This is a genomic window from Ramlibacter sp. MAHUQ-53, from assembly GCF_052600055.1.
In genome coordinates this window covers 1-56,191 of record NZ_JBQWTS010000009.1, presented here as the reverse complement: position 1 = coordinate 56,191, position 56,191 = coordinate 1, and the positions used below count along the sequence as shown (strand labels likewise).

The following is a 56,191-nucleotide window of genomic DNA, read 5'->3' as shown; positions in this document are numbered from 1 at the left end:
GTGACACTCCTTCGCCGCGGCGGGCGCTGTGTTGATGGACCGGGAGCCGGCCAAGGCAATATGGTTGCGGCCGTCGCGGCCGCGGGTAGTCGCGTATACAGGTCCGCCGTGCGCGCAGGGCGCATCGGGCCGTCGGAATCGCCTGACCGCTGGCATCGGCCTCCCCGTTTTGGGGCGTCTCGGCATTGATCTTGCTTCCCTCGTCCTGTCTGCAATCACTGCAAATACCTTCCCTGGAGTCGCCATGAATACCAAACGCTTCATTCTCAAGGCCGCTGCCTCGCTCGCCTTCGCCGCCACCGTCGGCGCCGCCCACGCGCAGGCCCTGACCCCCATCAAGTTCCAGCTGGACTGGCGCTTCGAGGGCCCCTCCGCCCTGTTCCTCCTGCCGGCCGCCAAGGGCTACTTCAAGGACGCCAAGCTCGACGTGACGGTGGACGCCGGCAACGGCTCCGGCGGCGCGGTGACCCGCGTGGCCTCGGGCACCTACGACCTGGGCTTCGCCGACCTCGCCGCCCTGATGGAGTTCCACGCGAACAACCCGGACGCGCCGAACAAGCCGGTGGCGATCATGGTCGTCTACAACAACACGCCGGCCGCCGTGATGGCGCTGAAGAAGTCCGGCATCAAGGCCCCGGGCGACCTCAATGGCAAGAAGATGGGCGCCCCGGTGTTCGACGCCGGCCGCCGCGCCTTCCCGATCTTCCAGAAGGCCAACGCCATCGGCGCCGTGACCTGGACCGCGATGGACCCGCCGCTGCGCGAGACCATGCTGGCCCGCGGCGACGTGGACGCCATCACCGGCTTCACCTTCACCTCGCTGCTGAACCTCGAGGCCCGCGGCGTCAAGCTCGAGGACGTGGTCACCCTGCCCTACGCCGATTTCGGCGTCAAGCTGTACGGCAACGTCATCATCGCCTCGCCCAAGATCCTCAAGGAGAACCCGGCCGCGGTGAAGGCCTTCCTGTCCGCCTTCACCAAGGGCGCCAAGGAGGTCATCGCCAACCCCGCCGCCAGCATCGAGTACGTGAAGGCGCGTGACGGCATCATCAACGCCGAACTCGAGACGCGCCGCCTGAAGATCGCGGTCGATACCGTGATCAACAGCGCCGACGCGCGCGCCGAGGGCTTCGGCCAGATCAACCCCGGCCGCCTCTCGCTGATGGCGTCGCAGGTCTCCGATGCCTTCAACACCAAGACCCGCGTGAATGCCGACACGATCTGGAACGGCTCCTTCCTGCCGGCCAAGGCCGAACTGAACATCCTGCCGGCGCCCAAGGCCGCCGCTCCCACCTCGACCAAGAAGTGATGAGCGCGGATTACTTCGTCGACTTCCAGGACGTCTGGCTCGCCTACAACGACGAGCTTCTTAAGAAGAACCACTTCGCGGTCGAGGCCATCGACCTGAAGGTGCGCGAGGGCGAGTTCATCGCCATCGTCGGGCCCTCGGGCTGCGGCAAGTCCACCTTCATGAAGCTGGCCACCGGCCTGCGCATGCCCTCCATGGGCAAGATCACCATCGGCGGCGAGCCGGTGACCGGGCCGCTGAAGATCTCAGGCATGGCCTTCCAGGCGCCGTCGCTGCTGCCCTGGCGCACGACGGTGGACAACGTGCTGCTGCCGCTGGAGATCGTGGAGCCCTACCGCTCCACCTTCAAGCAAAAGCGCGCCGAGTACGAGGAACGCGCCCGCGCGCTGCTTCGCAAGGTGGGCCTGGCCGGCTACGAGGACAAGTTCCCGTGGCAGCTCTCGGGCGGCATGCAGCAGCGCGCGAGCATCTGCCGCGCCCTGATCCACGAGCCGCGCATGCTGCTGCTCGACGAGCCCTTCGGCGCGCTCGATGCCTTCACCCGCGAGGAGCTGTGGTGCATCCTGCGCGACCTGTGGACCGAGCAGAAGTTCAACGTGATCCTGGTCACGCACGACCTGCGCGAGTCGGTCTTCCTGGCCGACACGATCTACGTCATGAGCAAGAGCCCGGGCCGCTTCGTGGTCCGCAAGGAGATCGACCTGCCGCGCCCGCGCGAGCTGGAGGTCACCTACACCAAGGAATTCACCGACATCGTCCATGAGCTTCGCGGCCACATCGGCGCGATGCGCAAGCAGGGCGCGGAGGTGGCGCAATGAGCAAGACATCCAAACAGGTCGAACGCTGGTCCCCCTGGATCCTGCTGGTGGCCACGATCATCATCTGGCAGGTGCTGTGCTCGGCGTTCAACGTCTCCGAGTTCGTCTTCCCCAGCCCGGCCCGCATCTGGGACCAGCTGATCGAGTACCGCGGGGTGATCGCGGGCCATGCCTGGCGCACCTTCTGGGTGACGATGGCGGGCTTCGGCATCGCCATCGTGGTGGGCGTGCTCCTGGGCTTCCTGATCGGCAGCTCGCGCATCGCCTATGCCGCGGTCTACCCGCTGATGACGGCGTTCAACGCCCTGCCCAAGGCGGCCTTCGTGCCGATCCTGGTGGTGTGGTTCGGCATCGGCATCGGCCCCGCCATCCTCACCGCCTTCCTGATCTCGTTCTTCCCGATCACGGTGAACATCGCCACCGGCCTGGCCACGCTCGAGCCCGAGCTGGAGGACGTGCTGCGGGTGCTGGGCGCCAAGCGCTGGGACGTGCTGGTGAAGGTGGGCCTGCCCCGCTCCATGCCGTACTTCTACGGCTCCCTCAAGGTGGCGATCACGCTGGCCTTCGTGGGCACCACCGTGTCCGAGATGACCGCCGCCAACGAGGGCATCGGCTACCTGCTGATCTCCGCCGGCTCGGCCATGCAGATGGGCCTGGCCTTCGCCGGCCTGGTGGTCGTGGGCGCGATGGCGATGGCGATGTACGAGCTGTTCTCGTACGTGGAGAAGCACACCACGGCCTGGGCCCACCGCGGCTCGCAGGGCCACTGAAGCCGGCCGCTTCGCCATCACGGGATGGCGGTCATCCTGGAGAAAGGGGCGCCTCGGGCGCCCCTTTTTCATGCCGGGTCCATGCCGCGTCACCGCGGCGTCCGGCCGCCGCGTCAGCCGCCGCAGTTGCCCGCGTGGATCTCCTCCTCGCCGGCGCGCGCGAGCACCTCCATCAGCTTGCGCCGGATCAGGATGCCGGGGCGGTCCGAGTCCATCGAGTACTCGACGCCCCGGCGGCGCAGGTCGACCACCGCGTCGGGGTCGGTGGACTCGAGGATGTCCTTGTCTTCCCGGGTGATCTCGGCATCGAAGTCGATCAGCATCTGCGCCGGGCAGTCCTCCTCGGTGTCATTGCGGAACAGCCACTGGCACAGCTGGATGCTGCCGTCGTCGATGGGCGTGAAGCAGTTGATGATCACATGGCGGATGCCCGAGGGGTATTCGATGTCGAGCCGGCGCGAGAACGGCAGGAAGTAGGCATTGCGCATGTGGCGCGTCGTGATGGGGTCACTGACGCCGCTGATGCGCCGGAAGCGCTCCGGATTGGCCGCCTCGATCACGGTCTCCGCGGCAAAGCCGGTCTCGCGCTCGACCAGCTCGTAGCGGCTCGGCGCGGGGCGCGCAGCCACGCCGAAGGTGGCACGGTGCACGAAGCTGAAGTGCGAGTTGTCGAAGGAGTTCTCCAGCGCACGCATCGGGCTCGTCTGCCAGCGCTCATGGAACTGGAAGATGGTGCGCCAGCCCGCCGCGCCGAACTCCGGCACCTCGGGGATGTCGGCCACCGGATCCTCCAGCGCCACCCACGCGTAGCCGTAGCGGGCCGTGCAGTGGAAGGCCTGCGCGCGGTAGTCGGGCGGGATGGCTCGGTCGGCACCGTACTGCGGAATCTGGACCACCCGGCCGGTGCCGTCGTAGGTCCAGCCGTGGTAGCCGCAGCGGATGTGGCCGGTGCCGCAAGGCGCTCCGGCGGCGTCGATGCACCAGCCCTTGGACAGGCGCGCGGTGCGGTGGCAGCAGCGATCACGCAGCGCGGCGGGCTGGCCGTCGGGCCCGATGAAGAGGACGAGATCCTGGCCAAGGAGGGTGAAGGACCTGGGGCCGTCCTGCAGGTCCGACAGGGGCATGACGGCATGCCAGAACTTGCGGAAGACGGGTTGGCGTGTGACGAGCATGGGTGCGTGTTCTCCGGGCGGCATCGGGCCGCGGTCCAGAGCAATTTCCGGCCGGCCCCCCATGGGTCGGTGAACGCTTCTACTCTGCCAACCCCTTAGCAATGTCCAGACCATCCGACGCTGGCACGGATGGTGCTGGTCGGGCCGCAAGAGTAGAAGCGTTCAGCCTCTCCCGCACCGTCCTGGTTCGGGAAGCCCGGAAATTGCTCTTGTCGCCCCGTGGCCTGCCGCCGCGGGACCTTCAAGCTCGCTTGTCCTTTCCGGAGAGATCCCTCATGCAGCGTCGCCTGTTCCTCGCCGCAACCGCCGCGGCCGCCACCCTGTCTGCCCCCGCAGTCCGAGCCCAAGGCAGCCTGACCCCCATCCGCTTCACCCTCGACTTCCGCGTCAACGGCCAGGTTGCGCCCTTCTTCCTGGCACAGGCCAAGGGCTACTACCGCGACGAGGGCCTGGACGTGACGCTGGATACCGGCGCGGGCTCGGTCGCCTCCATCACCCGCATCGCCAGCGGCGCCTACCAGATGGGGCTGGGCGACATCAGCTCGCTGATCGAGTTCCATGCCCAGAACGGGGGCACGCCGACGGTGCAGGCCGTGTTCCAGTACTACAACCGCGCACCGTTCACGATCATCGGCCGCAGGGACCGCGGCATCACGAGCGACTGGCGCAGCCTCGAGGGCAAGCGCGTGGCCGCCGCGGCGGTCGAGGCCACGCGTCGCAACTGGCCCATGGTGGCGCGCAAGCTGCGGGCGCGCCCGGACATGCTCCAGTGGGTCACGACCGACTTCAGCGCCCGCGACAACGTGATGGTGCGCGGCGACGTGGACGCCGCGACCTACTTCCACGATTCCGCGCTCTCTCTGTTCACGCGCATGAAGGCGGAGGAACTGGTGGTCCTGCCCTATGCCAGCGCCGGCCTGAACCTCTACGGCAACGCCATCCTCGCGAGCAACGCGATGATCATCCAGCAGCCGCAGGCGGTGGCCGGATTCCTGCGGGCCACCAGCCGGGCGCTGCTGGAGACTTTCGCCAACCCCGTCCCGTCGATCGCCGCGGTGAAGCAGCGCGAGCCCATCATCGACGAGAAGGTCGAATTGGAGCGCTGGCGCATCACCGCGCAGTACGTGGGCGCACGCGACACGGCCTCGCACGGGCTCGGGGACTTCAACAAGTTCACGCTGGAGCAGCAGGTCGAGGAAGTCGCCGAGGTCTACGGCCTGAAGGTGCGGCCCTCGGCCGACGGCGTGTTCAACCGGTCGATGCTGCCGGCACGCGCCGAGCGGATGGTGCGGGCATGAGCGCGACGCTCGACGAACGCGACGCGCTGTACCTGCGGCAGGCCATCGCGCTCTCGCGCCAGGGCCGCGAGCGGGGGAACCGCCCGTTCGGTGCGGTCATCGTCGCCGATGACGGCGAGGTGCTGGCCAGCGCCTGGTGCGACACCACCGAGACGGGCGACTGCACGGGCCATGCCGAGACCAACGCCGTGCGGATGGCGTCGCCGAGGCACTCGCGAGAGCGCCTGGCAGGGGCCACGATCTACTCCTCGGGCGAGCCCTGCGTCATGTGCGCGGGGGCCATCTTCTGGGCCAACATCGGCCGGGTGGTGTTCGGCATCGACGCCGTGTCGCTGCGGGTGTTCCGCGGCGAGCGCGCCGAGCAGCGCGACGCGCAGCTGTCCTGCCGCGACGTGTTCGCGGCCTCGCCCCACCCGATCGAGTGCATCGGCCCGGCGCTGCTGGAGGAGGCCCGCGTGCCGCACGAGGGCTTCTGGAAGCGGTGAGCGCGTTGCGCGGCCCGTACACTCCGCAGCCATGACTTGGCACGCCCGCCTGGAACTCGACTACACCCGTCGCGACGCCCGCAGCGTCGCGATGTTCCGCCACGAGGGTCCGCTGCGCATCCTGCAGAGCCTCTACCCCGAGGGCGACGCGATCTGCCACAACGTGCTGGTGCACCCGCCCTCGGGCCTGGTCGCCGGCGACCGGCTGGACATCACCGTGACCGCGGCCGAGGGCACGCACGGCCTCGTCACCACGCCCGGGGCCGGGCGTTTCTACCGCTCCGAGGGCGAGGCCGCCGTGCAGCAGGTGCGCCTGCGCCTCGCGACCGGCGCCCGGCTGGAGTGGCTGCCGATGGAGGCCCTGTGCTACAGCGGCTGCCGCGCCGAGAACCGGCTCGAGCTGGACCTGGCGCCCGGCGCCGAGTGCATCGGCTGGGACATCACCGCGCTGGGCCTGCCCGAGTCCGGGCAGCCCTTCGTCGCGGGCAGCCTGCAGCAGCACCTCGAGCTGGCCGGCGGCTGGCTGGAGCGCGGTCGCATCGACGCCGCCGATGCCCGGCTGCTCGATGGCCCGCTGGGCCTGGCGGGGCACCGCTGCCTCGCCACGCTATTCCTCGCCGCCGGCAGCGACCTCGGGCGCGAGCGCCGCGAACAGGCCCTGGCCGTGGCGCGCGAGGTCATCGAGGCGCACCCGCTGCGCGCGTTCGCGGGGGCCACCGCCCCGGGGCCGAGGGTGGTCGCGGTGCGCGTGCTGGCGCCGGTGGTGGAGCCGGCCATGCAACTGCTCAAGGCCGTGCGCAATGCGTGGCGGCCGGCGCTGTGGGGCCTGCCGGCCAACCCGCCGCGCACCTGGGCGCTGTGACGCCCTGACCGTCGCCCCCCGGGCCGCGCGGACGGGCCGGGGCCACCGCGCCCGTCCTACAGCCGCCCCCGCCCGCGGCCTGCCCGGATGCGACCCGCCTTCCGGCGCAGCACGCCATGGCCGGCTTCCTAGACTGCGCGGCCCGCAATGACCTGGAAGGCGACCGATGCACCGATTCCTCCTGCTCTCCCCGGCCGGCCACGGACCGGCCTGGCTGCTGGCCGCGGCGCTCGCCTGGCCGGCCGCCGCCGCCGCGCATGACGCCGCCGCGCGGCGCGCGCAGGCCGCGCCGCCCGCCATGCCCTCGACCGCCGTCCACGGCGACACCAGCGCCCTCGACAGCTCGGGCGATTACCGCCAGGAGGTGCAGGCCTGCCGCGAGGGCCGCACCGGCGAGGACCGGGCCACCTGCCTGCGCGAGGCCCGCCATGCCCAGGCCGACCGCCGCCGCGGCGCGCTGACGACGCAGGGGGACCTGCAGGCCAACGCGCTGGCGCGCTGCAACGCCCACCGCGAGGCGGTGGACCAGGACGCCTGCCGCGAGCGCGTGCTGGGCGCCACCGGCCTGAGTGGCAGCGTGGCCGGCGGCGGGCTGCTGCGTGAGTACGTGGTGACCCTGCCGCCCGAACCCGCGGCCACCCTGGGCGGCCCCGCCGCGCCGGCCACCCCCGCCGCGCCGCCGGAATCCGTGGAACAGGCCCCGATGCCGCAGGAGCCTGACCCCGCGATGGAAGCGCCGGCGCCCGAGTCGCCCGACGCGCCGGCCCAGACCCAGGAGTAGCGCCATGCCCCGCCGGGATACGCCCAACGCGCAAAAGCAGCGCCCGCCCGGGAAGGCGGAACACGGCTTTCGCAACGAGGTGAGCTGGGACGAGGGCCGGGGCCGCCAGCCCTATGGCAACCAGGGGGAGCGCGAGGCCCCGCCGGGCGGCTTCGAGGAGGCCGAGGGGGGCGACCGCGGCGCGCACTCCGGGGTGAACCAGGAGCAGTTCCGGCGCGTGAAGGGCAGGCCCTGAGCGGGCGCGGCGGATTCGTCCGCAGCGCCTCAGATGGCGACGAGCTGCCGGATGCCCTTGGCCGGCATCTCGCTGCCCGGCCCGCGGGCGATGACCTCGCCGCGCTCCATCACCAGGTAGTGGTCGGCCAGTTCCTCGGCGAAGTCGTAGTACTGCTCCACCAGCAGCACCGACATGCGCTGGCCTTCCAGGCCTTCGTCCGCCAGCGTGCGCAGCACGGGGCCGATGTCCTTGATGATCGAGGGCTGGATGCCCTCGGTGGGCTCGTCCAGGATGATCAGCCGGGGCCGCGCCGCCAGCGCGCGGGCGATCGCCAGCTGCTGCTGCTGCCCGCCGGAGAGGTCGCCGCCGCGGCGGTGCAGCATCTGCTTGAGCACCGGGAACAGCGCGAACAGCTGCTCGGGGATCGGGGTCGACGCCGGCTTGTACGCCAGCCCCATGCGCAGGTTCTCTTCGACCGTGAGGCGGGCGAAGATCTCGCGCCCCTGCGGCACAAAGCCGATGCCGGCGCGCGCGCGCTGGTAGGGCGTGAGGCCGTGGACGGCCTCGCCGTCCAGGGTAATGCTGCCGGTCTTGATCGGCACCAGCCCCATGAGCGACTTCATCAGCGTGGTCTTGCCCACGCCGTTGCGCCCCAGGAGCACGGTGATCTGGCCGCCGGGGACCTCGAGGCCGACGTTGCGCAGGATGTGCGAGCCGCCGTAGTACTGGTTGATGTCCTTGACTTCGAGCATGTGTGTGTGGGGAGTCAGCGTCCCAGGTAGACCTCGATCACGCGCTCGTCGGCCTGGACCTGGTCCAGCGTGCCCTGCGCCAGCACCGAGCCGTCGCACAGCACGGTCACGATGTCGGAGATGGTGCGGATGAAGCTCATGTCGTGCTCCACCACCATCAGCGAATGCTTGCCCTTGAGGGAGAGGAACAGTTCCGCCGTGCGGGCCGTCTCCTCGTCGGTCATGCCGGCCACGGGTTCATCCAGAAGCAGCAGCTTGGGGTCCTGCATCAGCAGCATGCCGATCTCCAGCCACTGCTTCTGGCCGTGGCTCAGGGTGCCGGCCAGGCGGTTGACGCTGGCCTCGAGGTGGATGGTGCGCAGCACCTCGGCGAGGCGGTCGCCCTGGGCCGAGTCCAGGCGGAAGAACATCGAGGCCTTCACGCCCTTGTCGGTCTTGAGCGCCAGCTCCAGGTTCTCGAACACGGTGAGCTGTTCGAACACCGTGGGCTTCTGGAACTTCCGGCCGATTCCCAGCTGGGCGATCTCGGCCTCCTTGTAGCGAAGCAGGTCGATGGTGGAGCCGAAGAACACCGTGCCCTCGTCGGGCCGGGTCTTGCCGGTGATGATGTCCATCATCGTGGTCTTGCCCGCGCCGTTGGGGCCGATGATGCAGCGCAGCTCGCCGGGGGCGATGTCCAGCGAGAGCTTGTTGATCGCCCTGAAGCCGTCGAAGCTCACGCTCACGTCTTCCAGGTACAGGATGCGGCCGTGGGTGGTGTCCACCTCGCCCGGCACGGCCACCCGGCCGAAGCCGGCGTCGCCGCCGGCGGCGGTGGCCCGCGCGTTCTTCTGGATGCGCGTCTCGATGCGCTGCGCGCCCAGGTCCATCAGGTCGGGCGTCATGCCTTGTCTCCCTTGCGTGCCAGCTTCCTGGCGAGGCCGACCACGCCCTCGGGCATGAACAGCGTCACGGCGATGAACAGCGCCCCGAGGAAGTACAGCCAGAACTCGGGCGCCGTGACGGTGAGCCAGCTCTTGGCGCCGTTCACCAGGAAGGCGCCGACGATGGGGCCCAGCAGCGTGGCGCGGCCGCCCACCGCAGCCCACACCGCGATCTCGATCGAGTTGGCCGGGCTCATCTCGCCGGGGTTGATGATGCCCACCTGCGGCACATAGAGCGCGCCGGCCACGCCGCACATGACGGCGGAGATCACCCAGATCGCGAGCTTGTAGCCGATCGGGTTGTAGCCCGAGAACATCACCCGCGACTCGGCGTCGCGCACCGCCTGCAGCACGCGGCCGAACTTGGCGTTCACCAGCCAGCGGGCGAACAGGAAGAAGCCCAGGAGCGCCAGGCCCGTCATCACGAACAGCGCCATGCGCATCGTCGGCGTGGCCAGGGGCATCCCCAGGATGCGCTTGAAGTCGGTGAAGCCGTTGTTGCCGCCGAAGCCCGTCTCGTTGCGGAAGAACAGCAGCATCGCGGCGAAGGTCATCGCCTGCGTGATGATCGAGAAGTACACGCCCTTGATCCGCGAGCGGAAGGCGAAGAAGCCGAAGATGAAGGCGATCAGGCCCGGCACCAGCACCACCAGCAGCAGCGTGGCGATGAAGCTGTCGGAGAAGGTCCAGTGCCAGGGCAGGGTCTTCCAGTCCAGGAACACCATGAAATCCGGCAGGTCGCTCTTGTAGTTGCCGTCGCGGCCGATCTGCCGCATCAGGTACATGCCCATGACGTAGCCGCCCAGGGCGAAGAACAGGCCGTGGCCCAGCGAGAGGATGCCGGTGTAGCCCCAGATCAGGTCCATGGCCAGCGCGCAGATGGCGTAGCACATGATCTTGCCGACGAGGGCGACGGCGTAGTCGCTCAGGTGGAACAGGCTGCCCTCGGGCACCAGCAGGTTCAGGGCCGGCGCGACGGCGCACACCGCGACCAGGGCGACGAGGAACGCGGCCCAGCCCCGCTGCGACAGCAGGGGCGCGCGGGCGGGCAGCAGCACCGAAGGAGAGAGGTCGGGCGAACGCATCAGGCCTCCGCGCTGCGGCCCTTGACCGCGAAGATGCCCTGGGGGCGTTTCTGGATGAACACGATGATGAACACGAGGACGGCGATCTTGGCCAGGACCGCACCGGCCCAGCCTTCGAGGAACTTGTTCAGGATGCCCAGGCCCAGCGCGGCGTACACCGTGCCGGCGAGCTGGCCCACGCCGCCCAGCACCACCACCATGAACGAGTCCACGATGTAGTTCTGGCCGAGGTCCGGGCCGACGTTGCCGACCTGGCTCAGGGCGCAGCCGGCGAGCCCGGCGATGCCCGATCCGAGGGCGAAGGCGTAGGTGTCGATGCGGGCGGTGTTCACGCCCATGCAGGAGGCGATGGGGCGGTTCTGCGTGACGCCGCGCACGAACAGGCCCAGCCGGGTGCGGGCGATCAGCCAGGCCATGCCGCCCAGCACCGCCAGCGCGAAGCCGATGATGACGATGCGGTTCCACGGCAGCTGCAGGCTGCCCATCACGGCCACGCCACCGGACATCCAGCTCGGGTTCTCCACGCCCACGTTCTGCGCGCCGAAGACGCTGCGAACGAGCTGCATCAGCACCAGGCTGATGCCCCAGGTGGCCAGCAGGGTCTCCAGCGGGCGGCCGTAGAGGAAGCGGATCACGCTGCGCTCGAGGATCGCACCCATCACCGCCGAGGCCAGGAAGGCCACGGGCACGGCGGCCACCAGGTACCAGTCGAACGCGCCGGGCAGGTACTTGCGGAAGGCGACCTGCACCAGCCAGGTGGCATAGGCGCCGATCATCATCAGCTCGCCGTGGGCCATGTTGATCACGCCCATGAGGCCGTAGGTGATGGCCAGGCCCAGGGCGACCAGCAGCAGGATGGAGCCCAGGCTCAGGCCGGAGAACACCTGGCCGGCGCGGTCGGCCCAGGCCAGCGAGGACTCCACCGAGCGCAGGGCGACCTGCATCGCGGACTTCGCGGCGGAATCGGTCTCGTCCTTGATCTTCTCGAGCAGCAGGGTCCGTGTGGCCGGGTCGCGGCTGTCGGCCAGGGCCTTCGCGGCCTCGGCGCGGCGGACCGGGTCCTCGCTCGAAAGCAGGAGGGCCGCGCGGGCCAGGGCCAGCTGCGACCGGATGGAAGCCACGGTCTCCGACTGCAGCGCCTTCTCGATCAGGGGCAGGCGCGAGGCGTCGGGCTCGGCGGCCAGGGCCTTCACCGCGGCGGCGCGCAGCTTCTCGTCGGGCGAGAACAGACGGATCGCGCCCAGGGCGGTGTCGATCTCGCCGCGCATGCGGTTGTTGGAGACCACGTCCTCGGCATCGGCGGGGACCTCGGCGGGCTGGCCGGTGACGGGGTCGGTGCCCTTGCCGTCCTTGACGATGAAGACCTTGTCGCCGGCGGTCTTCACCGCGTCGTCGGCCAGGGCCTGCAGGAAGGCGGCGGTCTTGTCGTCGGCCGTGGCGACGGCCTTGTTCAGGGCGGCGATGCGGGCGTCGGCCTCGCCGAGGGCGATGGACCGGGCTTCGTCCGCGGTGAGGGCGTGCGCACAGGCGGACGAAAGCGCCAACAACAGGGCAAGTATTCGGAGCATGGGGAATCAGGAATGAGGAACTGCGCGCGGGGGCGCGCCGCGCCGGGCCGCCCCAAGCGGCCGCGCCGCCCCCTGGGGGGAGGCGGCGAAGCCGCTTCGGGGGGTCTTAGACCTTCGACTTGCCGTCCGGCTCGTCCTTCTTCTTGTCGTTGCCTTCGATGAAGGGCGACCAGGGCTTGGCCTTCACCGGGCCGGGCGTCTTCCACACGACGTTGAACTGGCCGTCGGCCTTGACCTCGCCGATGAACACCGGCTTGTGCAGGTGGTGGTTCTTCTCGTCCATCTTGGCGGTGAAGCCGGAGGGAGCCTTGAAGGTCTGGCCGCCCATCGCGGCGATGACCTTGTCCACGTCGGTGGACTTGGCCTTCTCGACGGCCTGCTTCCACATGTAGACGCCGATGTAGGTGGCTTCCATCGGGTCGTTGGTCAGCGGCTTGTCCTTGTGGCCGGCGATGTTCTTGGCCTTGGCGTAGGCGGCCCACTTCTTGGTGAACTCGTCGTTGGCCGGGTTCTTCACGGACATGAAGTAGTTCCAGGCGGCCAGGTGGCCCACCAGCGGCTTGGTGTCGACGCCGCGCAGTTCCTCCTCGCCCACGGAGAAGGCCACCACCGGCACGTCCTTGGCCTTGAGGCCGGCGTTGCCCAGCTCCTTGTAGAACGGCACGTTGGAGTCGCCGTTGATGGTGGAGATCACAGCCGTCTTGCCGCCGGCGGAGAACTTCTTGATATCGGCGACGATGGTCTGGTAGTCGCTGTGGCCGAAGGGGGTGTACTTCTCGTCGATGTCCGAATCCTTCACGCCCTTGGACTTCAGGAAGGCGCGCAGGATCTTGTTGGTGGTGCGGGGGTACACGTAGTCGGTGCCCAGGAGCACGAAGCGCTTGGCGCCGCCGCCTTCCTTGGACATCAGGTATTCCACCGCGGGGATGGCCTGCTGGTTCGGCGCGGCGCCGGTGTAGAACACGTTCTTGGACAGCTCCTCGCCCTCGTACTGCACGGGGTAGAACAGCAGGCCGTTCAGCTCCTCGACGACGGGCAGCACCGACTTGCGGGACACCGAGGTCCAGCAGCCGAACATCACCGCGACCTTGTCCTGCGTGAGCAGCTGCTTGGTCTTCTCGGCGAACAGGGGCCAGTTGGAGGCCGGGTCGACGACGACGGGCTCGAGCTTCTTGCCCAGCACGCCGCCCTTGGCGTTGATCTCCTCGATCGCCATCAGGGCGGTGTCCTTCAGGACGGTCTCGGAGATCGCCATCGTGCCGGACAGGCTGTGGAGGATGCCGACCTTGATGGTGCCGCCCGACTGGGCGAAGGCGGGGGCGCTGGCCAGCGCGCCCAGCGCGGTGGCGGCGGCGAGGGCCTTGAGGGTGAAGCGACGTTGCATGCGGACTCCAGGGGGATGGTTGGAAGACATTCGGATCGGCGCTGCGGCTGCGGTTGCGGCCTTTCGCATCGATGGGACTCATCGTAGGAAGCCGGTCCGTCCCGGCCAATACGCCACGTGGCGTACACGGCCGGCAGGCCTGGCTGTAGGCGCACAGGCTGACCGGTGTCGGACGCGCCGGCCGATCGCCCCATGGCCGAGGGACCGCGGCTTAGAGTGGGCCGGTCCGGAGGACTTGCCATGGAACACCTCGTCGCCTTCTCGCACCTGCGCTGGAACTTCGTCTGGCAGCGGCCGCAGCACCTGCTGTCGCGGCTGGCGCGGCGATGGCCCGTGGTGTTCGTGGAGGAACCGGTGGCGTGCGCGGAGCGGGCCTGGCTGGAGCGGATCACGCCCTGCGCCGGCGTGCAGGTCTGGCGGCCGCACGTGACCGGAGCGGCGCCGGGCTTCCACGACGACCACCTCGCCACCCTGCAGCCGATGCTGGGCCAGGCCCTGCGGGAGGCACGCATCGAGGACTACCGCACCTGGTTCTACACGCCCATGGCCTACCCGCTGGCGGCCGACCTGTCACCCCGCGCGGTGGTCTACGACTGCATGGACGAACTCAGCGCGTTCCGCCACGCGCCCAGGCAGTTGCTGCAGCGGGAGAGCGCGTTGTTCAAGGCGGCGGACCTGGTCTTCACCGGCGGGCCCAGCCTGTTCCACGCAAAGAAGGACCGGCATCCGAGCGTGCACTGCTTTCCCAGCAGCGTGGATGCGGACCACTTCGCGCGGGCGGCGGGCGACCACCCCTTGCAGGCCGGCCTGCCCCGACCGCGACTGGGCTGGGCCGGCGTGATCGACGAGCGCGTGGACCTGGACCTCATCGCCTTCCTGGCCGACGCGCGCCCGGACTGGCAGCTGGTGATGGTGGGGCCGGTGGTCAAGATCGACCCGGCCACCCTGCCCCAGCGTACCAATATCGCCTGGCTGGGGCAGCAGGCCTACGACGACCTGCCGGCCTTCATCTCGGGCTGGGACCTGTGCCTCCTGCCCTTCGCGCTGAACGAGGCCACGCGCTTCATCAGCCCCACCAAGACCCTGGAGTACATGGCCTGCGGCAAGCCGGCGGTGAGCACGCCGATCCGCGATGTGGCGGAGCCGTACGGCCACCTGGTGTCGATCGCGAACGCGCCGGATGATTTCCTGCTGGCGTGCGAGGCGGTGCTGGGGCGCAGTGAGGCGGAACAGGCCTGCCATGCCGAGGCGATGGCGCAGGTGGTGGGCCGGACCTCGTGGGAGGGGACGGCGCAGGCGATGGCCGGGTTGGTCGCGCGAGCCGGGATGCGTGGGGAAGGAAGCGGGAGGAGGGAGCGGGGAGAGGGAGGGCCACCGCGGCGCGCGGTGGCAAGGTGAGGCGGCGTCAGCCGTTGTGCTTGTGGTCGCGGCCGGCGACGTCGAGGGGTTGCACGCGGGGGGCGTGCCAGATCACCGGCTCGGGATCCGTGCGAAGGCGGGTTCCCCGGGCCAGCATGCCCTTGTCAGCCAAGTAGGCCTCGCAGAGCCGATCGACTTCGCGCGGGGTCAGGGCGCGTGGCTGGTGGAGACGCAGAAGGGCGCCGTCCGCCGCCGTCCACTGTGCGTGCGCCAGCCTGGCCCGGAAGCCAGCGAGCAGTTCGCGGCGCACCTCGGGTCGCAGTTCGCGCCGCTCCTGGGGGCCGACCACATCGGCCGTCTCATTGCGATGCGCAACGACATGGGTTTCCAGGGCGAGATTCATCAGGCCATGGGTGTACAGGCGCAAGGTCGCAGGGTCATCGAACGGCTTGTCGTACTCGGCGACATTCCCGGCCAGTTCGAAGAATATGGCTGCGCCCTCGCGATAGCGGGCCACGGCTCGCAGGACCTGGAGCAATTCGTCCGTTGCCATTTCCGCGCCCGCGATCTGGCGGAAGTCGTCCACGGTCCGGCCGGTGAGGCGGACTGCCGCATCCATCGTGCCCTCACCCCGCATCACCTGGCGCAGCGCGTCGGCGCCGCCGTATTCGGCCATCAGGAATTGGCGCTGGCCGACCAGGAGCGCATTCACATGGCACAGGCGCTGGTCGTACTCATTGCAGGTGGCCTTGGCGCGCTGCCAAGAAGGCACCAGGCATCCGACCAGGGGCAGGCCGCTCAGGCAGGCCTGCAGGCGCATGGAGCGCGAAGGGGCCTGGAACAGGTAGAGCCCGTCTCGCAGGGCGGTGACCTTCCCACGGTCCCACTGATTGACTTGCGTCTCCAGGGAACGGATCGCGGGGTAGGTGGGTTGGGAAACGAGGGCTTCGACGAACGAGGACATGGGCAAACTCCGGAGGCTTGCGCCGGACCGCCCGGCGCGCGGTTCGTAGTACCCGGTCCTGCTGAGCGGTTCCTGCCCCGCCCTCACCCCTCGAACTGCGGATTCACCTGCCGGATCCGGTTCATCGCCATCCCCGCCGCCGCCGTGCGCGTCTCCACGCCCAGCTTGGCGAACACCCGCTCCAGGTGCTTCTTCACCGTGGCGGGGCTCGCGCCCACGATGTCGGCGATGTCGCGGTTGATCTTGCCCTTGGCCACCCAGTACAGCACCTCGGCCTCCCGCGCGGTCAGGCCGAAGGACAGGCTCATGGCCTCGATGACCGCGGCGTCCGACTCCTCGCGCATGACGATCAGCCACTCGCCACCCGCCTCGTCGTCCCCGGTCTGGCGGTGCAGCCGGAAGGTGAGGCGGCGCGCCCCGGCCTCGAAGGGCAGGCGCGGCGGCTCCACCTGGTGCGCCGCCTGCGGCGCATGGCGCCGCAGCCAGTCCGCCACGGCCTGCGGCACGTGGGACGGGCGCAAGGCCATCTCCTCGCCGAACCAGCCCGCGAGCAGGTCGCGCGCCAGCGGGGTCTGCCACATCAGGCGGCCATCGCTGGCGCGGACGGTGAGGCTGGCGTAGCCGAAGGCATCGAGCGCGTTGCGCGTCTGCCGTGCCAGCCGCGCGCCCTGCAGGTGCACGCCCATGCGGGCCAGCACCTCCTTGGGCTTGATCGGCTTGGTCACGTAGTCCACGCCGCCGGCCGCCAGCGCCGCGACCAGGTGCTCGGTCTCGGTCAGGCCGGTCATGAAGATGATGGGAATGTGCGCGGTCGCCGGCGAGGCCTTGAGGCGGCGCGCGACCTCGAAGCCGTCGATGCCGGGCATCACCGCGTCGAGCAGCACGATGTCGGGCACGGCCTGCGCAGCGCGCTGCAGCGCCGCCTCGCCGCTGGTGGCCACCAGCACGGTGTAGCCGCTCTCGTCCAGCGCGTCGTGCAGCACGGCGAGGTTGTCGGGGACGTCGTCGACGACCAGCACCACGTCGGCGTGGCTGCGGTCCAGGGGATCGCCCGCGGCGGGGCCGGCGAAGGGGTTCACGCGGGGTTCTCCTGGGCGGCGGCCTCGTCGAGGCGGCGCGCCATGGTCTCGAATTCGAAGCCGCGGGCCAGCGCGCGCATCTGCTCGCAGAACGCCTGGCTGGCGGGCTGCGCCGCCTCGATCTCGGCGAGCCGGTTCAGGATGCCGCGCAGGTAGCCCAGTTGCACGAGCTCGCGCAGGCTGGCGAGGGCGGCGGCGTCGGGCCGGGTGGCGGCCTGCGACACGGGTGCGGGAGCCGCCGCCACCGGCGGCGGCGCGGCCAGCCAGCGCAGGCCGAGCTCGCGCTGCAGCCAGTCCAGCAATTCGCCATGCCGCACCGGCTTGACGATGAAGTCCTCCGGCCGGATGCCCAGGCCGTTCTCCAGGCCCTTGTCGAAGGCATTGGCCGAGACCACCGCCACCCGGGTGGCCGCCAGGGGCCCCATGCGGCGCAGGCGGCGGATGGTTTCCCAGCCATCGATGCCGGGCATGGCCAGGTCCATGAAGATGGCGTCGGGCACGAGGCCGGCGGCCAGCAGGTCCAGCGCGTCGTGGCCGCTGGCGGCGGTGCGCAGCTCGAAGCCCAGGGGCTCGAGCAGCTGCACCAGCAGCTCGCGGTCGGCCTCCTCGTTGTCCACCACCAGCAGGCGGCGGCGGGGGCCCTCGTAGCCGTGGCGCGCCTGCGGCACCGGCCGGGGCGCGGGCGCATCCTGCACCGCGGGCAGGAACAGCCGGACCCGGAAGGTGGTGCCCTGCCCCGGCGTGCTGGCCACGGTGAGCTCGCCGCCCATGAGGTCGGTGAGCATCTTGGCGATGGTCAGGCCCAGGCCCGCGCCGGGCGCGGGGCCCGCCTCGACGGCCCCGGCGCCACGGGTGAAGGGCTCGAACACCCGCTCGATCTCCTGCGCGGTCATGCCGGGCCCGGTGTCCTCGATGTCGATCTGCGCCATCTCGCGCCCGTGCCGCACCCGGAAGGTGACGCTGCCCTGCGCGGTGAACTTGATGGCGTTGCCCAGGAGGTTGATCAGGATCTGCCGCAGCCGGCGCTCGTCGGCCCGCACCACCTCGGGCAGCGTGCCCTCGGCCTCGAAGCGGAAGGCCAGGCCCTTGCCCGAGGCCTGCAGCTCGAACAGGCCGGCCATCTCGTGCAGGCAGTCGGCGAAGCGCATCGGCCCCACCTCCAGCCGCAGCTTGCCCGCCTCGATGCGGGCGATGTCCAGCGTGCCTTCGATCAGCGAGAGCAGGTGCTCGCCCCCGCGCCGGATCACGTTGACGGCCTGGCGGCGGTGCGGCGGGATGCCCGGGTCCTCCCCCATCAGCTGGGCGTAGCCGAGGATGGAGTTCAGCGGCGTGCGCAACTCGTGGCTGATGGCGCTGATGTAGCGGCTCTTGGCCTGGTTGGCCTGCTCGGCGGCGTGGCGGGCCTGCTGCAGCGCCGCGTCGGTCTGGCGGTGCGACTCGATCTCGCGCACCAGCAGGTGCGTCTGGCGGTTGGATTCCTCCTGCGCCACCTGCCGGCTCTTGTGCGCCAGCACCAGCCACCAGGCGACGATGCCGGCCAGCACCAGCAGCGCCAGGTAGGCCTTGAGGAAGCCATTGCGCAGGGTGGCCTCGAACGGCGCGGCGAGGCCGCCGGCCTGGTCCTGCAGCGCCTGCAGCTCCTGGTGATAGAGCAGCCCGAAGATGGCCGCCAGCACCGGCGCGATCACCATCGCCAGCAGCAGGAAGTGGCCGAGGCCGGTCTCCAGGTAGGGCCAGGCGGCGCGCGGCAGCAGCCAGCGCAGCGCGGCCCGCCACTGCGAGGCCAGGTTCGCGTGCGGCTTGCACAGGTCGCCGCAGCGCGCGTCCAGGGTGCAGCACAGGGAGCAGATCGCGCCCTGGTAGGCCGGGCAGTGCGCCATGTCGGGCGCCTCGTAGTCACGCTCGCAGACCACGCAGCGGCGCAAGGCCGCGGACAGGGGCGTGCCCGCCTCCTCGCCGGCGCCGCCCCCGGGGGCCGGCGGCGACGCGGGGCGCGCCAGGTAGTAGCGGCCCCGCGTGGCCCAGGCGATCAGCGGCGCCGCGCAGAAGGCCACGCCCAGCGCGATCAGCGCCGAGAAGGCCTGCGCCATCGGCCCGAACAGGCCCAGGTGGGCGCTGATGGACAGCACCGAGGCCAGGGCCATCGCGCCCACGCCCACCGGGTTGATGTCCCACAGGTGCGCGCGCTTGAACTCGATGCCCCGGGGCGACAGGCCCAGCGGCTTGTTCACCACCAGGTCGGCCACCACCGCCATGAACCAGGCGATGGCGATGTTGGCGTACAGGCCCAGCACGTCGCCGAGGGCCTGGAACACGTTCATCTCCATCAGCATGAAGGCGATGAGGGTGTTGAACACCACCCACACCACCCGGCCCGGGTGGCTGTGCGTGACCCGCGAGAAGAAGTTGGACCAGGCCAGCGAGCCGGCGTAGGCGTTGGTCACGTTGATCTTCAGCTGCGAGACCACGACGAACAGCGCGGTCGCCGCCACCGCCCACCCGTAGTGCGGGAAGACGTATTCATAGGCGGCCAGGTACATCTGGTTCGGGTCCACCGCGCGCTCGGGCGGCACCATGTGCGAGATCGCCAGGTACGCCAGCAGGGCGCCGCCGAGCATCTTGACCACGCCCAGCACCACCCAGCCCGGGCCGCCGGCCAGCACGCCCGCCCACCAGGCGCGCCGGTTGGCCGCCGTGCGCGCCGGCATGAAGCGCAGGTAGTCGGCCTGCTCCCCCATTTGGGTGATGAGCGCGATGCCCACGGTCAGGGATGCACCGAACGAGTGCAGATCGAATCCCGGCACCGGAGACTTCTCACCACCGTAGTGCACGACGCCGGAAAACGCACCAGGATCGCGCACCACCACATACGCGAAGGGCACCACCAGCATCACCAGCCACAGGGGCTGCGTCCAGGCCTGCAGGCGGCTGATGGCGGACACGCCGTGGGTGACCAGGGGGATGACCACCAGCGCGCACACCAGGTAGCCCCAGGCCGGCGGGATGTCCAGGGCCAGCTCCAGCGCGTAGGCCATGACCGCGGCCTCCAGCGCGAAGAAGATGAAGGTGAAGGAGGCGTAGATCAGCGAGGTGATCGTCGAGCCGATGTAGCCGAAGCCGGCGCCGCGCGTCAGCAGGTCCATGTCGACGCCGTAGCGGGCGGCATGGACGCTGATCGGCAGCCCCGCCAGGAAGATGATCAGCCCGGTGGCCAGGATGGCCCAGAAGGCGTTGACGAACCCGTACTGCACCAGCAGCGTGGCGCCCACCGCCTCCAGCACCAGGAAGGAGGCGGCGCCGAAGGCGGTGTTGGCCACGCGGAAGGCGGACCAGCGCCGGAACCGCTGCGGGGCATAGCGCAGCGCGTAGTCCTCCATGGTCTCGCGGGCCACCCAGGCGTTGTAGTCGCGGCGCACCTTGACGACGCGCTGGGGCGCGTCGTCGGCGGGCACGGGGTGGATCGGGATGGATTCGCGCACGGGGCGCAGGTGCAAAAACCGCGCCCGCCATACGCCATAGGGCGGACGCGCAGGCACACCCCTTGCAATACCATCCGCCGGTTATCCCGGAACTGCCATGGACCTCACGCCCCGCGAAAAAGACAAGCTCCTGATCTTCACCGCCGCCCTGCTGGCCGAGCGGCGCAAGGCCCGGGGACTCAAGCTCAATGTGCCCGAGGCGATCGCGCTGATCACCGCCGCCGTCATGGAGGGCGCGCGCGACGGCAAGACCGTGGCGCAGCTCATGAGCGAAGGCCGCAGCGTCCTCACGCGCGACGACGTGATGGAGGGCGTGGCCGAGATGATCCCCGACATCCAGGTCGAGGCCACCTTCCCCGACGGGACCAAGCTGGTCACCGTCCACCAGCCGATCGTTTGAGAAGCCGAGCCCCCGAATGAACAAGCAACTGACCCTCGCCGCGGCCACGCTGGCCGCGACCACCGCCGCCTTCGCCCACGAGGGCCACGGCATCGCCGGCGCCAGCCACTGGCATGCCACCGACACGCTCGGCCTGCTGCTGGCCGTGGGCTTCGCCGGCCTGGCCTGGTGGTTCACCCGCGGCGGCAAGTGATGACCCCGGGCGAACTCCTCGTCGAGGACGGCGACCACGCCCTCAACCCCGGCCGGCGCACGTCGACGGTCGTGGTGCGCAACACCGCCGACCGGCCGATCCAGGTCGGCTCCCACTACCACTTCGCCGAAACCAACGCCGCGCTCGCCTTCGACCGCGACGCCGCCCGCGGCATGCGCCTGAACATCGCCTCCGGCACGGCCGTGCGCTTCGAGCCGGGCCAGCAGCGCACCGTCGAACTGGTGGAGTTCGCGGGCGACCGTGTGGTGGTCGGCTTCCGCGGCCTGGTGCAAGGAACCCTATGAGCAGAATCTCGCGCCGCGCCTACGCGGAAATGTTCGGGCCCACCAAGGGCGACCGCGTCCGCCTCGCGGATACCGACCTGGTCCTGGAGGTCGAGGAGGACTACACCCTGCGCGCCGGCGGCTACGGCGAGGAGGTGAAGTTCGGCGGCGGCAAGACCATCCGCGACGGCATGGCCCAGAGCCAGCGAAGCCGCGCCGAGGGCGCCATGGACACGGTGCTGACCAACGCGCTGGTCGTGGACCACTGGGGCATCGTCAAGGCCGACATCGGCCTCAAGGGCGGGCGCATCGTGGCCATCGGCAAGGCCGGAAACCCCGACACCCAGCCGGGCGTGGACATCATCATCGGCCCGGGCACGGAGATCATCTCGTGCGAGGGCAGCATCGTCACCGCCGGCGGCATCGACAGCCACATCCACTTCATCTGCCCGCAGCAGATCGAGGAGGCGCTGGCCTCGGGCGTGACCACCATGTTCGGCGGCGGCACCGGCCCGGCCACCGGCACCTTCGCCACCACCTGCACGCCCGGCCCCTGGCACATGGAGCGCATGCTGCAGGCGGCCGACGCGTTCCCGATGAACCTGGGCTTCATGGGCAAGGGCAACGCCAGCCAGCCCCAGGCGCTGCGCGAGCAGATCGCCGCCGGCGCCATCGGCCTGAAGCTGCACGAGGACTGGGGCAGCACGCCCAGCGCCATCAGCAACTGCCTGGACGTGGCCGACGAGATGGACATCCAGGTGGCCCTGCACTCCGACACGCTGAACGAGTCGGGCTTCGTGGAGGACACCATCGGCGCCACGAAAGGCCGCGGCATCTGCGCCTTCCACACCGAGGGCGCGGGCGGCGGACACGCGCCGGACATCCTGCGCGTGGTGGGCGAGGCGAACTTCCTGCCCTCCTCGACCAACCCGACGATGCCCTACACCGTCAACACGCTCGACGAGCATGTCGACATGCTGATGGTGTGCCACCACCTGGACCCGGCCATCCCCGAGGACCTGGCCTTCGCCGAGAGCCGCATCCGCAAGGAGACCATCGCGGCCGAGGACATCCTGCATGACCTGGGCGCCATCAGCATGTTCTCCTCCGACTCGCAGGCCATGGGCCGCGTGGGCGAGGTGATCCTGCGCTGCTGGCAGACCGCGCACAAGATGAAGGTCCAGCGCGGCAAGCTGCCCGGCGACACCGACCGCCACGACAACGCGCGCGCCAAGCGCTACGTGGCCAAGTACACGATCAACCCCGCCATCGCGCACGGCATCAGCCACGAGGTGGGCAGCATCGAACCCGGCAAGTGGGCCGACCTGGTGATCTGGAAGCCGGCCTTCTTCGGCATCAAGCCCTCGGTGATCCTCAAGGGCGGCAGCATCGCGATGGCCGCCATGGGCGACCCGAACGCCTCGATCCCGACGCCGCAGCCGGTGCATTTCCGGCCGATGTTCGGCAGCTACGGCGGCTCGCTGGCGAAGTCGTCCATCACCTTCGTCTCGCAGGCCGCGCTCGACGCCGGCCTGCCGCAGCAGTACGGCCTGTCCAAGGTGGTGAGCGCGGCGAAGGACATCCGCCGCGTGCGCAAGCAGCACATGGTGCACAACGCCTGGCTGCCGAAGATGGAGATCGACGCCCAGACCTACGCGGTGCGCGCCGACGGTGAGCTGCTCACGTGCGAGCCGGCCAAGGTGCTGCCGATGGCGCAGCGCTACTTCCTGTTCTGACGGGCGCCGGGCCCAGAATACGGGCTCGCCCCCAGCATCCGACGTGGTGGGGGCCCCGCCCCTTCCACCTTCGAATCCGATCCATGAGCCACATCCTCACCGTGGGCAAGGTCCTGGCCGGCGGCCACGGCCTGGCCTCCGTCCTCCTCAAGCGCGCCGCCACCGTAGAACTCGACTGGGACGTGCGCCAGAAAAGCCGCTTCGACTGCACCGACTCGCAGGGCCGCCAGCTCGGCGTGTTCCTGCCCCGCGGCACCGCGGTGCGCGGCGGCGACGTGCTGGTGGCCGAAGACGGCTCGCTGGTGCGCGTGGTCGCCGCACCGCAGCCGGTGCTGGTGATCACCCACTGCACCGCGCACGGCAGCCCCTTCGACCTGACCCGCGCGGCCTACCACCTGGGCAACCGCCATGTGCCGATCGAGCTGCGGCCGGACCACCTCAAGATCGAACCCGACCACGTGCTGGCCGACATGCTGCGGTCCATGCACCTGATCGTGCGCGAGGCCCGCGAGGCCTTCGAGCCCGAAGGCGGCGCCTACGGCAGCGGCCATGGCGGGCACTCGCACGGCCACGGTCATTCGCACGGCCACGGACATGCCAGTGACCATGACCATGACCATGACCACGGTCACAAGCACGCCCACGAGCCCTCGCACACCCATGGCGACCACGCCCCCTGTGACCATGAGCATGACGACGGCCATGACCACACCCACGGCCATGGACACCAGCACCCGCATTGAGCCGAAGCCCGAGCCCCTGCCCGGCGACGCCGCGCTGCTGCAGCTGATGTGGCTCGCCTCGCCCGCCTTGCCGGTGGGCGGCTTCTCCTACTCCGAGGGCCTGGAGGCCGCGGTCGATGCCGGCCGCGTGGCCAGCGAGGCCACCGCCGCCGACTGGCTGGCCGACCAGCTGCACCTGGCCCTGGCGCGCGCCGACTTCGCCGTCGTGGCCCAGGCCGTGGCGGCCTGGCGGGCCGACGACACGGACCGCGTGCGCGCGCTGGACGACTGGTGCCTGCGCACCCGCGAGACCTCCGAGCTGCGCCTGCAGGCCGAGCAGATGGGCCGCTCCCTGGTGGAGTGGCTCAAGTCCGTGCGCCCCGACCTCGCCGCGCGCGCGGCCGCCGCGGGCCGCCTGACCTACCCCGTGGCCTGGGCGCTGGCCGCCAGCGCCAGCGGCGCCGGCGTGCGCCCCATCGTGCTGGCCTACGCCTTCGGCTGGGCCGAGAACATGATGCAGGCGGCGATCAAGTCCGTCCCCCTGGGCCAGAGCGCGGGGCAACGCATCCTCGCGCGCCTCGCCCGTGAAATCCCGCCCGCCGTCGACCTCGCCCTCTGCCTGGGCGACGGGGACCGGCAGGCCTTCTCCCCCATGCTGGCCATCCTCTCGGCCCGGCATGAACACCAGTACTCCCGCCTTTTCCGATCATGAGCCTGCACCACATCGCCAACCGCACCAAGAAACTGCCGCCCCTGCGCGTGGGCATCGGCGGGCCCGTGGGCTCGGGCAAGACCACCCTGCTCGAGATGCTGTGCAAGGCCATGCGCGAGACCTGGGACCTGGTGGCCATCACCAACGACATCTACACCAAGGAGGACCAGCGCCTCCTCACCGTGAGCGGCGCGCTGCCGGCCGAGCGCATCATGGGCGTGGAGACCGGCGGCTGCCCGCACACCGCGATCCGCGAGGACGCCTCGATCAACCTCGAGGCCATCGACCGGATGCTGGAGCAGTTCCCGGATGCCGACATCGTCTTCGTCGAGTCCGGCGGCGACAACCTGGCGGCCACCTTCAGCCCCGAGCTGAGCGACCTCACGGTCTACGTGATCGACGTGGCGGCCGGCGAGAAGATCCCCCGCAAGGGCGGCCCCGGCATCACCAAGAGCGACCTGTTCGTGATCAACAAGACCGACCTCGCCCCGCACGTGGGCGCCGACCTGGCGGTGATGGAGGCCGACACCCAGCGCATGCGCCAGGGCAAGCCCTACGTCATGACGAACCTCAAGACGCAGGACGGGCTGGCGCAGGTGATCGCCTTCATCGAGCGCAAGGGCCTGCTCGTCGCGGCCTGAGGCCAGGTCAGGCCGTGGCCCGGACCGCCTCGACGCGCCAGCTGCCGTCGGCCTGCCGGTGCAGGCGCCGGCCCTCGCGCATCATGGCCGCGCACGCCTCGGGCGCCACCGGCCGCGAGAAGTAGAAGCCCTGGATCTCGTCGCAGCCGCGGCGCGCGAGGATGTCCAGCTGCTCGGTCGTCTCCACGCCCTCGGCCACCACCTTGAGCTGCAGGCTGTGCGCCAGGCCGATCACCGCGCGGGCGATGGCGGCATCGTCCGGGTTGGTGGCCAGGTCGCTGACGAAGGCCCGGTCCACCTTGAGCGCGTCGAGCGGGAAGCGGCTCAGGTAGGAGAGGCTGGAGTAGCCCGTGCCGAAGTCGTCCACCGACAGCCGCAGCCCGTAGCCGCGGAACCGCTGGAGCTGCTCGGTCGATTGCGCCGGGTCGCGCATCAGCATCGACTCGGTCAGCTCGAACTCCAGCAGCGAGGGGTCGATGCCGGTGTCCGCGAGCACCGCGCGCACCTGGCCATCGAGCTCGCCGGAGGAGAACTGGCGGGCCGACAGGTTCACCGCCACCCGCGGCACCTTCAGCCCCTGGGCCTGCCAGTCCAGGATCTGGCGGGCCACCGCGCGCATCACCCACTCGCCCACGCCGAGGATCATGCCGGTGTCCTCGAGCACGGGGATGAACTCCGCGGGGCTGACCAGCCCGCGCGCCGGGTGCCGCCACCGCAGCAGCGCCTCGAAGCCGCAGATGCCGCCGGTGGAGAGGTCCACCTTCGGCTGGTATTCCAGGAAGAACTCCTCGCGCTCCAGCGCGGCGCGCAACTGGGTCTGCACGGCCAGGCGGTCGGAGGCCTGGGCGCTCATCTCCTCGGTGAAGAACTCGAAGGCGTTGCGGCCCGCCGCCTTGGCGGCGTACATCGCGCGGTCGGCGCGGCGCACCAGCGTGGCGGCCTCGACGCCGTGGTCCGGCGAGAGGGCGGCGCCGACGCTGGCGGAGATGAAGGCCTCGCGCCCGTCGAGGTCGAAGGGCTGGCCCAGCTGCGAGATCAGCTTGCGCGCGACGCGCTCGGCGTCGCCCGGGCTTTGCAGGCCGGTGAGGAGGACGGCGAACTCGTCCCCCGACAGGCGCGCCACCGTGTCGCCGGCGCGCAGGCAGGAGACCATGCGGTGGGCGGCCTGCACCAGCAGCAGGTCGCCGGCCTCGTGGCCCAGGGTGTCGTTGACCAGCTTGAAGTGGTCCAGGTCCAGGTACATCAGGCACAGGCGCGTGTCCTGTGCGGGGGCGGCCTCCAGCGCCAGGTCGAGGCGCTCGAGCAGGAGGCGTCGATTGGGCAGGCCGGTGAGCGCGTCGAACTGCGCCAGGTAGGTGAGGTGCTCGCGGGTGTGGTGCCGCTCCCTGGCCGCCGAGAGCACGTGCACCAGGCTGCGCAGGAAGTCGCGGTCGGCGTTGCGGAAGGCGCGCGGTTGCGGCGTGGCCGCCACCAGGGCGAAGCGCAGGCCCGAGGAGGCGTCGGCCTCGCCCTGCTGCACCAGCAGGCCGCGCACGCCATGGGCCTCCAGCAGGCGCGGCGGCGGCGCCAGGCGCGGCGGGTCGCCCTCGAGGGCGGCCGGCACGCCGACCCAGCCTTCCTCCCAGCCCATGCCGGCCTCGACGCGGGGCGCGGGATCGTTCGGCCCCTGCACCAGCAGCGCCGCGTGGTCCACGTGCAGGCCGCTGCACACCAGCTCCAGCGCCAGCTGCTGCAGGCCCGAGACATCGTCGCCGCCCAGGGCCTTCTGGCCGAAGGTGGTGATCATGTTCTGCCGGCGCACCTGGTCGATCAGCTCGCGCTCGGAGGTCTTCTGCACGGTGACGTCGATGTCGATGCAGATGTACTTCTCCACCTGCAGGTGGTCGGCGCCGAAGATCGGCACGATGCTGCGGCGGTGCCAGCGGCGCCGGCTCATCGCGTCGACCACCGCCACCTCGCCGTGCCAGGTGCTGCCGGAGGGCTGCCAGTCGCGGCCCTCAGCGTCCTGCAGGCGCTGGCCCAGGAGCGCGGCGCGCGGCAGGCCGACGGCGGCGACGAAGCGGTCGTTGGCATAGACCAGCCGCCCCTCGGGGTCGAGCTCGCAGACGATGGTGGCCTCGTCCATCGCCTTCTTGTGCTGGATCAGCGCGTGCATCAGCGAGTCGATGCGCTGGCCGAACTGGGCGCGCAGGCTGCCGGCGGTGCGGTTGATCACGTCGACCGCGCGGCGGATCTCCAGCGGCGCGTCATCGGAGAGCGCGGCCTGCGCGTCGATCGCGCCGGCCAGCACCTGCTCCTCGTACACGTGGAGCCGGTCCAGGTTCTGCAGCCAGCGGCGCAGGGCCAGGCGCATCACCAGCAGGCCCGCGCCCAGGCCGAAGAAGATCAGGGCCGCCGTCTGCAGGGACAGTGCCCACAGGTCTCCGGCGATCTGGCGGGCGTTGAAGCGAAGCTCCAGCACGCCGTAGTTGCGTCCGCCCACGCTGACCTCGCGGCGCAGGTCCGGCATGCGCTCGGCCACCAGGCCGGTCAGCCAGGCCGGCGCGCGCGGCAGCGCGCGGTCTTCGGCCCGGATGCGGCCGCCGGCCTTGTCCGAGTAGACCGCCTCGCGCAGGGGCGAACTGGTCACGATGCGATCGAGCAGCCGCTGGATGGTGTCGAAGTCGCCGATCAGCGCGCTCTCGGTGATCGGCTGCATCGAGACCTCGGCCAGCTTCACGACCGATTGCTGGTTGTCCTCGATGTGCTGCGTGAACTGCTGGTAGGTGATCAGCCCCAGCGCGCCCAGGGCCGCGATGAGGATGCTCAGGCCGTAAAGCAGGAACACCCGTGACGCCAGCGACTGCGGCATCCAGGCCCGGAAGTTCCGGGGCGCTGGCGAGGCGCGGGCGGTCATCGGTCGGGTCAGCGCAGCGCCGCCGGGGCGGTGCGGTAGAAGTCGCGGTACGAGGCGTAGTCGGCGTCGGTGGCCGCGACGAAGGAGACCGGGTCCTTGGCCTGGATCACGCGGGCCGAGGCTTCCAGCACCTGGCGGCCCTCGGGGTCGCGGTGCATGCCCAGGAAGGCGCGGGCCACGGCCTGCACCTGCGCATCGGGCACGCGCGGGGACGCCATGAGCGCCAGGTCGCTGAAGGGGGCGGACGACCACAGCACGCGGAACTTGCGGTTCTCCCGCGCGGCGTACTCGGCCACCATCTGCGAGTTGGTCCCCATGGCCGCGGTGCGGCCGGAGACCAGCTGGGTGAACGCCGCGTCGAGGTTGCCGGCGAACACGGCGCGCGCCGGGATGCGGCGCTCCAGCAGCTGGGCGTAGGTGACCTTGTAGGCCACCAGGGCTTCGGGGCCGGGGAAGGCGATGTCCTTGTCGCCGAGGTCGGCCAGGGTCCGGATGGGGGACTCGTCGGGCACGATGATCTGGCCCGACACCGGCGGCGCGTTGCGGCGGCCGAACACCTTCCAGCCGAGCTTGGCGCGCTCGGGGCTGAACAGGTGGTTGGTGAAGGCGAAATCGGACTCGCCGGCCAGCACCAGGGCGGTGGTCTCGGCCGAGGTCCGCCCCAGCTTGAGCTGCAGCGTCACCCCGCTGCGCTGGGAGACGTACTCGAGGATGGGGTTCCAGTAGCTCGCCGACAACTGCAGGCTGTGCTGGTTGACCGGGGAGAAGTGGTAGGTGGCGGCCGGCGCCTGCGCCCGGGCGGGCAGCGAAGCCAGGGACAGGGCGGCCAGGCAGGCCAGGCCGGCAGCGAGTTTGCGAATGAAAGTCATGCGGCGCACGAGGATATTTTGGGCATTTTATGCCTCCTTATCTGCAGACGATCCAGGGAAATCGCCTGCCTTCGGGGCCCTTATCCAACGATCTAGAATCAGGGTCACCACGGAGGCGTGGCAGAGTGGTCGATTGCACCGGTCTTGAAAACCGGCAACGGGCAACCGTTCGTGAGTTCGAATCTCACCGCCTCCGCCAGGCGCCGCCTCGGTCGCCATCCCCCGGTGGCTTCAGGCGACAGCGGAGCCAGCCGGTGGTAGGGCACCATCCGGGCATGCACAACAAGCCCACGACGCTCCTGCTGAACATCGGTCACGCCCTGGACCACATGTTCCTGCTGATATTCGCCACGGCCGTCACCTCCATCGCCAGGGACTTCGGGGTGGCGCGCTGGGAAGACCTCATGCCCTACAGCGTGGCGGCGTTCTTCTTCTTCGGGCTGGGCTCGCTGCCGGCGGGCCGCCTGGGGGACCTGTGGGGCCGCCGCCAGATGATGATCGTCTTCTTCGTGGGCATCGGGCTGGCGTCGATCCTGGTGGCGTTGACGACGACCCCGCTGCAGCTGGCCGTGGCCCTGGCGGTCCTGGGGTGCGCGGCCTCCATCTACCACCCGGTGGGCATTCCCATGCTGGTGCAGGGCGCGGCCCGCCCCGGCTGGACGATCGGCGTGAACGGCCTGGCCGGCAACCTGGGCCTGGCCCTGGCAGCGGCGGTGACGGGGCTGTTCATCAAGTACTGGGGCTGGCGGATGGCCTTCGTGATCCCGGGCGTGGCCAGCATCCTGTGCGGCCTCGCCTTCGCCGCCTGCGCCCCCCGCGAGGCGATGGCCCCCGCCAGGAAGAAGGCCGCCGCAGGCGCGCACCCGGGCCTCTCGATCGCCCGGCTGCTGATGGTCATGACGATCGCCGCCACCAGCGGCAGCATGCTGTTCAACTTCTCCACGAGCAGCAACTACGAGCTGCTGGCGGACAAGTTCGCCCAGGTCTCGCAGGACCCGGCGCGCATCGGGCTGTTCCTCGCGGCGGTATACGTGCTGGCCTCACTGACCCAGCTGCTGGTGGGACACCTGCTGGACAAGGTGGCCCTGAAGACGCTGTACCGCAGCGTGATCGTCGTCCAGCTGGTGGCCCTGCTGCTGGCCAACGCCACGCACGGGTGGGCCTTCTACTTCGCGCAGCTGCTGTTCATGGCGGCCATCTTCGGGGCGGTCCCGTTCACCGACGCGATGGTCGTGCGGTACGTGGACGATGCGATGCGCTCGCGCGTCTCCGGCATGCGGCTCGCCGTGGCCCTGGGCGCCAGCTCACTGGCGGTGTGGCTGATCGGCCCCATCGTCAAGGCGGCCGGCTTCAGCACCCTGATCTGGGTCATGGCGGGCACTTCATGCATCACCCTCGCGGTGGTGAGCCTCCTGCCGGGCACGCCCGTGCCGCCCGGGACGGCCGCAGCGCCGGGCGAGGCCCGCTAGCGGACCGGAGGCGCCGGCCGGCACGCCGGCCCGGGCGCCCGCAGGCTCAGAGCGGCACCTTGACCTGCACCCCCAGCACCCACGAACGCGGCAGCCCCGGCTCATAGAAGCCGCCGCTGGCCTGGTTCACGATCACCGAGCCGATGGTGCGGCGGTCGGCCAGGTTGTCGATGCCGCCGAAGGCCTCGACGCTGGCCGCGTCCACCTGCCAGCGGTGGCGCATCCGCAGGTTCAGCAGGCCGTGGCCGGGTGCGCTCGCGGTGTTGGCGTCGTTGGCCCACAGGCGGGAGCGGCCGGTCCAGTCCAGCGCCGCCTCCAGGCCCGCCGGCGGCTTGCCGGACACCGGCAGGCCGCGCTGCGACCACTGCAATGAACCGAAGGCCTGCCGCGCCGGCACGCCCGGCAGCCGGTTGCCCGCCGGCACGCCGGAGAAGGCGGTGTCGTAGGTCGCGCGGATCAGGCTGGCCGAGGCCAGGGCGCGCCAGTGCGGCGACCAGGCCTGGCGCAGCGAGGCCTCCAGGCCCTGGCGCACGGTGCTGGTGGCATTGGCGAAGGCCGTGCGGCCGCCGGCGGACAGGGCGGAGACGATCTCGTCCTCGGTGTCGATGCGGAAGACGGCCAGGTCCAGGCGGGTCGCCGGCGCGGCGGCCCACTTCGCGCCGGCCTCCAGGTGCCGGCTGCGCGCCGCGGCCAGGCGCGTGTTGAAGCTGCCCACCACCGCGGTGCCGGCGACGGTGTAGGCCGCCTCGGCCAGCGTCGGCGTCTCGAAGCCCTTGCCGTGGTTCACATAGAGGTTCAGCGTGTCGGTGGCATGCCAGGTCAGGCCCAGCACCGGCTGCGTGGCGCGATGGCGCACCGAGCCCGAGCCGTCACGGCCGTCGGCCAGGTAGTCGTCGCGACTGCGCAGCGTGACGTCGCTGCGGCGCGCGCCGGTGGTGAGGGTCCAGTGCCCGCCGAGCCGCCAGTGGGCCTGGACGAAGACGTCGCGGTTGCCGGACTGGTTCCATTCGTTGCGGTCGATGGCACCGGTCTTCTCGCCGGCCGCGGCCGGGCCGCCCTGGCGCTGCTCGCCGGCGCGCTCGCGGTCGAAGCCGGCCACCCAGTCCACCGCGGTGTCGCCGCCCAGGCGCGCCTTGCCATCGAGCTGCAGGCCGACGCCGTCGAAGCGGCGGGCCAGGCCCACCCAGGTGTTGCCGGCCTGGAACTGCAGGTTCTCCCGCTCGCCGCCGTAGACCCGCCCCTGCAGCCGCAGCGAGGACGAGAGGCGGTGCTCGACCACCGCGCCGAGCTGCTCCTGCGAGACCACCTTGCGGGTGGCCCGGGCCACCGCGTTCGTGCCCGCGGCGGAGGGAGTGGCCAGCTGCGAGGCGGTCAGGCCCAGCGGGTCCTGCGCCAGCGGCATGTCGAAGAGATTGGCCACCAGCCGCACCCGCGTGCCGGGTTGCGCGTCGACGGTGACCACGCCGTTGAAGTGGCGGCGGCGTGCCGCGCTGTTGTCACGCCAGCCGTCGGTCTCGAACTCGCTGAAGTCGGCCACGATGCCGACCCTGCCCCCGGGGCCCGCGCGCCCGCTGGCCTGCCAATCCGAGCGGCGCAGGCCGAAGGACCCCTGGGTGGCCTGCGCCTGCCCCTCGGGCTGCGCGCCCGCCTCGCGGGTGAACGCCTGGATCACCCCGCCCGAGGCGTTGCCGTGGATCTGGGCCAGCGGCCCGGCGAGGACCTCGATGCGGCCCGCCGAGGACAGGGCCACGGTGGAGGCCTGCCCTTGGCCGTCGGGCGTGCTGGCGGGAATGCCGTCGACCACCAGGCGCAGCCCGCGCAGGCCGAAGGCGGCGCGCGCGCCGAAGCCGCGGATGGAGACCTGCAGGTCCTGCGCGTAGTTGTTGCGATTGAGCGAGACCACGCCCGGCACGCCCGCCAGCGCCTCGGAGAGGTTCACCTGCGGGCCGGCGGCGCGGATCGCCGCCTCGTCGACCACGTGGACCGAACCCGGGGTGTCGAAGGCGCGCAGCTCGAGGCGGCCGGCCTGCACCGCCACCTCGGGCAGGGTGGGCGCCGGCGCGGTCTGCGCCTGGGCGGCCAGCGCGGTCGCCGTCGCGGCGGCGCCGGCCAGGAGGTGGTGCTTCACGGCCAAGGGATGCCTCGCTCGGGTCGGGATTGCGGAAGGTTCAGGGCGCCAGCCGGGAGAGGAAGTGGGCCATGGCCCGCAGGTCGTCGTCGCTCACGCCATACAGGGACGCGGCCATGATGGTGTCACGCCCCACCGCCTGGTTGGCGCGGAACTGGCGCATGGTGTGCAGCAGGTAGTCCTCGCGCTGCGCGGTCATGCGCGGCACCTGGTCGCGGCCCGCGTAGCTGGGGAGGTGGCAGATGCCGCAGCGCATCTCGGACGCCAGCTGCCGGCCGCGCTCGAACAGGGCCGTGTCGCGGTCCGCCGGCGGCGGCTTGAGCGGCAGCGCCGCGTAGTGGCGGGCCAGCGCGGCGATCTCCGCGTCGGAGACGCCGTCGAGCGTGCCCTTCATCGCGGCGATGTCGCGCATGCCCTCGCGGATCATCACCAGCTGGTTCTCCAGGAACACGCGCGGCTGGCCGGCCAGCGAGGGCGTGTCCTTCATCTGCGAGTTGCCATCCGCGCCGTGGCAGGCCCCGCACAGGGCCAGCCTCGGCGCGATGTTCTGCGCGAGCGCGACGGGCGCCGCGACGAGGGCCGCCGCGCCCAGCACGGCGGCCTGCAGCCAAGCCATTGGATGCATCGGCGCTCAGCGTGCGTAGGTGATGCGGTAGATCGCGCCGAGCTGCTCGTCGGAGACGAGGACCGAGCCGTCGGCCATCTGCATCATGTAGGCCGGGCGGCCCCAGAACGACTGGGTCGCGGCATCCATGAAGCCGGTCATGAACGGCTCGACCTTCGCGTTCTTGCCGTCGGCGGAGGCCTTCACCATCACCACGTCGTAGCCGATCTTCTGGGTGCGGTTCCATGAGCCCTTGCGCGCGTTGAACAGCACGTTGCGGTACTCGGGCGGGAACATGCTGCCGGTGTAGAACATCACGCCCATGGAGGCGGCGTGCGGCCCCATCAGGGCCACCGGCGGCTCCACGCCGTCGCAGGCGTTGGCCTTCTTCACGTCCGGGTCGGGCAACTTGCCCTCGTGGCAATACGGGAAGCCGGCGTTCATGCCGGTGCGTGCCAGGCGGTGCATCGTGTCGTTGGGCGTGTCGTCACCCATCCAGTCGCGGCCATGGTTGGAGAACCAGAGCTCCTTGGTCTGGGGGTGCCAGTCGAAGCCGACGGTGTTGCGCACGCCGGTGGCCAGCACCTCCATGCCCGACCCGTCGGGGTTGTAGCGGCGGATCTGGGCGTACTCCTGGGTGGGCAGCTCGCAGATGTTGCAGGGGGCGCCGAAAGGCACGTACAGCTTGCCGTCCGGGCCGAAGGCGATGTACTTCCAGTTGTGGTGCTGCTCCTTCGGCAGCTTGAAAGCCTCGGTCATGTCCACCGGGGCGACGCCCGGGTTCTTCGTGATGCCGTCGTAGCGCAGGACCTTGTCGATGGCCATCACGTACAGCGAGCCGTTGCGGTAGGCGACGCCGGCGGGCTGGTTCAGCCTGTCGACCACGGTGCGCACGGTGCGCTCACGGCCGTTGTCGGTGACCTCGTAGACGCGGCCGATGGCGCGGGTGCCGACGTAGATCTTGCCGTCGTCGCCCTGAGCCATCGCGCGGCCGCCGGGCAGGCCGGTGGCCCAGACCTCGATCTTGAAGCCGGGGGGCAGCTTGACCTTGTCGATCGGGATCTCGGAGGCCGGAGTCACGGTGAGCTTGCCAGCCAGCGGGGCGAGCGTGGAGTTGGCCATGCTCGCCGGCATCCCCTGCTTCCAGGCCGGGGGCGGCGCGGCGGGGGCCTGGGCCGAGGCGGCCAGGGCGGACACGGCGAGCGACAGGCCGAGGCCGATCGCCCGCAGGCGCGAAACGGGGAACTGGTTCAAGGGACGTCTCCTGTTTAGGGCGAGAGACCGATGAACATAGACAAGGCGACCGGCGGGCAAATCAGTGGTGTTCCCTAGAACCTGTCGCCGCCGCGACCCGCCGCCTCAGGGCGCCGCGGCCAGCACCCGCAGGCGCGCCACCATCTGCTCCATCTCGAACGGCTTGGTGATGTAGTCGTCCATGCCGGCCTTCAGCGCCTCCTCGCGCTGGTTGCTCATGGCGCCCGCGGTGAGCGCGATGACGGGCAGGCCGGCCAGCGCCGGGTCCGCACGGATCGCGCGCACGGCCTCGAGGCCGTCCATGACCGGCATCTGGACATCCATCAGCACCGCGTCGAAGTCGGCCGGGCGCTCGCGCAGGCGCTCCAGCGCCTGCGCGCCGTCGCCCGCCATCTCGACCCGGGCTCCCTCGCCTTCGAGCAGCAGTCGCGCCACCTCGCGGTTGATGTCGGCATCGTCCACCACCAGCAGGCGCATCCCCGCCAGGCGCTGCGCCCCCGGCTCAGGCGCCTGCGCCGGCACCTCCGGCGGCGCCACCGCGGCGACCGGCAGGCCCAGCGTGAACCAGAACTCGCTGCCCTGCCCGGGCTCGCTGCGCACGTCGATCTCGCCCCCCATCAGCGTCACCAGCTGCCGGCAGATGGCCAGGCCCAGACCGGTGCCCCCGAGCTGGTTGCGCGTGACCTCCTCGGCCTGCGCGAAGGGCGCGAACAGGTGCGGGCGCAGCGCCGGAGGGATGCCGGGCCCGGTGTCGCTCACCGAGAGGCGCAGGTGCAGCCGGTCCTCCTCGCGGCGCAGCACCTCGAGCCGCACATCGACCCGGCCACGCTCGGTGAACTTGATCGCGTTGCCCGCCAGGTTGTAGAGGACCTGCCCGAGGCGCTGCGGGTCGCCCATCACGGCGGGCAGGTCGCCGCGTACCGGGTGGACCTCGAACTCCAGGCCCTTTTCCCGGGCCGAAGGCTGCAGCGCCTCGGCCAGCGAGGCCAGCACCTCCTGCAGGCGCACCGGCTGGTGGACGATCTCGAAGCGGCCGGCCTCGATCTTGGCCAGGTCCAGCAGGTCGTTGATCACGCTGACCAGGCTCCGACCGGCGCTGCGGATGCCCCTCACCAGCACCTGGAGCTGGTCACCCTGGGCGCCGCGCTCCAGCACCTGCGCCGCGCCCAGGATGGCGTTCAGCGGCGTGCGGATCTCGTGGCTCACGTTGGCCAGCAGCGTGTCCTTGGCGCGGTTGGCGCGCTCGGCCTCCTCCTTGGCGGCGAGAAGCTGCGCGGTGCGCTCGGCGACCGTGTGCTCCAGCCCGGTGTTGATGCGCCGGATCTCGGCCTGGGCCTGGCGGACCTGCGCCTCGGCCGCCTTGCGCGCGTCGATGTCGGCAATCAGGACCACCGCATGGTCCGGGACGCCCTCGGGCGTGGACACCATCGAGGCCGTCACCTCGACCCAGGCGACGCGGCCATCCCTGCGGACGACGCGGGACTCACGCTGGTAGGTGGCGATGGCGCCGGTCACGAAGCGCGCGCGCAGCGCCTGCCCGTCCTGCAGGTCCTCGGGATGGGTGTGGTCGCGGAAGTCCGAACCGACCAGCTCCTCGGGGGTGTAGCCCACGATGTCGCAGTAGCGGCGGTTGACGCGCAGGATGCGCCCGTCCAGGGCCAGGTGGGCGATGCCGACCGCGGCCTGCTCGAACGTCGCGCTGAATTCGCGCTCGCGCGCCTGCAGCTCGCGCTGCGTGCGCTGGCGCGCGGTGAGGTCGACCAGGGACACGAGGTAACGGTCGCCGTCGGCGCCCGTCAGGGGCGCCACGCCGACCTCGACGGGAACGTCCGTGCCGTCGGCGCGCCGCGCCGCCAGTTCGCGGCCCTCGCCGGCCGGGCCGGCGCCCGGCCCCCGGAGCGCCACGCCCGGCAGCAGCGCCTCGACCGGCCGGCCCACCAGCTTGCCGCGGGCCCGGGCGAACAGGCGTTCGGCCCGGGCGTTCACCAGCTCGATCGCGCCCTGGCGGTCGACGACCAGCATGCCCACCGGCGCGCCCTCCAGGGCCTCGCGCACGCGCCGGTCGATCGCGGCGGCATGGCGTGCCACCCGCAGCACCAGCACGATCATCACCAGCAGCATCAGCAGCGTGAACAGGGCATCGCCGATCGCGCGTTCATAGAGCCCGTAGGCGGCGCCCAGGCGCTGCAGCAGCGCCATCACCAGCGGCACCAGGACGACCAGGGCCGGCAGCGTCCGCCACAGCACGCCCTCCGCCCCCACCGCGCTGAGGCGCGCGGTCCAGCCCTCGCCGGGGCGCGCGAACAGGACAGCGAAGGCCAGCATGACCAGGCCGAATGCCGCGTGGAGCGCCACGCCGGTGAAGGGCCGCAGGCTGGCGACGCGCTCGGCCCCGTAGACATGGACGGTCAGCGCACCGACGCCGAGGAACAGCACCACCAGCGGCACGACCGGCCGCCAGCGCCGCGCCGCCGGCGTGGCCGGCCAGGCGATGCAGGCGCCGCACAAGGCCACGCCCAGCGCGGTCACCGGTGCGATCCGGGCATCCGGGACCCCGGCGACCCTGCCACCGGGCAGCAGCAGGCCATCGAGGCGCAGGTCGACGCCGGAGAGGACCTGGGCGAGGCTGGCCAGCCCCAGGGCGCACACGGCCCAGCCCAGGCCCGCGGCGGTGCGCCGCCAGCGCGGGTCACCCCGGCGGTGCAGGGCCAGCACGGCCAGGCCGCCCAGGGCCAGGGCGAGTGCGCCGTTCGGTGCGATGCTGCGGTGGCCGGGGAAAGGCTGGCGCAGCGGGGGCAGGTCGAACCACCAGCCCGCCAGCCCGGCGAGGCCGATCACGACGACAGCCCCGGCCAGCAGGCGCGAGGCCGCCGCAAGGCGGGCGCGCATGGCGGCATCGGTCAGCGGGAGGGGGCCGGCGGCCCCCGCGGATGGCACCGGCGGGTCCATGGATGAATCCGAGAGGAGACCGGGTCATTCTAGGGACCGGCCGGCCCAGTTGCGATGCTCCTGCAGCCCCCCGATCCGGCACCCTGGGGCCAGGCCATCGCCTCGCCGCGCTCGCGCGCCGGCGCCTCGATCACCCGCGTCACCGGCTCCTCGAGCACGCGCAGGCCCGCAGCCTGCGCGGCGCTGCCTCGCTGACCCGGCTGATGCGCACAAGCCTGTCCATCGGCATCGCGTTCACCCCGGGCACGCTCCCGGCAGCCCGCGCACCGCGGCAGCAGCGGACGTTGCGCGCCGCCGACATGTCACGCGCGCGTCACGCGCCCGTCCCGGTCCTGTCATCCGCCGAATCGAGACTTTGCCTGTCGCTTTTCAGGGATCAACAGGAGGTATGAACATGAAATTCAAAATGAACCACATTGCAATGGCCGCAGCGATCGGCCTCGGCTGTCACACTTTCGCCGTCGCCCAGACCAGCCAGGTCAAGACGGCCGGGAACTGGGAGTTCTATGGACGCGCCCACCTCTCCGTCGACCAGCTGGACAACGGCGCTGTTTACGACCGTACCAACGTCTCCAGCAACTCGTCCCGCCTCGGCTTCCGCGGCGACAAGCAGTTCGGCAGCCTGAGGGGGTTCTGGCAGATCGAATCGGAGGTGATGTTCAGCAAGACCTCCGATTCGTCCGCCACGCAGGACGACAAGAACCGCCTGGCCACTCGGGATACCTTTGCCGGCATCGAAGGCCGCTTCGGCAATGTGCGCTTCGGCAAGTTCGACACGCCGATGAAGGCCGCACGCGAAGCGGCCAACCTGTTCGGCGACCAGCTGGGCGACATGCGCAACATCACCCGCGCCGGCGCCCGGTTCGACGAGCGCCCGAACAACCTGATCCAGTACCAGTCCCCCGCCATGAACGGGTTCCGCCTGGCGCTGGCGTACGCGCCGCACGAGGGCACGACCGCGGTGACCGATGCCGCCACCGGTGTCGAGACCAAGAACGCGATGACCAGCGGCTCGCTGACCTACACCGGCACGGACCTGGTGGCTGCCCTCGCCTTCGAGGACTACGAGAAGAACGCCTCCGCCGGCGACCGCAAGGCCACGCGCCTGGCCGTGTCCTACCGCGTCATCCCCTCGCTGCGCCTGGTCGGCTTCTACCAGGACGCCAAGGCCGTGGTCTCCGGCGTGAACGAAGGCAGCAAGGTGACCGGCTTCGGCGCCGAGTACCAGCTGGTGCCCAACGAGTACGTGCTGCGCGCCCACATGTTCGACCGCAAGGCGGACAAGGCCAACGCCGACTCCACGCTGTACGCCGTCGGCGTCGAGAGCATCATCAGCCGTGAGCTGCGCCTGTACGCCAACTACGGCACCGTCGACAACGACGCGTCCGCCAGGGTCGTCCCCTGGGCCGAAGGCCGCACCGCCAACGCCGCGGGCGCCAACGGCAAGACCGCCAGGGGTTTCTCGGTGGGCATGATCTACAACTTCTGAGATCGCCCGGTTTCTCCAGGTTTCTCCTTCTTCGAAGGCCGCTCCTGCGGGAGCGGCCTTTTTTCATGGGGGCTCAAACGCCCTTGGGCCGGGCCATCGCCTCGCCGCGCTCGCGCACCGGCACCTCGATCACCCGCGTCACCGGTCCCTCGAGGACGCGCAGGCGGATCGCGCCGTCATCGGCGCGGTGCGACCACACCTTCTTGTAGAACGCCTCCAGCGTGCTCACCGTCTCGCCGTCGACGGCCAGCACCCAGTGCCCCGGCCGCAGGCCCGCCGCCTGCGCGGCGCTGCCCTCGGTGACCCGGGTGATGCGCACATGCCCGTCCATCTGCATCGCGTTCACCCCGAGCCAGGGACGGCGCGCCTGCGGGTTGGCGCCGGTGCGAAGCAGCTCGTCGATCACCGGGCCGAGCACGTCCACCGGAACGAACAGGTTGCCCGGCGCGACCTCGGGCACGTCCTCGGGCATCACGTCGCGCATGACGAGGTGGCCCACGCCGACCAGCTCGCCCTGGGCGTTGAACAACCCTGCGCCGGAGTGGTTGAACACCGGCGGCGCGGTGTAGAGCGCCGAGTCCAGGTGGTACTCCCAGTAGCCGGTGAAGGCGCGCGTGTCCATCAGCCGCACCGCGCCCGCCTGGCGCGGCGCCATGCCGGTGATGAACAGCAGCGGCGTGCCCTTGGCCAGTGAGGCCGCCGAGCCCAGGCGCGCCGGCTGCACGCCCGCCAGCGGGAACAGCGGCTTGACCAGGCCCAGGCCGGTGACCGCGTCATAAGCCACCACCTGGCCGGGCACCTTGGCCTGGCCGCGCGTGGTGATCTCGACCCGCTCGGCCTCCAGCACCAGATAGCCGATGGTCAGCACCAGGCCCTGCGGCTCGATGACGACACCCGTGCCTTCGCGCTGGCGGCCCAGCGTGGAGGCCGAGGCGGCGCCCTCGACGGCCCGCACCTCCAGGCCGACGGTGGCGGACTGCAGCGCCTCGAAGCGCTGGCGCAGGGCCTCGTCCGCGGGCGGGGGCGCCTGGGCCCCGGCGGGTGCCGGCGCGGCGAGGACGAGGAGCAGGCAAAGGGCGCTCAGGCCGGCGAACGCGCCGTGGGAGAAGAAGCGGGCCATGGCAGGTACCTCCGGAGCCCATGCTAGTGCGTCGCGCGGATTCCTGCTGTCACCCGGATGCGCCCACGCCGGGCCGATGGCCTTGGTGATTACCCTGCACCGGGCTATGGCTCTGCGAGTCCGATAGCATCCGATAGTTCTAGCCCGATCGACATGCCCGTCCGACTCGCCAACCTCCGCCGGATCCTCTGCGCCCTGGTGCTGTGGGCCCTGGCGTGGGCGTTTGCCGGCCTGCTGCCGGCCTCGGCCGCGGTCGAGGCGGCCGACCCGGGCGAGGTGATGGCCGCCGTCCTCCTCGAGGACCTGCAGGCGGGCGCCAGCGCCGCGCCGTCCAGTGGCCCCGAGGCCCAGTACGGGGCCTGTTGCCTGCACTCGCCCGACACCGGCGAAGCGGAATCCGCCGACCGGGAGTGCGTGTGGCCCTCGCACGGCATCCGCGTCGAGCGGCCCGCCGCACGCTTCCTGCCCCGGGGCCTCACGCAGCCCCAGCACGCGCCCGCTCCCCCCCTGCGCCCGCCCTGCGCGCGGGCCTGACCCCGACCACCGCCCCGCCCCTGGCGGGACCCGTCGCGTCCGCCGCGCGCCTGCGCGCGGCCCCATGTCCTGACTGACCATGTTCCCTGCACTCCCCCGAACGGGCGGCGTGCTGCGGGCTCTCGCGATCGCGGGAACCTGCACGCTCGCCCCTGCCCTGGCGCCGGCCCAGCCCGCGCCGGCCGCCCTCGTCTCCCCGGCCGCGTCGCCCGACGCGCCGGAGCCCCGGCTCACCGTGGCCGACCTCGTCGACGCCGCGCTGCGGCACAACCCGCAGCTGCAGGCCGCCCGCCGCGCCCGCGAGGCGGCCGCCGCCGGCGTCAGCGCCGCCCGGGCCCTGCCGAACCCCCGGCTGGAATACGGCAGCGGCCAGAACCGGGCCCGCTTCGCCGGCGGCCCGGCGGGCCAGGTCGAGACCTGGGGCATCTCCCAGCTCGTGGAGAACCCCGCGCTGCGCCGCGCCCGCCTCGACGGCGCCCAGTCGGCGCGGGCCGGCAGCGACCACCAGGTCGCCGCCGCCGCCAACGAACTCGAGGCCCAGGTGCGCACCCGGGCGTACGAGGTGCTCCTGCGGCGCGAGGAGGCCGACGCCGCCGCCGACGCCCTGGAACTGCTGGAGCAGATCCGCGAGCGGGTGCGACTGCGCGTGGCCTCCGGCGAGGCCGCCCGCTACGAGGTGATCAAGGCCGACGCCGAGGTGATCAACGCGCGCCAGAAGCTGGATTCGGCCCTGCTGCAGGTGGAGCAGTCCATGCTGGCGATCAACCGGCTGGCCGCGGGCGCGCTGCCCGCGCGCTGGCGGCTGGCAGGCAGCCTCGGCGACCCGCTGGAGCCGCAGCCGCTGGCGGTCCTCAAGGCCCGGGCCCTCTCCGGCAACCCGGAGCTGCAGGCGCTGCAGGCCGAGGTGGCGCGGCGCGAGGCGCGCGTGGCCGAGGCCCGTGCGGGCCGCTGGCCCGGACTCGAGCTGCGCGTGGGCCAGGCGCGCGATCCCGAGATCCGGCAGACGACGGTGACGGCCAGCATGCAGCTGCCGCTGCTCGATCGCCGCGACGGCGCGATCGGCGAGGCCGTCGCCGAGCTCGCCCGGGCACGCGCCCTGTACGACGGCCGCAGCGCCGAGCTGACGCAGCAGCTGGACATGGCCTGGAAGGCCCTGGCGCTGGCCCGGGTGCGGGTGAACGCGCTGGCCTCGGGTGCGCTGCCCGAGGCCGAGGCCGCCCTGCGCGTGGCCCAGGCGGCCTACCGCTTCGGCGAGCGCGGCATCCTGGACGTGCTCGACGCCCAGCGCCACCTGCGCACCGTGCGTGCAGACCTGATCGACGCGCGCTTCCAGCTGCAGTCCGCCGGCGTCGAACTCGAGTTCCTGGCCGGCGGCTACGCCCCCGGCGCCCGCACCGACCGCCCCCTTCCCTGAGAGCCCCAACCCCATGCGAGTTACTCCCCGTCCCGCCCTTCCCGCCGCGTTCGCCGTCGCGCTGGCCCTGGCCCTTGCTGCCTGCAGCCGCCCCGGGGCCGATCCCTCCGCCGCGCAGGCCGCCGCCTCGGCACCGGCCAAAGCGGCCGATCCGATGTCGGTGCGCATCACGCCCGCCATGGCCGCCCACTTCAAGGTGGCGCCCGCCGCGGTGGCCGAGATCGCCGCCGTCCAGGAAGTCACTGGCCGCATCGACGCGAACGAGCAGCGCGTCACCCGCATCGGCGCCGCCGTCACCGGCCGCATCACCGAGGTGCTGGCCGAAGTGGGCGACAGCGTGCGCGCCGGCCAGACCCTGGCGCGCATCGCCAGCCCCGAGCTGACCAGCGCGCAGCTGGCCTACCTGCGAGCCAGCTCCGCCACCGCCCTGGCCGAGCGCGCGGTCGAACGCGCCCGCCAGTTGATCCAGGCCGACGTGATCGGCTCGGCCGAACTCCAGCGGCGCGAGTCGGAGCTGGCGATCGCACGCGCCGAGTCGCGCGCGGCGGCCGACCAGCTGCGGCTCCTCGGCCTGCCGGAGGACGCCATCTCCCGCCTCGGCCAGCAGGGCCAGCTGGTGCCTGCGGCCAACGTGACGGCGACGCTCTCCGGCGTGGTCACAGAGCGCACCATCAGCCGGGGCCAGGTCTCGCAGCCGGGTGACCCGATGTTCACCGTCGCCGACCTGTCCACCGTCTGGGTGGTCGGCGCCCTGCCCGAGCAGGCCGCCCGCAGCGTGCAGCCGGGCCAGCCGGTGGAGGTCACGGTGCCGGCCCTGGGCGACCGCCGCCTGCGCGGGCGCCTGGTGTTCGTCAGCGACACGGTCTCACCCGAGACCCGCACGGTGGCGATCCGCACCGAGGTCGACAACCGCACCCGGGAGCTCAAGCCGCAGATGCTGGCGACGCTGCGCATCGAAGGCGCGCGCCGGCAGCAGCTGGCGGTGCCGGCGGGAGCGGTGGTGCGCGAGGGCGACCGGGACCATGTGTTCGTGCAGTCGGCGCCGGACCGCTTCCGCCTCACCCCGGTGGACCTCGGACCGGCCGTCGACGGCCTGCGCCCGGTGCTCAAGGGCCTGGATGCCGGCAACCCGGTGGTCGTCGAGGGCGCCTTTCACATGAACAACGAGCGCAAGCGCGCCGAACTCGAATAAGGACCGCCCATGCTGCAATCGCTGATACGCGCGGCGCTCACGCAGCGCCTGCTGGTGGTCGTCATCGCGCTGGTGGTGTGCGCCTTCGGCCTGCGGGAATCCCTGCGGCTGTCGGTGGACGCCTTCCCGGACGTGACCAACGTGCAGGTGCAGGTCGCCACCGAGTTCGCCGGCCGCTCGCCCGAGGAGATCGAGCGCTTCGTCACGGCGCCCCTGGAGATCGCCATGACCGGCCTGCCCGGGCTGGTGGAAATGCGCTCCCTGAACAAGAGCGGCCTGTCCATCATCACCCTGGTCTTCACCGACAAGACCGACGTCTACTTCGCGCGCCAGCTCGTCACCGAGCGGCTGATCGAGGTGGGCTCGCGCATGCCGCCCGGCGTCACGCCGGTGCTGGGGCCGGTGTCGACCGGCCTGGGCGAGGTGTACCAGTACACCCTGGAGCATCCGGACGACGGCCAGCGCGCCCTCACCCCCGCCGAGCTCGCCGAGCGCCGGATCGTGCAGGACTGGGTGGTGCGGCCGCTGCTGCGGTCCATCCCCGGCGTCGCCGAGATCAACTCGCAGGGCGGCTACGTGCGCCAGTACCAGGTGCTGGCCGACCCCCAGCGCCTCAAGCACCACGGCCTGACCGTGCAGCAGCTGGTGGACGCCATCGCCAGCAACAACGCCAACGCCGGCGGCGGCATCCTGCCCCAGGGCAGCGAGCAGTTCCTCGTCCGCGGCGTCGGCCTGATCCGCACGGTGGACGACATCGCCACCATCGTCGTCAAGGAGGCCGGCGGCGTGCCGGTGTTCGTGCGCGACGTGGCGCAGGTGCAGCTGGGCCACGAGGTACGCCAGGGCGCCATCATCAAGGGCGGCTACACCGAGGCCGTCTCCGGCATCGTGCTGATGGCGCGCGGCGGCAACGCCAAGGAGATCGTCACCCGGGTGAAGGATCGCGTGGACGAGATCAACGCCAAGGGCATGCTGCCCGGCGGGCTGAAGATCGTCCCCTACTACGACCGCACCGAGCTGGTGGACGCGGCGCTGTGGACGGTGGGCAAGGTCCTGATCGAGGGCATCTTCCTGGTGGTGGTGGTGCTGTTCGTCTTCCTGGGCGACGTGCGCTCCAGCCTGATCGTGGTGGCGACCCTGGTGATCACGCCGCTGACCACCTTCATCCTGATGAACCGCTACGGCATCTCGGCGAACCTGATGTCCCTGGGCGGGCTGGCCATCGCCATCGGCCTGATGGTGGACGCCACCGTGGTGGTGGTGGAGAACGTCTACCACCGGCTCGGGGAGGCGGCGCACGCCGGCGGCTCGCGCGTGCGCACCATCCTGCAGGCCACCACCGAGGTGGCCACGCCCACCATCTTCGGCATCGCCATCATCATCCTGGTGTTCCTGCCGCTGATGGCCCTGCAGGGCATCGAGGGCAAGCTGTTCGGGCCGCTGGCGCTGACCATCGCCATGGCCCTGGGCATCTCCCTGGTGGTCTCGCTCCTGCTGTCGCCGGTGCTGTGCTCCTACGTCCTCAAGGGCGGCGCCGACCATGACACCCGCGTCGTCGCCTTCCTGAAGACCCGCTACCTGCGCCTGCTCGACGCCGCCCTGGCCCGCGACCGGCGCACCGTGGCGGTCGCGGTGGGCCTGCTGCTCGCGTCCGTGGCGCTGTTCCCGTTCCTGGGCAAGTCATTCATGCCCACGATGAAGGAGGGCGCGCTGACGCCGCAGATCAATCGCGTGCCCAGCATCTCGCTGGACGAGTCGATCCGCATCGAGACCGCCGCGATGAAGGCCATCGCCGAGGTGCCGGGCGTGCGCATGGTGGTCTCCAAGCTGGGGCGCGGCGAGTCGCCGGCCGACCCTGCCGGGCCGAACGAGTCCGACCCCATCGTGCTGCTCGACCCCCGGAGCGACCGCACCCAGGACGAGATCGACGAGGACATCCGCCAGCGCCTGTCCACCATCCCCGGCGTGCAGATCGTGCTCTCGCAGCCGATCGCCGAGCGGGTGGACGAGATGGTCACCGGCGTGCGCTCGCAGCTCGCGGTCAAGGTGTTCGGCGACGACCTCGCCGAACTGCGGCGGATCTCGGAGGACGTGGCGCGCATCCTGCGCAGCGTGCCCGGCGCGCAGGACATCCGCCTGGAGCGGCTGTCGGGCCAGCAGTCGCTGACCATCGACATCGACCGCAAGGCCATCGCCCGCTTCGGCATCAACGTCTCCGACGTGCAGTCCATCATCGAGACGGCCATCGGCGGGCGCGAGGTGACGGTGCTGTACGAGGGCGAGCGCCGCTTCGGCATCGCGGTGCGCTTTCCCGAGGCGGCGCGCGGCACGGTGGAGGCCATCGCCAGCACCATGCTGCGCACCCCCGACGGGGCGCTGGTGCCCCTGGGCTCGGTGGCCTCGGTGTCGCTGGTCGACGGGCCGGCCCAGATCAGCCGCGAGACCGCCAAGCGCCGCGTGGTGGTGGGCGCCAACGTGACGGGCCGCGACCTGGCCGGCTTCGTCGACGAGGTGCAGCAGCGCCTCGCCACGCAGGTACGCCTGCCCGAGGGCTACTACTTCGTCTACGGCGGCCAGTTCGAGAACATGCAGCGGGCCATGGGCACGCTGCAGGTCATCGTGCCCATCACGATCGGCGCGATCTTCTTCCTGCTGTTCATGCTGTTCGGGTCGGTGAAGCTGGCGTCCCTGATCATCCTGGTCCTGCCCTTCGCCTCGATCGGCGGGGTCGTGGGGCTGGCGGTCACCGGGGAGTACCTGAGCGTGCCGGCGTCGGTGGGCTTCATCGCGCTGTGGGGCATCGCGGTACTCAATGGCGTGGTGCTGGTCTCCTGCATCCGGCGCCTGCGCGAGGACGGGCGCAGCGTCGCCGAGGCGGTGCGCGAGGGCTGCGTGATGCGCTTCCGCCCCGTGATGATGACGGCCACCGTCGCCCTGCTGGGCCTGGTGCCCTTCCTGTTCGCCAGCGGTCCCGGCTCGGAGGTGCAGAAGCCCCTGGCCGTGGTAGTGATCGGCGGGCTGATTTCGTCCACCCTGCTGACCCTGGTCGTCCTGCCCACCCTGTACCGGTGGTTCGACGACCCGGCCAGCGAAGCCTGAGAGGAGACCTGCCATGAAGGAGATCCGCGCCATCGTGCGCCCCCACCGCCTCGAGCGCCTGCGGGAGGCGCTGCGCGCCATCCCGAACTTCCCCGGCGTGACGGTGTTCCGCGCCGAGGGCTTCACCGCACCGGCGGCCGTCGCCAAGCGCACCGTGCGCGAGGAGCTGACGGACTTCACGCCCAAGCTGATGGTGTGCGTGCTCGCCGATGACGACATGGTCCCCACCATCCGGGACGCCATCATCGCGAGCTGCTCCACCGGCCAGATCGGTGACGGCATCGTCTGGACGGTGGACCTCGGCTCGGTGCACCGCATCCGCAACGGCACCCCGATGGACTCGCCGTCCGCCGGGCCGCAGCCGGACGCCGGGCTATAGTCCGGCGCCATGACGCCCCAGGACCCCGCCGCCCTCGCCTTGCCGCCCGGCACGCTGCTTCGCCACTACAAGGGGGGCCTGTACCGCGTGAGCGGCTTCTGCCGCATCGAGGCGACGCTGGAGACGGGTGTCCTCTACCAGCCGCTCCAGGGGGACGAGGCCGTCACCTGGATGCGGCCGCTGTCCCAGTTCGCCGACGAGGTCGACACGCCCGTCGGCCGGGTGCGCCGCTTCACCGTCGTCGCGGGCTGAGGCCCGGCGCGCCTGCATGCACCCGGGGCGTGCGCCTCAAGGTGATGCACGCGCGCGGGCGGGCGGCGAACCGCCGTGGTGCATCGCGGGCCCGGCATGACGGCGCCAATGGATGGCACACGGGTTGCATAGGGAATGTCTGCCAGGGCGCTCCTGGCCATGACAAATCCCGAACAACCCGCTGGAGTCCTGATGAACCGTTTCCGTCCCCACCGACTCGCCACCCGCGCGGCCGGCGTCGCCCTCGCGGCCGGCCTGCTGTCGGCCCTCGCCTCGCCCGCCGTGCTCGCCCAGGAAAAACTGCTGCGCGTCGCCATGACCGCCGCCGACATCCCCCGCACGCTCGGCCAGCCCGACCAGGGCTTCGAGGGCAACCGGTTCACCGGCATCCCGATGTACGACGCGCTGACGCACTGGGACCTGTCCAAGTCCGACGCGCCCAGCGTGCTGGTGCCGGGCCTGGCCCTGTCGTGGACGGTGGACGCCAAGGACAAGACCAAGTGGACCTTCAAGCTGCGTCCCGGCGTGAAGTTCCATGACGGCTCCGCCTTCAACGCCGACGCGGTGGTGTGGAACGTGCGCAAGGTCCTGGACAAGGACGCGCCCCATTTCGACGCCAGCCAGGTCGGCGTGACCGCCTCGCGCATGCCGACGCTGCGCAGCGCGCGCAAGGTCGACGACCTCACCGTCGAACTCACCACCAGCGAGCCCGACTCCTTCCTGCCGCTGAACCTGACCAACCTGTTCATGGCCTCGCCGGCGCACTGGGAGGCCAAGCTCAAGGCCGTGCCCGCCAGCGTGGCCGACGCCGGCGAGCGCGCCAAGCAGGCCTGGACCGCCTTCGCCGCCGACGCCTCGGGCACCGGCCCCTTCAAGATGGCGCGCTTCGTGCCGCGCGAGCGCCTGGAGGTGGTTGCCAACAAGGCCTACTGGGACCCCAAGCGCACCCCGAAGATCGACCGCGTGGTGATGCTGCCCATGCCCGAAGCCAATGCCCGCACCGCGGCCCTGCTGTCCGGCCAGGTGGACTGGATCGAGGCGCCCGCGCCGGACGCCATCCCGCAGATCACGCAGCGCGGCTTCAAGATGTACAGCAACGCCCAGCCCCACGTCTGGCCGTGGCAGCTGTCCTTCGCCGAGGGCTCGCCCTGGCTGGACAAGCGCGTTCGCCAGGCCGCCAACCTGTGCGTGGACCGCGAGGGCCTGAAGACCCTGCTGGGCGGGATGATGGCCGTGCCCAAGGGCACCGTGCCCCCGGGCCACCCCTGGTGGGGCAATCCCAAGTTCGACATCAAGTACGACGTGAAGGCCGCCCAGGCGCTGATGCAGCAGGCCGGCTACTCCGCGGCCAAGCCGGTCAAGGTGAAGGTGCAGATCTCCGCCTCCGGCTCGGGCCAGATGCAGCCGCTGCCGATGAACGAGTTCGTGCAGCAGTCGCTGAAGCAGTGCTTCTTCGACGTGCAGTTCGACGTGATCGAGTGGAACACCCTGTTCACCAACTGGCGCCGCGGCGCCAAGGACCCGACGGCCAACGGCGCGCACGCCATCAACGTGAGCTACGCCGCGATGGACCCGTTCTTCGCCATGGTGCGCTTCACCAGCACCAAGACCTTCCCGCCGGTCTCCAACAACTGGGGCTACTTCGGCAACGCCGAGATCGACCAGCTGATCGCCGACGCGCGCAACGCGTTCGACGGCAAGGCCCGCGACGCCGCCCTCGCCAAGCTGCATGCCCGCATCGTCGAGGAGGCGCCCTTCGTCTGGATCGCCCATGACGTCGGCCCGCGCGCGATGAGCGCCAAGGTGAAGAACGTGGTGCAGCCGCGCAGCTGGTTCATCGACATCGCCACGATGACGATGGACTGACCTGGCCCCGGCCCCCCGTGCGGGGGGCCCGGTCTCCCGAGTCCCCAGCGGGCGCCCGCCACCGGCGTGGCGGCGGGCGCCCGCGCCTTTTCCGGACCCTTGCTCCCATGATCGGATTCCTCCTGAGGCGCCTCGCCTACACCCTGCCCATCATGCTGGGCGTGGCGCTTGTCTGCTTCGCCCTGGTGCACCTCGCGCCGGGCGACCCGCTCGTGTCCATCCTGCCGCCCGACGCCTCGGCCGACCTGCAGGCGAAGATGACCGAGCTGTACGGCTTCAACCGCTCCTACCCCGAGCAGTTCGCCTCCTGGCTCTGGCGCGCCCTGCAGGGCGACCTGGGCACCTCCATCGCCACCAGCCGGCCGGTGACCACCGAGGTGATGCGCGCGGTGGGCAACACCCTGCGCCTGGCGGTGCTGGCCACGGTCATCGGCTTCGTCCTGGGCAGCCTGTTCGGGTTCGTCGCGGGCTACTTCCGCAACTCGTGGCTGGACAAGGCGGCCTCGCTCGCCGCCGTGCTCGGCGTGAGCGTGCCGCACTACTGGCTCGGCATGGTGATGGTGATCGTCTTCGCCTCCGCCCTCGGCTGGCTGCCCCCGGGCGGCGCGGGCCCCGGCGGCTCGGACGCGTGGGCCTGGGACTGGGCGCACCTGCAGCACATGGTGCTGCCGGCGCTGACCATGAGCGTGATTCCCATGGGCATCATCTCGCGCACCGTGCGCGCGCTGGTGGCCGAGATCCTCGCGCAGGAGTTCATCGTGGGCCTGCGCGCCAAGGGCCTGAGGGACACCGGCGTCTTCCTGCACGTGGTGAAGAATGCCGCGCCCACCGCACTGGCGGTGATGGGCCTGCAACTGGGCTACCTGCTGGGGGGCTCGATCCTGATCGAGACCGTGTTCTCCTGGCCCGGCACCGGCTTCCTGCTCAATTCCGCCATCTTCCAGCGAGACCTGCCCCTGCTGCAGGGAACCATCCTGGTGCTGGCCGTGTTCTTCGTCGTGCTGAACCTCGTGGTCGACGTGATCCAGTCGCTGCTGGACCCGCGCATCGCCCGCGCCTGAAGGAGGCCCCATGACCACCCTCACCCTCCCCGCCGCGCCGGAGCGCTCGCCCGGCTACTGGCAGACCGTGGGCCGCCGCCTGGCGCGCGACAAGGTCGCCATCGGCGCCGCCCTGGTGCTGCTGCTCCTGCTGGTACTCGCCGCCTTCGGCCCGCAGCTCGCGCCGGCCGACCCCTACGCCTCGTCCATGCTCAAGCGCCTCAAGCCGATCGGCTTCGAGGGGCACCCCCTGGGCACCGACGAACTCGGGCGCGACATGCTCACTCGCCTGATCGTGGGCGCGCGCCTGTCCCTGTTCATGGGCATCACGCCCGTGGTCCTCGCCTTCGTCCTGGGCAGCCTCATCGGCATCACCGCTGGCTACGCCGGCGGCGTGGTGAACAACGTGCTGATGCGGACCATCGACGTCTTCTACGCCTTCCCCTCGGTGCTTCTGGCGATCGCGCTGTCCGGCGCGCTGGGTGCAGGCATCGGCAACTCGCTGCTCTCGTTGACCATCGTCTTCATCCCGCCCATCGCCCGCGTGGCCGAGAGCGTGACCACGCAGCTTCGCGGCCGCGAGTTCGTGGACGCGGCCCGCGCCTCCGGCGCCGGCGCGCTGACCATCGTGCGGGTGCATGTGCTGGGCAACGTGCTCGGGCCGGTGTTCGTCTACGCCACCAGCCTGGTCGCGGTGTCGATGATCCTGGCCTCGGGCCTGTCCTTCCTGGGCCTGGGCGTGAAGCCGCCGGAGCCCGAGTGGGGCCTCATGCTCAACACGCTGCGCACCGCGCTGTACGTGCAGCCCTGGGTCGCCGCGCTGCCGGGCGTGATGATCTTCATCACCTCCATCACCTTCAACCTCCTGGCCGACGGCTTGCGCTCGGCCATGGACATCAAGCAGTGAGGCCGACATGCCCCTGAAGACCCCTGACCTCGGAGGCCCGGCCCAGCCGCTGCTGGCGGTACGCGGCCTGGTCAAGCACTTCCCCCTGAAGAAGGACCTGCTCGGGCGCGGCGGCGGCGTGGTCCGCGCCGTCGACGGCATCGACTTCGACGTCCGCAAGGGCGAGACCCTGGGCGTGGTCGGCGAGTCCGGCTGCGGCAAGAGCACCACCGCGCGCCTGCTGATGCAGCTGGTCACGCAGGACCGCGGCGAGCTGGTGTTCGACGGCGAGGCCGTGGGCGGCGCGGCCCTGCCGCTGAAGAAGTTCCGGCGCCAGGCGCAGATGGTGTTCCAGGACAGCTACGCCTCCCTCAACCCCCGCCTGACGATGGAGGACTCCATCGCCTTCGCTCCGACGGTGCACGGCCTGCCCCGGCAGCAGGCCGTGGAGCGGGCGCGCGACCTGCTGGCCCGCGTCGGGCTCGAGCCGCGCCGCTTCGCCGGCCGCTACCCGCACGAGCTCTCCGGCGGCCAGCGCCAGCGGGTGAACATCGCCCGCGCACTGGCACTGCAGTCGCGGCTGATCATCCTGGACGAGGCGGTATCGGCGTTGGACAAGTCGGTCGAGGCGCAGGTGCTGAACCTGCTGCTGGACCTGAAGGACGAGTTCAACCTGACCTACGTCTTCATCAGCCACGACCTGAACGTGGTTCGCTACATGAGCGACCGCGTGATGGTGATGTACCTGGGCCAGGTGGTGGAAATCGGCGACAGCGAGACGCTGTTCGAGTCGCCGGCCCACCCTTACACCCGGGCGCTGCTGTCGTCCGTGCCGTCGATGGACCCGGACGCGCGCACCGAGGAGCCGCCGCTGGCCGGCGATCCGCCCAACCCGATCAACCCGCCCCCGGGCTGCCGCTTCCACACCCGCTGCCCGCACGCGCAGGCGGTGTGCAGCGAGCGCATGCCCGTGCTGGCCGCCGGCCCCCGCGGCCAGCAGGTCGCGTGCTGGATGCACGTGGCCGGCAGCGGCCACGCGCTGGCGCCCGAAGCCCTGCCCCTCCAGGAGGCCGCATGACCGAACCCTTCGTCGACATCCGCCAGCTGCACGTGACCTTCACCGGCGGCCCCCGGCCGGTGGAGGCCGTCAGCGGCGTGGACCTGCAGGTGCGCCGCGGCGAGGTGGTCGCCCTGATCGGCGAGTCCGGCTCCGGCAAGAGCGTGACCCTGCGCAGCCTGCTGCGCCTGCACCCCGAGGACCGCACGCGCCTGGAGGGCCGGGTGCGGGTGGGCGGGCAGGACGTGCTGGCGATGGCGCGCGGCGAGCTGGCCGCCTACCGCGGCAAGGTGGCCGCCATGGTGTTCCAGGAGCCGCTGCTGGCGATGGACCCGGTGTACCCGGTGGGCCGGCAGATCACGGAGGCGATCCGCCGGCACGAGGCGGTCTCGCCCGCCGAGGCGCAGGAGCGGGCGCTGGCGCTGTTCGAGCGCGTGCGCATCCCCAGCCCGCAGCGGCGCCTGGCGGCCTACCCGCACGAGATGTCCGGCGGCATGCGCCAGCGCGCCATGATCGCCCTCGCCCTGGCCTGCCGGCCGCAGCTGCTGCTCGCGGACGAGCCCACCACCGCGCTCGATGCGACGGTGCAGATCCAGATCCTGCTGCTGCTGCGGGAGCTGCAGCGGGAGCTGGGGCTGTCGGTGGTCTTCGTCACGCACGACATCGGCGCCGCGGTGGAAGTGGCGGACCGCATCGCGGTGATGTATGCGGGGCGGATCGTCGAGGAAGGCCCGGCGCGCACCCTGCTGCGCGCGCCGCGCCACCCCTACACCCAGGCCCTGCTGCGAAGCCGCGCGCATGGCGCCCTGGCCAAGGGCCAGCGCCTGCAGACCATCGCCGGCTCGCCGCCCGACCTCACCGCCCTGCCCGCGGGCTGCGCCTTCGCCGAGCGCTGCGCGATGGCGCAGGCCGACTGCCTGGCCACCCGCCCCGGGCCGACCCTGCTCGACGCGGGCCACAGCGTGCGCTGCCTGCGGGTGGCCGACACCGCGCCCGCGCCCGCTCCCGCCCCGGCTCCCTCCCCCCAGGCGGCCTGACGGCCGCCCGCCCCCTGGACCCACTCCCGATGAACCTGCACACCGACATCCTGCACGACCCCGCCCGCGCCTTCATGCCCTACCCGGCCGCGCCGGTGCCCCATGCCGCCACCGGCCCGCTGGCCGGCCTGTCCTTCGGGGTGAAGGACCTGTTCCATGTCGCCGGCTACCCCACCAGCGGCGGCCAGCCCCTGATGCTGGCGCTGCTGGGGGTGCAGGCGCGCACCGCGCCCACGGTGCAGGCGCTGCTGGACGCCGGCGCGCGCTTTGCCGGCAAGACGATCACCGACGAACTGGCCTTCTCCATGAACGGCCAGAACGCGCACTTCGGCAGCCCGGTCAATGGCGCCGCGCCGGACCGCATCGCAGGCGGCTCCTCCTCGGGCTCCGCCGCCGCGGTCTCCCATGGCCTGTGCGACTTCGCCCTGGGCACCGACACCGGCGGCTCGGTGCGCGCCCCCGCCAGCCACTGCGGCCTGGTGGGCCTGCGCCCCACCCACGGCCGGGTGAGCCTGGCCGGCGCGCTGGACCTCGCGCCCAGCCTCGACACCTGCGGCTGGTTCGCCCGCGACGTCCCAACCTTCGCCCGCGTCGCCGACGTCCTGCTCGGCGCCGACGCGAAGCCGCTGCCCGCGCGGGTGCGCCTGCTGGCCCCCACCGACCTGTGGGCCCAGCCCACCGCTGCGGCCCTGGACGCGTTCGCGCCGGCCCGCGCCCGCGTCGAGGCCGCGCTCGGCCCCGCCGCGCCGGCGCAGGTCGTGCTCGAGGGCTTCGACGCCATGTACTGGAATTTCCGCTACCTCCAGGGCCACGAGGCCTGGAAGGTGGATGGCGGCTTCCTCGCCCGCTTCCAGCCGCCGCTGGGCCCGGGCGTGGCGCAGCGCTTCGAGTGGTCGGCGCAGGTGACCGACGCGCAGGCCGCCACCGCCCGCGCCTTCCGCGACCGCTTCCGCGCCCACCTCGCCGACCTGCTCGGCGAGGACGGCGTGCTGGTGCTGCCCACCATGCCCGACATCGCGCCGCTGGCGAGCGAGCCCGAGGCGGCGCTGGAGGACTACCGCAACCGCGCGATCCGCCTGCTGTGCGTGGCCGGCCTGGCCGGCTTCCCGCAGCTGTCCCTGCCCCTGGCCTCGCGCGCGGGCGCGCCGCTGGGCCTGTCGCTGCTGGGCCCCGCCGGCAGCGACCGCAGCCTGGTGGCGCTGGCCGAGCGCATCGCCGCTGCCTGAGCGCCCGCGCGATCAGCCTGCGCCATGGACCCGCACCTCCAGCCTCACGACCTCGCAGTCCTGCGCGGCGGCGCCGCGCTCCAGCACCAGGAAGCGGCCGGCGCGCAGCGCGATCAGCGGGTGGTGCCAGGTGCCGGCGCGCAGCGTCACGCCCTGGCGCGGGCCGGCCGCGAAGGCCGCCAGCGTGCCGGGGCGGGGCGTGTCACCGGCCGCGGCCACCAGCAGCACCCAGGGCGTGCCGTCCAGCGGCACGAAGGTCTGGCTGCCCAGGCGGTGCCGCTCCAGCAGGTGCCAGGGCCCGCGCGCGGCCTGGGCGCGGGCGTGGAAGACGGCCAGCACCGGCCGGCCGCCCTCGCGCGCCAGGTCCAGGCCGGCGGGCAGGTCGGCGCGGCCGCTGGTGCCGCCATTGATGGTGCGCGCCGCGGGCGCCTCCAGGTCCAGCACCTCGCCGTAAGGGGCGAAGGCCGCGGGGGTGAGGGGTTGCAGGTTCAGCTCGTTCATCGCCCCGCTTGCAGCAAGTTCGACGCCAGCCCGGCGTCCCCGTCCGAAACCTCGACTCCATGACCATGACCTCCGACCCCTCCCGCCTGCGCGTCAACGGCGAGCGACTCTGGCAGTCCCTGATGGCGCTGGCGCGCATCGGCGCCACGCCCAAGGGCGGCGTCTGCCGCCTGGCCCTCACCGACCTCGACCGGCAGGGCCGCGACCTCGTCACCCGCTGGGCCCGCGAGGCCGGCCTGACGGTGACGGTGGACCGCATCGGCAACATCTTCATGCGCCGCCCTGGCCGCAACCCCGCGCTGCCGCCGGTGATGACGGGCAGCCACATCGACACCCAGCCCACCGGCGGCAAGTTCGACGGCAACTACGGCGTGCTCGCCGGCCTGGAGGTGGTGCGCACGCTCAACGACCACGGCATCGAGACCGAGGCGCCGATCGAGGTGGCGGTGTGGACCAACGAGGAGGGCTCGCGCTTCGTGCCGGTGATGATGGGGTCGGGCGTGTTCGCCGGCGCCTTCAGCCTGGCGCACGCCTACGCCGCCACCGACGCCGAGGGCCGTACGGTGCGCGAGGAGCTCGCGCGCATCGGCTACATCGGCGAGGAGGAACCGGGCCGGCACCCGGTCGGGGCCTACTTCGAGGCCCACATCGAGCAGGGCCCGGTGCTGGAGGATGCGGGCGTGACCATCGGCGTGGTCGAGGGCGTGCTGGGCATCCGCTGGTTCGACTGCACCGTCACGGGCATGGAGGCCCACGCCGGCCCCACGCCCATGCACCTGCGGCGCGACGCGCTGCAGGTCGCCGCGCAGTTGATGCAGGAGGTGGTGGCCTCGGCCCATCGCCACGGCCCGCACGGCCGCGGCACGGTGGGCATGGTGCAGGTGCACCCGAACAGCCGCAACGTGATCCCGGGCCGGGTGAAGTTCTCCATCGACCTGCGCAACGCCTCGGACGAGGCGGTGGAGCGGCAGGCCGAGGAGGTGAAGGCCTTCGCCCGGCGGCTGTCGGTGCAGGCCGGCCTGGAGATCGTGATCGAGCAGGTCTCCAGCTACCCCGCCCTGCGCTTCGACGCGGGCTGCGTGCAGGCGGTGGCCGATGCCGCGGCGCGCCTGGGGTACTCGCACATGCCCGCGATCTCCGGCGCGGGCCATGACGCGATCTACGCCGCCACGCTGGCGCCGGCGGGGATGGTCTTCATCCCCTGCAAGGGCGGCATCAGCCACAACGAGATCGAGGACGCCGCTCCCGCCGACGTCGAGGCCGGCTGCAACGTGCTGCTCCAGGCCATGCTCGGTCGGGCGGGCTGAGGAACCAGGCGGGCCCCGGGTTTCCCGGTATCCCATTCAGGAGGTATCGCAGGGCCCGGGTTAGCGGCTAGACTCCGCGGATGCCGCCGCCCGCCCCGCGGGCCTCGAATCCCGCCACCACGCACGACCCGCATGAGCCTTCGCTGGACCGACGATGACGCGCAGCTGCTGCGCCGGCTGCGCGAGGCATCCGGCCTCGAGCGCGTCAACTTCGCCCGCCGCAACTCGCTCTCGCCCGCCCAGCTCGAGGAGCTGGAAGGCGCCGGCCAGGGCCGCTTCTACAACGACCGCATCAAGGCCCACACCGGCCACACCCTCCTGCGCAAGCTGGGCCATGCGCCCGCAGCGGCGGCTGCGGCGCGGGCCGGCCTGAGGGCGGACGGGATCGAGGCGGTGGATGCGCCGCCGCCCACCTCACCGGCCGCGGCCCCGGTGGCCGTGCCGCGCCAGGCCCCCATCACCCAGCCCGTGCACCTGCCCCAGCCGGCGGCCGGCTCGCGGCGCGTGTCGCCGATGGCGCTGGCCCTGCTGGGGCTGGCCGCTGCCGCCGCGGGCGTGTTCGTCGCCACGGGCGCCGGCTGGCCGCCCCTGGCGCCGGCCGCGCCCCAGCCGGTGGCCGCGGCCTGCCGC

At 71.5% G+C, this 56,191-nt stretch carries 49 protein-coding genes, 1 tRNA gene and 1 pseudogene; 34 read left to right on the top strand and 17 right to left on the bottom strand.

What is annotated here, in order from left to right; translation table 11 throughout:
• Positions 1 to 244: 244 nt before the first annotated feature.
• From ACT80S_RS14230 to ACT80S_RS14220, 3 genes are read left to right on the top strand one after another with little or no spacing between them, the layout of a single operon-like run.
• The gene (locus ACT80S_RS14230) at positions 245 to 1,309 is read left to right on the top strand and encodes an ABC transporter substrate-binding protein (protein WP_377416880.1); all 1,065 of its coding nucleotides are present in this window, start codon (positions 245 to 247) and stop codon (positions 1,307 to 1,309) included.
• Positions 1,309 to 2,127, top strand: coding sequence for an ABC transporter ATP-binding protein (locus tag ACT80S_RS14225; RefSeq protein ID WP_377416878.1), 819 nt, complete (start codon positions 1,309 to 1,311; stop codon positions 2,125 to 2,127). Before ACT80S_RS14230 ends, ACT80S_RS14225 begins: the two co-directional genes overlap by 1 nt.
• Positions 2,124 to 2,897 (top strand): ABC transporter permease, encoded by a 774-nt coding sequence (locus ACT80S_RS14220; protein ID WP_377416876.1) that lies wholly within the window; start codon positions 2,124 to 2,126, stop codon positions 2,895 to 2,897. Before ACT80S_RS14225 ends, ACT80S_RS14220 begins: the two co-directional genes overlap by 4 nt.
• A 113-nt stretch (positions 2,898 to 3,010) precedes the next feature.
• Here ACT80S_RS14220 and ACT80S_RS14215 read toward each other — a convergent pair whose 3' ends face one another.
• Positions 3,011 to 4,069, bottom strand: coding sequence for an aromatic ring-hydroxylating dioxygenase subunit alpha (locus tag ACT80S_RS14215; protein WP_377416874.1), 1,059 nt, complete (start codon positions 4,067 to 4,069; stop codon positions 3,011 to 3,013).
• A 275-nt stretch (positions 4,070 to 4,344) separates the two neighbouring features.
• Between ACT80S_RS14215 and ACT80S_RS14210 the strand changes: the two genes are divergently transcribed.
• From ACT80S_RS14210 to ACT80S_RS14190, 5 genes are all read left to right on the top strand, one after another.
• A complete protein-coding gene (locus ACT80S_RS14210) occupies positions 4,345 to 5,367 on the top strand; it encodes an ABC transporter substrate-binding protein (RefSeq protein WP_377416872.1) in 1,023 nt (340 codons plus the stop codon).
• The gene (locus ACT80S_RS14205) at positions 5,364 to 5,852 is read left to right on the top strand and encodes a nucleoside deaminase (RefSeq protein WP_377416870.1); all 489 of its coding nucleotides are present in this window, start codon (positions 5,364 to 5,366) and stop codon (positions 5,850 to 5,852) included. The genes ACT80S_RS14210 and ACT80S_RS14205 overlap by 4 nt, the downstream gene beginning before the upstream one ends.
• A 31-nt stretch (positions 5,853 to 5,883) precedes the next feature.
• Positions 5,884 to 6,714: an urease accessory protein UreD gene (locus ACT80S_RS14200; protein WP_377416868.1), complete on the top strand. Its 831-nt coding sequence runs from the start codon at positions 5,884 to 5,886 to the stop codon at positions 6,712 to 6,714.
• Between the two features lie 166 nt (positions 6,715 to 6,880).
• Positions 6,881 to 7,495, top strand: a complete 615-nt coding sequence (locus ACT80S_RS14195) for a hypothetical protein (RefSeq protein WP_377416866.1) — start codon at positions 6,881 to 6,883, stop codon at positions 7,493 to 7,495.
• A 4-nt stretch (positions 7,496 to 7,499) separates the two neighbouring features.
• Positions 7,500 to 7,730, top strand: coding sequence for a hypothetical protein (locus ACT80S_RS14190; RefSeq protein WP_377416864.1), 231 nt, complete (start codon positions 7,500 to 7,502; stop codon positions 7,728 to 7,730).
• Between the two features lie 29 nt (positions 7,731 to 7,759).
• On the opposite strand, the gene urtE is transcribed toward ACT80S_RS14190, so the two are convergent.
• From urtE to urtA, 5 genes are all read right to left on the bottom strand, one after another.
• Entirely contained in the window at positions 7,760 to 8,464 is a 705-nt protein-coding gene (gene urtE / locus ACT80S_RS14185) for an urea ABC transporter ATP-binding subunit UrtE (protein ID WP_377416862.1), read from the bottom strand.
• 14 nt (positions 8,465 to 8,478) lie between these two features.
• Positions 8,479 to 9,348 (bottom strand): urea ABC transporter ATP-binding protein UrtD, encoded by an 870-nt coding sequence (gene urtD, locus ACT80S_RS14180; RefSeq protein WP_377416860.1) that lies wholly within the window; start codon positions 9,346 to 9,348, stop codon positions 8,479 to 8,481.
• Positions 9,345 to 10,472 (bottom strand): urea ABC transporter permease subunit UrtC, encoded by a 1,128-nt coding sequence (gene urtC, locus ACT80S_RS14175; protein WP_377416858.1) that lies wholly within the window; start codon positions 10,470 to 10,472, stop codon positions 9,345 to 9,347. Before urtC ends, urtD begins: the two co-directional genes overlap by 4 nt.
• Positions 10,472 to 12,040 (bottom strand): urea ABC transporter permease subunit UrtB, encoded by a 1,569-nt coding sequence (gene urtB, locus ACT80S_RS14170; RefSeq protein ID WP_377416856.1) that lies wholly within the window; start codon positions 12,038 to 12,040, stop codon positions 10,472 to 10,474. Before urtB ends, urtC begins: the two co-directional genes overlap by 1 nt.
• 106 nt (positions 12,041 to 12,146) lie before the next feature.
• Positions 12,147 to 13,424 carry an urea ABC transporter substrate-binding protein gene (gene urtA / locus ACT80S_RS14165; RefSeq protein WP_377416854.1) on the bottom strand — a complete coding sequence of 426 codons (1,278 nt, stop codon included), beginning with the start codon at positions 13,422 to 13,424 and terminating at the stop codon, positions 12,147 to 12,149.
• A gap of 240 nt (positions 13,425 to 13,664) precedes the next feature.
• Between urtA and ACT80S_RS14160 the strand changes: the two genes are divergently transcribed.
• Positions 13,665 to 14,822, top strand: a complete 1,158-nt coding sequence (locus ACT80S_RS14160; RefSeq protein WP_377416852.1) for a glycosyltransferase — start codon at positions 13,665 to 13,667, stop codon at positions 14,820 to 14,822.
• Positions 14,823 to 14,829: 7 nt separating this feature from the next.
• On the opposite strand, the gene ACT80S_RS14155 is transcribed toward ACT80S_RS14160, so the two are convergent.
• The 3 genes from ACT80S_RS14155 to ACT80S_RS14145 all read right to left on the bottom strand — a co-directional run bounded on the left by ACT80S_RS14155 (position 14,830) and on the right by ACT80S_RS14145 (position 20,203).
• On the bottom strand, positions 14,830 to 15,747 hold the full coding sequence (locus tag ACT80S_RS14155) for a hypothetical protein (protein ID WP_377416850.1): 918 nt from the start codon (positions 15,745 to 15,747) through the stop codon (positions 14,830 to 14,832).
• Positions 15,748 to 15,830: 83 nt separating this feature from the next.
• A complete protein-coding gene (locus ACT80S_RS14150; RefSeq protein ID WP_377416848.1) occupies positions 15,831 to 16,826 on the bottom strand; it encodes a response regulator in 996 nt (331 codons plus the stop codon).
• A complete protein-coding gene (locus ACT80S_RS14145; protein WP_377417260.1) occupies positions 16,823 to 20,203 on the bottom strand; it encodes a hybrid sensor histidine kinase/response regulator in 3,381 nt (1,126 codons plus the stop codon). The genes ACT80S_RS14150 and ACT80S_RS14145 overlap by 4 nt, the downstream gene beginning before the upstream one ends.
• Positions 20,204 to 20,402: 199 nt before the next feature.
• Here ACT80S_RS14145 and ACT80S_RS14140 point away from each other — a divergent pair, with 199 nt between their 5' ends.
• From ACT80S_RS14140 to ureG, 7 genes are all read left to right on the top strand, one after another.
• A complete protein-coding gene (locus tag ACT80S_RS14140) occupies positions 20,403 to 20,705 on the top strand; it encodes an urease subunit gamma (RefSeq protein ID WP_377416846.1) in 303 nt (100 codons plus the stop codon).
• 16 nt (positions 20,706 to 20,721) lie between these two features.
• On the top strand, positions 20,722 to 20,898 hold the full coding sequence (locus ACT80S_RS14135; RefSeq protein ID WP_377416844.1) for a hypothetical protein: 177 nt from the start codon (positions 20,722 to 20,724) through the stop codon (positions 20,896 to 20,898).
• The gene (locus tag ACT80S_RS14130) at positions 20,898 to 21,203 is read left to right on the top strand and encodes an urease subunit beta (RefSeq protein ID WP_377416842.1); all 306 of its coding nucleotides are present in this window, start codon (positions 20,898 to 20,900) and stop codon (positions 21,201 to 21,203) included. Before ACT80S_RS14135 ends, ACT80S_RS14130 begins: the two co-directional genes overlap by 1 nt.
• Entirely contained in the window at positions 21,200 to 22,918 is a 1,719-nt protein-coding gene (gene ureC / locus ACT80S_RS14125) for an urease subunit alpha (protein ID WP_377416840.1), read from the top strand. Before ACT80S_RS14130 ends, ureC begins: the two co-directional genes overlap by 4 nt.
• A gap of 92 nt (positions 22,919 to 23,010) precedes the next feature.
• On the top strand, positions 23,011 to 23,661 hold the full coding sequence (ureE, locus tag ACT80S_RS14120; RefSeq protein ID WP_377417259.1) for an urease accessory protein UreE: 651 nt from the start codon (positions 23,011 to 23,013) through the stop codon (positions 23,659 to 23,661).
• Positions 23,621 to 24,352, top strand: coding sequence for an urease accessory protein UreF (locus ACT80S_RS14115; protein WP_377416838.1), 732 nt, complete (start codon positions 23,621 to 23,623; stop codon positions 24,350 to 24,352). Before ureE ends, ACT80S_RS14115 begins: the two co-directional genes overlap by 41 nt.
• Positions 24,349 to 24,993: an urease accessory protein UreG gene (ureG, locus tag ACT80S_RS14110; RefSeq protein ID WP_377416836.1), complete on the top strand. Its 645-nt coding sequence runs from the start codon at positions 24,349 to 24,351 to the stop codon at positions 24,991 to 24,993. Before ACT80S_RS14115 ends, ureG begins: the two co-directional genes overlap by 4 nt.
• 7 nt (positions 24,994 to 25,000) lie before the next feature.
• Here the strand turns inward: ureG and ACT80S_RS14105 are convergent, their stop codons facing one another.
• A complete protein-coding gene (locus tag ACT80S_RS14105) occupies positions 25,001 to 27,889 on the bottom strand; it encodes an EAL domain-containing protein (protein WP_377416834.1) in 2,889 nt (962 codons plus the stop codon).
• Between the two features lie 8 nt (positions 27,890 to 27,897).
• Positions 27,898 to 28,758, bottom strand: coding sequence for a phosphate/phosphite/phosphonate ABC transporter substrate-binding protein (locus ACT80S_RS14100; RefSeq protein WP_377416832.1), 861 nt, complete (start codon positions 28,756 to 28,758; stop codon positions 27,898 to 27,900).
• Between the two features lie 111 nt (positions 28,759 to 28,869).
• Here ACT80S_RS14100 and ACT80S_RS14095 point away from each other — a divergent pair.
• Together ACT80S_RS14095 and ACT80S_RS14090 are read left to right on the top strand one after the other, a co-directional pair.
• A tRNA-Ser gene (locus ACT80S_RS14095) sits at positions 28,870 to 28,957 on the top strand.
• A 76-nt stretch (positions 28,958 to 29,033) separates the two neighbouring features.
• Complete coding sequence (locus tag ACT80S_RS14090; RefSeq protein ID WP_377416830.1) at positions 29,034 to 30,227, top strand: MFS transporter; 1,194 nt, start codon at positions 29,034 to 29,036, stop codon at positions 30,225 to 30,227.
• Positions 30,228 to 30,273: 46 nt separating this feature from the next.
• Here the strand turns inward: ACT80S_RS14090 and ACT80S_RS14085 are convergent, their stop codons facing one another.
• The 4 genes from ACT80S_RS14085 to ACT80S_RS14070 form a co-directional block, all read right to left on the bottom strand.
• The gene (locus ACT80S_RS14085; protein WP_377417257.1) at positions 30,274 to 32,355 is read right to left on the bottom strand and encodes a TonB-dependent receptor family protein; all 2,082 of its coding nucleotides are present in this window, start codon (positions 32,353 to 32,355) and stop codon (positions 30,274 to 30,276) included.
• A 40-nt stretch (positions 32,356 to 32,395) separates the two neighbouring features.
• Complete coding sequence (locus ACT80S_RS14080; protein WP_377416828.1) at positions 32,396 to 32,980, bottom strand: c-type cytochrome; 585 nt, start codon at positions 32,978 to 32,980, stop codon at positions 32,396 to 32,398.
• Between the two features lie 6 nt (positions 32,981 to 32,986).
• Entirely contained in the window at positions 32,987 to 34,213 is a 1,227-nt protein-coding gene (locus ACT80S_RS14075) for a PQQ-dependent sugar dehydrogenase (protein WP_377416826.1), read from the bottom strand.
• Positions 34,214 to 34,318: 105 nt separating this feature from the next.
• Positions 34,319 to 37,102 (bottom strand): PAS domain-containing hybrid sensor histidine kinase/response regulator, encoded by a 2,784-nt coding sequence (locus ACT80S_RS14070; RefSeq protein WP_377416824.1) that lies wholly within the window; start codon positions 37,100 to 37,102, stop codon positions 34,319 to 34,321.
• A gap of 114 nt (positions 37,103 to 37,216) precedes the next feature.
• Between ACT80S_RS14070 and ACT80S_RS14065 the strand changes: the two genes are divergently transcribed.
• Both ACT80S_RS14065 and ACT80S_RS14060 read left to right on the top strand, forming a co-directional pair.
• On the top strand, positions 37,217 to 37,357 hold the full coding sequence (locus tag ACT80S_RS14065; protein ID WP_377416822.1) for a hypothetical protein: 141 nt from the start codon (positions 37,217 to 37,219) through the stop codon (positions 37,355 to 37,357).
• 211 nt (positions 37,358 to 37,568) lie between these two features.
• Complete coding sequence (locus tag ACT80S_RS14060) at positions 37,569 to 38,651, top strand: porin (RefSeq protein ID WP_377416820.1); 1,083 nt, start codon at positions 37,569 to 37,571, stop codon at positions 38,649 to 38,651.
• Positions 38,652 to 38,724: 73 nt separating this feature from the next.
• Here ACT80S_RS14060 and ACT80S_RS14055 read toward each other — a convergent pair whose 3' ends face one another.
• The gene (locus ACT80S_RS14055; protein ID WP_377416818.1) at positions 38,725 to 39,771 is read right to left on the bottom strand and encodes a S1C family serine protease; all 1,047 of its coding nucleotides are present in this window, start codon (positions 39,769 to 39,771) and stop codon (positions 38,725 to 38,727) included.
• Positions 39,772 to 39,924: 153 nt separating this feature from the next.
• Here ACT80S_RS14055 and ACT80S_RS14050 point away from each other — a divergent pair, with 153 nt between their 5' ends.
• The 12 genes from ACT80S_RS14050 to ACT80S_RS13995 all read left to right on the top strand — a co-directional run bounded on the left by ACT80S_RS14050 (position 39,925) and on the right by ACT80S_RS13995 (position 53,753).
• Complete coding sequence (locus ACT80S_RS14050; RefSeq protein ID WP_377416816.1) at positions 39,925 to 40,305, top strand: hypothetical protein; 381 nt, start codon at positions 39,925 to 39,927, stop codon at positions 40,303 to 40,305.
• A gap of 79 nt (positions 40,306 to 40,384) precedes the next feature.
• The gene (locus ACT80S_RS14045) at positions 40,385 to 41,719 is read left to right on the top strand and encodes a TolC family protein (RefSeq protein ID WP_377416814.1); all 1,335 of its coding nucleotides are present in this window, start codon (positions 40,385 to 40,387) and stop codon (positions 41,717 to 41,719) included.
• Between the two features lie 13 nt (positions 41,720 to 41,732).
• On the top strand, positions 41,733 to 42,911 hold the full coding sequence (locus ACT80S_RS14040; RefSeq protein ID WP_377416812.1) for an efflux RND transporter periplasmic adaptor subunit: 1,179 nt from the start codon (positions 41,733 to 41,735) through the stop codon (positions 42,909 to 42,911).
• A 9-nt stretch (positions 42,912 to 42,920) separates the two neighbouring features.
• Entirely contained in the window at positions 42,921 to 46,010 is a 3,090-nt protein-coding gene (locus tag ACT80S_RS14035; protein ID WP_377416810.1) for an efflux RND transporter permease subunit, read from the top strand.
• Positions 46,011 to 46,023: 13 nt separating this feature from the next.
• Positions 46,024 to 46,389 carry a P-II family nitrogen regulator gene (locus tag ACT80S_RS14030; protein WP_377416808.1) on the top strand — a complete coding sequence of 122 codons (366 nt, stop codon included), beginning with the start codon at positions 46,024 to 46,026 and terminating at the stop codon, positions 46,387 to 46,389.
• Between the two features lie 9 nt (positions 46,390 to 46,398).
• Complete coding sequence (locus ACT80S_RS14025) at positions 46,399 to 46,641, top strand: DUF1653 domain-containing protein (protein ID WP_377416806.1); 243 nt, start codon at positions 46,399 to 46,401, stop codon at positions 46,639 to 46,641.
• Positions 46,642 to 46,833: 192 nt separating this feature from the next.
• On the top strand, positions 46,834 to 48,507 hold the full coding sequence (locus ACT80S_RS14020) for an ABC transporter substrate-binding protein (RefSeq protein ID WP_377416804.1): 1,674 nt from the start codon (positions 46,834 to 46,836) through the stop codon (positions 48,505 to 48,507).
• A 107-nt stretch (positions 48,508 to 48,614) separates the two neighbouring features.
• Entirely contained in the window at positions 48,615 to 49,568 is a 954-nt protein-coding gene (locus ACT80S_RS14015) for an ABC transporter permease (protein ID WP_377416802.1), read from the top strand.
• Positions 49,569 to 49,578: 10 nt separating this feature from the next.
• On the top strand, positions 49,579 to 50,454 hold the full coding sequence (locus ACT80S_RS14010; RefSeq protein WP_377416800.1) for an ABC transporter permease: 876 nt from the start codon (positions 49,579 to 49,581) through the stop codon (positions 50,452 to 50,454).
• 7 nt (positions 50,455 to 50,461) lie between these two features.
• Positions 50,462 to 51,511: an ABC transporter ATP-binding protein gene (locus ACT80S_RS14005; protein ID WP_377416798.1), complete on the top strand. Its 1,050-nt coding sequence runs from the start codon at positions 50,462 to 50,464 to the stop codon at positions 51,509 to 51,511.
• The gene (locus ACT80S_RS14000) at positions 51,508 to 52,527 is read left to right on the top strand and encodes an ABC transporter ATP-binding protein (protein WP_377416796.1); all 1,020 of its coding nucleotides are present in this window, start codon (positions 51,508 to 51,510) and stop codon (positions 52,525 to 52,527) included. Before ACT80S_RS14005 ends, ACT80S_RS14000 begins: the two co-directional genes overlap by 4 nt.
• A 29-nt stretch (positions 52,528 to 52,556) precedes the next feature.
• The gene (locus tag ACT80S_RS13995) at positions 52,557 to 53,753 is read left to right on the top strand and encodes an amidase (protein WP_377416794.1); all 1,197 of its coding nucleotides are present in this window, start codon (positions 52,557 to 52,559) and stop codon (positions 53,751 to 53,753) included.
• 12 nt (positions 53,754 to 53,765) lie between these two features.
• Here the strand turns inward: ACT80S_RS13995 and ACT80S_RS13990 are convergent, their stop codons facing one another.
• The gene (locus ACT80S_RS13990; protein ID WP_377416792.1) at positions 53,766 to 54,254 is read right to left on the bottom strand and encodes an ureidoglycolate lyase; all 489 of its coding nucleotides are present in this window, start codon (positions 54,252 to 54,254) and stop codon (positions 53,766 to 53,768) included.
• A 65-nt stretch (positions 54,255 to 54,319) separates the two neighbouring features.
• On the opposite strand from ACT80S_RS13990, the gene ACT80S_RS13985 reads away from it, so the two are divergent.
• Entirely contained in the window at positions 54,320 to 55,561 is a 1,242-nt protein-coding gene (locus ACT80S_RS13985; RefSeq protein WP_377416790.1) for a Zn-dependent hydrolase, read from the top strand.
• Positions 55,562 to 55,693: 132 nt separating this feature from the next.
• Positions 55,694 to 56,191, top strand: a pseudogene (locus ACT80S_RS13980) (hypothetical protein); the annotation flags it as partial.

Coding starts and splice junctions, on each gene's coding strand:
- ACT80S_RS13985 (WP_377416790.1), top strand. CDS start 54,320: ATGACCTCCGACCCCTCCCGCCTGCGCGTCAACGGCGAGCGACTCTGG.
- ACT80S_RS14205 (WP_377416870.1), top strand. CDS start 5,364: ATGAGCGCGACGCTCGACGAACGCGACGCGCTGTACCTGCGGCAGGCC.
- ACT80S_RS14230 (WP_377416880.1), top strand. CDS start 245: ATGAATACCAAACGCTTCATTCTCAAGGCCGCTGCCTCGCTCGCCTTC.
- ACT80S_RS13990 (WP_377416792.1), bottom strand. CDS start 54,254: ATGAACGAGCTGAACCTGCAACCCCTCACCCCCGCGGCCTTCGCCCCT.
- ACT80S_RS14130 (WP_377416842.1), top strand. CDS start 20,898: ATGACCCCGGGCGAACTCCTCGTCGAGGACGGCGACCACGCCCTCAAC.
- ACT80S_RS14015 (WP_377416802.1), top strand. CDS start 48,615: ATGATCGGATTCCTCCTGAGGCGCCTCGCCTACACCCTGCCCATCATG.
- ureC (WP_377416840.1), top strand. CDS start 21,200: ATGAGCAGAATCTCGCGCCGCGCCTACGCGGAAATGTTCGGGCCCACC.
- ACT80S_RS14105 (WP_377416834.1), bottom strand. CDS start 27,889: ATGACCGCCCGCGCCTCGCCAGCGCCCCGGAACTTCCGGGCCTGGATG.
- ACT80S_RS14050 (WP_377416816.1), top strand. CDS start 39,925: ATGCCCGTCCGACTCGCCAACCTCCGCCGGATCCTCTGCGCCCTGGTG.
- ACT80S_RS14020 (WP_377416804.1), top strand. CDS start 46,834: ATGAACCGTTTCCGTCCCCACCGACTCGCCACCCGCGCGGCCGGCGTC.
- urtA (WP_377416854.1), bottom strand. CDS start 13,424: ATGCAACGTCGCTTCACCCTCAAGGCCCTCGCCGCCGCCACCGCGCTG.
- ACT80S_RS14080 (WP_377416828.1), bottom strand. CDS start 32,980: ATGCATCCAATGGCTTGGCTGCAGGCCGCCGTGCTGGGCGCGGCGGCC.
- ACT80S_RS14155 (WP_377416850.1), bottom strand. CDS start 15,747: ATGTCCTCGTTCGTCGAAGCCCTCGTTTCCCAACCCACCTACCCCGCG.
- ACT80S_RS14025 (WP_377416806.1), top strand. CDS start 46,399: ATGACGCCCCAGGACCCCGCCGCCCTCGCCTTGCCGCCCGGCACGCTG.
- ACT80S_RS14115 (WP_377416838.1), top strand. CDS start 23,621: ATGACCACACCCACGGCCATGGACACCAGCACCCGCATTGAGCCGAAG.
- ACT80S_RS14160 (WP_377416852.1), top strand. CDS start 13,665: ATGGAACACCTCGTCGCCTTCTCGCACCTGCGCTGGAACTTCGTCTGG.
- urtC (WP_377416858.1), bottom strand. CDS start 10,472: ATGCGTTCGCCCGACCTCTCTCCTTCGGTGCTGCTGCCCGCCCGCGCG.
- ACT80S_RS14195 (WP_377416866.1), top strand. CDS start 6,881: ATGCACCGATTCCTCCTGCTCTCCCCGGCCGGCCACGGACCGGCCTGG.
- ureG (WP_377416836.1), top strand. CDS start 24,349: ATGAGCCTGCACCACATCGCCAACCGCACCAAGAAACTGCCGCCCCTG.
- ACT80S_RS14200 (WP_377416868.1), top strand. CDS start 5,884: ATGACTTGGCACGCCCGCCTGGAACTCGACTACACCCGTCGCGACGCC.
- ACT80S_RS14010 (WP_377416800.1), top strand. CDS start 49,579: ATGACCACCCTCACCCTCCCCGCCGCGCCGGAGCGCTCGCCCGGCTAC.
- ACT80S_RS14005 (WP_377416798.1), top strand. CDS start 50,462: ATGCCCCTGAAGACCCCTGACCTCGGAGGCCCGGCCCAGCCGCTGCTG.
- ACT80S_RS14070 (WP_377416824.1), bottom strand. CDS start 37,102: ATGCGCGCCCGCCTTGCGGCGGCCTCGCGCCTGCTGGCCGGGGCTGTC.
- ACT80S_RS14060 (WP_377416820.1), top strand. CDS start 37,569: ATGAACCACATTGCAATGGCCGCAGCGATCGGCCTCGGCTGTCACACT.
- urtE (WP_377416862.1), bottom strand. CDS start 8,464: ATGCTCGAAGTCAAGGACATCAACCAGTACTACGGCGGCTCGCACATC.
- ACT80S_RS14100 (WP_377416832.1), bottom strand. CDS start 28,758: ATGACTTTCATTCGCAAACTCGCTGCCGGCCTGGCCTGCCTGGCCGCC.
- urtD (WP_377416860.1), bottom strand. CDS start 9,348: ATGACGCCCGACCTGATGGACCTGGGCGCGCAGCGCATCGAGACGCGC.
- ACT80S_RS14055 (WP_377416818.1), bottom strand. CDS start 39,771: ATGGCCCGCTTCTTCTCCCACGGCGCGTTCGCCGGCCTGAGCGCCCTT.
- ACT80S_RS14215 (WP_377416874.1), bottom strand. CDS start 4,069: ATGCTCGTCACACGCCAACCCGTCTTCCGCAAGTTCTGGCATGCCGTC.
- ACT80S_RS14190 (WP_377416864.1), top strand. CDS start 7,500: ATGCCCCGCCGGGATACGCCCAACGCGCAAAAGCAGCGCCCGCCCGGG.
- ACT80S_RS14000 (WP_377416796.1), top strand. CDS start 51,508: ATGACCGAACCCTTCGTCGACATCCGCCAGCTGCACGTGACCTTCACC.
- ACT80S_RS14030 (WP_377416808.1), top strand. CDS start 46,024: ATGAAGGAGATCCGCGCCATCGTGCGCCCCCACCGCCTCGAGCGCCTG.
- ACT80S_RS14040 (WP_377416812.1), top strand. CDS start 41,733: ATGCGAGTTACTCCCCGTCCCGCCCTTCCCGCCGCGTTCGCCGTCGCG.
- ACT80S_RS14145 (WP_377417260.1), bottom strand. CDS start 20,203: ATGGAGGACTACGCGCTGCGCTATGCCCCGCAGCGGTTCCGGCGCTGG.
- ACT80S_RS14135 (WP_377416844.1), top strand. CDS start 20,722: ATGAACAAGCAACTGACCCTCGCCGCGGCCACGCTGGCCGCGACCACC.
- ACT80S_RS14045 (WP_377416814.1), top strand. CDS start 40,385: ATGTTCCCTGCACTCCCCCGAACGGGCGGCGTGCTGCGGGCTCTCGCG.
- ACT80S_RS13995 (WP_377416794.1), top strand. CDS start 52,557: ATGAACCTGCACACCGACATCCTGCACGACCCCGCCCGCGCCTTCATG.
- ACT80S_RS14220 (WP_377416876.1), top strand. CDS start 2,124: ATGAGCAAGACATCCAAACAGGTCGAACGCTGGTCCCCCTGGATCCTG.
- ACT80S_RS14210 (WP_377416872.1), top strand. CDS start 4,345: ATGCAGCGTCGCCTGTTCCTCGCCGCAACCGCCGCGGCCGCCACCCTG.
- ACT80S_RS14065 (WP_377416822.1), top strand. CDS start 37,217: ATGCTCCTGCAGCCCCCCGATCCGGCACCCTGGGGCCAGGCCATCGCC.
- ACT80S_RS14090 (WP_377416830.1), top strand. CDS start 29,034: ATGCACAACAAGCCCACGACGCTCCTGCTGAACATCGGTCACGCCCTG.
- ACT80S_RS14035 (WP_377416810.1), top strand. CDS start 42,921: ATGCTGCAATCGCTGATACGCGCGGCGCTCACGCAGCGCCTGCTGGTG.
- ACT80S_RS14140 (WP_377416846.1), top strand. CDS start 20,403: ATGGACCTCACGCCCCGCGAAAAAGACAAGCTCCTGATCTTCACCGCC.
- urtB (WP_377416856.1), bottom strand. CDS start 12,040: ATGCTCCGAATACTTGCCCTGTTGTTGGCGCTTTCGTCCGCCTGTGCG.
- ACT80S_RS14225 (WP_377416878.1), top strand. CDS start 1,309: ATGAGCGCGGATTACTTCGTCGACTTCCAGGACGTCTGGCTCGCCTAC.